The sequence below is a fragment of the Aquabacterium sp. genome (assembly GCF_050725395.1).
Classification (GTDB): domain Bacteria; phylum Pseudomonadota; class Gammaproteobacteria; order Burkholderiales; family Burkholderiaceae_C; genus Aquabacterium.
Genome location: NZ_JBOHHL010000009.1, coordinates 1 through 54,878, shown reverse-complemented (window position 1 = coordinate 54,878; position 54,878 = coordinate 1). Strand labels below are relative to the sequence as shown.

Annotated in this window: 54 protein-coding genes and 1 pseudogene (1 of these 55 running past the window's edge); 31 read left to right on the top strand and 24 right to left on the bottom strand. The window is 65.3% G+C overall.

Going from position 1 to position 54,878, the window contains the following annotated elements; genetic code table 11:
- Positions 1-437: the 3' portion of a lipocalin family protein gene (locus ACREB4_RS08045; protein WP_431587695.1), read on the top strand. It extends 166 nt beyond the left edge of the window; 437 of the gene's 603 nt are visible here — the last part of the coding sequence; the start codon falls outside the window, past its left edge; its stop codon occupies positions 435-437.
- Between the two features lie 26 nt (positions 438-463).
- On the opposite strand, the pseudogene ACREB4_RS08040 reads toward ACREB4_RS08045, so the two are convergent.
- The 5 genes and pseudogenes from ACREB4_RS08040 to ACREB4_RS08020 form a co-directional block, all read right to left on the bottom strand.
- Positions 464-613 (bottom strand): annotated as a pseudogene (locus ACREB4_RS08040) (ZIP family metal transporter); the annotation flags it as partial.
- 8 nt (positions 614-621) lie between these two features.
- Positions 622-1,449: a hypothetical protein gene (locus tag ACREB4_RS08035; protein WP_431587694.1), complete on the bottom strand. Its 828-nt coding sequence runs from the start codon at positions 1,447-1,449 to the stop codon at positions 622-624.
- 33 nt (positions 1,450-1,482) lie between these two features.
- Positions 1,483-2,334 carry a UDP-2,3-diacylglucosamine diphosphatase gene (locus ACREB4_RS08030; RefSeq protein ID WP_431587693.1) on the bottom strand — a complete coding sequence of 284 codons (852 nt, stop codon included), beginning with the start codon at positions 2,332-2,334 and terminating at the stop codon, positions 1,483-1,485.
- A gap of 37 nt (positions 2,335-2,371) precedes the next feature.
- On the bottom strand, positions 2,372-2,731 hold the full coding sequence (gene arsC, locus ACREB4_RS08025) for an arsenate reductase (glutaredoxin) (RefSeq protein WP_431587692.1): 360 nt from the start codon (positions 2,729-2,731) through the stop codon (positions 2,372-2,374).
- A 188-nt stretch (positions 2,732-2,919) separates the two neighbouring features.
- Positions 2,920-3,735 carry a helix-turn-helix transcriptional regulator gene (locus ACREB4_RS08020; RefSeq protein ID WP_431587691.1) on the bottom strand — a complete coding sequence of 272 codons (816 nt, stop codon included), beginning with the start codon at positions 3,733-3,735 and terminating at the stop codon, positions 2,920-2,922.
- 112 nt (positions 3,736-3,847) lie between these two features.
- On the opposite strand from ACREB4_RS08020, the gene ACREB4_RS08015 reads away from it, so the two are divergent.
- Together ACREB4_RS08015 and ACREB4_RS08010 are read left to right on the top strand one after the other, a co-directional pair.
- Positions 3,848-4,639: a class I SAM-dependent methyltransferase gene (locus tag ACREB4_RS08015; RefSeq protein WP_431587690.1), complete on the top strand. Its 792-nt coding sequence runs from the start codon at positions 3,848-3,850 to the stop codon at positions 4,637-4,639.
- A gap of 14 nt (positions 4,640-4,653) precedes the next feature.
- Positions 4,654-5,031: a ribosomal subunit interface protein gene (locus tag ACREB4_RS08010; RefSeq protein WP_431587689.1), complete on the top strand. Its 378-nt coding sequence runs from the start codon at positions 4,654-4,656 to the stop codon at positions 5,029-5,031.
- Positions 5,032-5,035: 4 nt separating this feature from the next.
- Here ACREB4_RS08010 and ACREB4_RS08005 read toward each other — a convergent pair whose 3' ends face one another.
- Entirely contained in the window at positions 5,036-5,902 is an 867-nt protein-coding gene (locus ACREB4_RS08005) for a pirin family protein (RefSeq protein ID WP_431587688.1), read from the bottom strand.
- Positions 5,903-5,943: 41 nt separating this feature from the next.
- Positions 5,944-6,546 carry an FMN-dependent NADH-azoreductase gene (locus tag ACREB4_RS08000; RefSeq protein ID WP_431587687.1) on the bottom strand — a complete coding sequence of 201 codons (603 nt, stop codon included), beginning with the start codon at positions 6,544-6,546 and terminating at the stop codon, positions 5,944-5,946.
- 122 nt (positions 6,547-6,668) lie between these two features.
- On the opposite strand from ACREB4_RS08000, the gene ACREB4_RS07995 reads away from it, so the two are divergent.
- Positions 6,669-7,631 carry a LysR substrate-binding domain-containing protein gene (locus tag ACREB4_RS07995; protein WP_431587686.1) on the top strand — a complete coding sequence of 321 codons (963 nt, stop codon included), beginning with the start codon at positions 6,669-6,671 and terminating at the stop codon, positions 7,629-7,631.
- A 36-nt stretch (positions 7,632-7,667) separates the two neighbouring features.
- Here ACREB4_RS07995 and ACREB4_RS07990 read toward each other — a convergent pair whose 3' ends face one another.
- The 3 genes from ACREB4_RS07990 to ACREB4_RS07980 form a co-directional block, all read right to left on the bottom strand.
- Positions 7,668-8,897 (bottom strand): SGNH/GDSL hydrolase family protein, encoded by a 1,230-nt coding sequence (locus ACREB4_RS07990; RefSeq protein ID WP_431587685.1) that lies wholly within the window; start codon positions 8,895-8,897, stop codon positions 7,668-7,670.
- Positions 8,898-8,995: 98 nt separating this feature from the next.
- On the bottom strand, positions 8,996-10,819 hold the full coding sequence (locus tag ACREB4_RS07985; protein ID WP_431587684.1) for an ATP-binding response regulator: 1,824 nt from the start codon (positions 10,817-10,819) through the stop codon (positions 8,996-8,998).
- Positions 10,809-11,489 (bottom strand): response regulator, encoded by a 681-nt coding sequence (locus ACREB4_RS07980; protein ID WP_431587683.1) that lies wholly within the window; start codon positions 11,487-11,489, stop codon positions 10,809-10,811. Before ACREB4_RS07980 ends, ACREB4_RS07985 begins: the two co-directional genes overlap by 11 nt.
- 110 nt (positions 11,490-11,599) lie before the next feature.
- Between ACREB4_RS07980 and ACREB4_RS07975 the strand changes: the two genes are divergently transcribed.
- Entirely contained in the window at positions 11,600-12,397 is a 798-nt protein-coding gene (locus ACREB4_RS07975; RefSeq protein ID WP_431587682.1) for an SPFH domain-containing protein, read from the top strand.
- Between the two features lie 7 nt (positions 12,398-12,404).
- On the opposite strand, the gene ACREB4_RS07970 is transcribed toward ACREB4_RS07975, so the two are convergent.
- Positions 12,405-13,664 carry a pectin acetylesterase-family hydrolase gene (locus ACREB4_RS07970; protein WP_431587681.1) on the bottom strand — a complete coding sequence of 420 codons (1,260 nt, stop codon included), beginning with the start codon at positions 13,662-13,664 and terminating at the stop codon, positions 12,405-12,407.
- Between the two features lie 141 nt (positions 13,665-13,805).
- On the opposite strand from ACREB4_RS07970, the gene ACREB4_RS07965 reads away from it, so the two are divergent.
- Positions 13,806-14,510 (top strand): DUF899 family protein, encoded by a 705-nt coding sequence (locus tag ACREB4_RS07965; RefSeq protein WP_431587680.1) that lies wholly within the window; start codon positions 13,806-13,808, stop codon positions 14,508-14,510.
- Here ACREB4_RS07965 and ACREB4_RS07960 read toward each other — a convergent pair.
- Positions 14,507-14,980 (bottom strand): ribonuclease HI family protein, encoded by a 474-nt coding sequence (locus ACREB4_RS07960; protein WP_431587679.1) that lies wholly within the window; start codon positions 14,978-14,980, stop codon positions 14,507-14,509. The two genes, ACREB4_RS07965 and ACREB4_RS07960, sit on opposite strands and share 4 nt — an antisense overlap.
- 50 nt (positions 14,981-15,030) lie before the next feature.
- Positions 15,031-15,957 carry a LysR family transcriptional regulator gene (locus ACREB4_RS07955; protein ID WP_431587678.1) on the bottom strand — a complete coding sequence of 309 codons (927 nt, stop codon included), beginning with the start codon at positions 15,955-15,957 and terminating at the stop codon, positions 15,031-15,033.
- A 117-nt stretch (positions 15,958-16,074) separates the two neighbouring features.
- Here ACREB4_RS07955 and ACREB4_RS07950 point away from each other — a divergent pair, with 117 nt between their 5' ends.
- The 10 genes from ACREB4_RS07950 (at position 16,075) to ACREB4_RS07905 (ending at position 26,624) form a co-directional block, all read left to right on the top strand.
- A complete protein-coding gene (locus ACREB4_RS07950; protein ID WP_431587677.1) occupies positions 16,075-16,776 on the top strand; it encodes a pirin family protein in 702 nt (233 codons plus the stop codon).
- 131 nt (positions 16,777-16,907) lie between these two features.
- Positions 16,908-17,561 carry a hydrolase gene (locus tag ACREB4_RS07945; protein WP_431587676.1) on the top strand — a complete coding sequence of 218 codons (654 nt, stop codon included), beginning with the start codon at positions 16,908-16,910 and terminating at the stop codon, positions 17,559-17,561.
- Between the two features lie 281 nt (positions 17,562-17,842).
- The gene (locus ACREB4_RS07940; RefSeq protein WP_431587675.1) at positions 17,843-19,735 is read left to right on the top strand and encodes an amidohydrolase; all 1,893 of its coding nucleotides are present in this window, start codon (positions 17,843-17,845) and stop codon (positions 19,733-19,735) included.
- Positions 19,735-20,145: a DoxX family protein gene (locus tag ACREB4_RS07935; protein WP_431587674.1), complete on the top strand. Its 411-nt coding sequence runs from the start codon at positions 19,735-19,737 to the stop codon at positions 20,143-20,145. The genes ACREB4_RS07940 and ACREB4_RS07935 overlap by 1 nt, the downstream gene beginning before the upstream one ends.
- Positions 20,135-21,727: an MFS transporter gene (locus tag ACREB4_RS07930; protein WP_431587673.1), complete on the top strand. Its 1,593-nt coding sequence runs from the start codon at positions 20,135-20,137 to the stop codon at positions 21,725-21,727. The genes ACREB4_RS07935 and ACREB4_RS07930 overlap by 11 nt, the downstream gene beginning before the upstream one ends.
- Positions 21,728-21,774: 47 nt before the next feature.
- Positions 21,775-22,596, top strand: coding sequence for an alpha/beta fold hydrolase (locus ACREB4_RS07925; RefSeq protein WP_431587672.1), 822 nt, complete (start codon positions 21,775-21,777; stop codon positions 22,594-22,596).
- Positions 22,597-22,600: 4 nt separating this feature from the next.
- A complete protein-coding gene (locus tag ACREB4_RS07920) occupies positions 22,601-22,834 on the top strand; it encodes a hypothetical protein (RefSeq protein WP_431587671.1) in 234 nt (77 codons plus the stop codon).
- A gap of 89 nt (positions 22,835-22,923) precedes the next feature.
- A complete protein-coding gene (locus tag ACREB4_RS07915; protein ID WP_431587776.1) occupies positions 22,924-23,811 on the top strand; it encodes a helix-turn-helix domain-containing protein in 888 nt (295 codons plus the stop codon).
- Positions 23,812-23,820: 9 nt separating this feature from the next.
- Positions 23,821-25,278 carry a TldD/PmbA family protein gene (locus tag ACREB4_RS07910; protein ID WP_431587670.1) on the top strand — a complete coding sequence of 486 codons (1,458 nt, stop codon included), beginning with the start codon at positions 23,821-23,823 and terminating at the stop codon, positions 25,276-25,278.
- Between the two features lie 5 nt (positions 25,279-25,283).
- Positions 25,284-26,624 (top strand): metallopeptidase TldD-related protein, encoded by a 1,341-nt coding sequence (locus ACREB4_RS07905; protein ID WP_431587669.1) that lies wholly within the window; start codon positions 25,284-25,286, stop codon positions 26,622-26,624.
- Between the two features lie 13 nt (positions 26,625-26,637).
- On the opposite strand, the gene ACREB4_RS07900 is transcribed toward ACREB4_RS07905, so the two are convergent.
- Complete coding sequence (locus tag ACREB4_RS07900) at positions 26,638-28,692, bottom strand: CocE/NonD family hydrolase (protein WP_431587668.1); 2,055 nt, start codon at positions 28,690-28,692, stop codon at positions 26,638-26,640.
- 183 nt (positions 28,693-28,875) lie between these two features.
- The gene (locus ACREB4_RS07895; RefSeq protein WP_431587667.1) at positions 28,876-30,081 is read right to left on the bottom strand and encodes an MFS transporter; all 1,206 of its coding nucleotides are present in this window, start codon (positions 30,079-30,081) and stop codon (positions 28,876-28,878) included.
- Between the two features lie 77 nt (positions 30,082-30,158).
- Between ACREB4_RS07895 and ACREB4_RS07890 the strand changes: the two genes are divergently transcribed.
- The gene (locus ACREB4_RS07890; protein ID WP_431587666.1) at positions 30,159-31,163 is read left to right on the top strand and encodes an AraC family transcriptional regulator; all 1,005 of its coding nucleotides are present in this window, start codon (positions 30,159-30,161) and stop codon (positions 31,161-31,163) included.
- A complete protein-coding gene (locus ACREB4_RS07885) occupies positions 31,160-31,660 on the top strand; it encodes a flavodoxin family protein (protein WP_431587665.1) in 501 nt (166 codons plus the stop codon). The genes ACREB4_RS07890 and ACREB4_RS07885 overlap by 4 nt, the downstream gene beginning before the upstream one ends.
- Before the next feature lie 21 nt (positions 31,661-31,681).
- On the opposite strand, the gene ACREB4_RS07880 is transcribed toward ACREB4_RS07885, so the two are convergent.
- The gene (locus ACREB4_RS07880) at positions 31,682-32,959 is read right to left on the bottom strand and encodes a phospholipase D-like domain-containing protein (protein ID WP_431587664.1); all 1,278 of its coding nucleotides are present in this window, start codon (positions 32,957-32,959) and stop codon (positions 31,682-31,684) included.
- 171 nt (positions 32,960-33,130) lie between these two features.
- On the opposite strand from ACREB4_RS07880, the gene ACREB4_RS07875 reads away from it, so the two are divergent.
- Together ACREB4_RS07875 and xth are read left to right on the top strand one after the other, a co-directional pair.
- A complete protein-coding gene (locus ACREB4_RS07875) occupies positions 33,131-33,478 on the top strand; it encodes a thioredoxin family protein (RefSeq protein ID WP_431587663.1) in 348 nt (115 codons plus the stop codon).
- A 10-nt stretch (positions 33,479-33,488) separates the two neighbouring features.
- Entirely contained in the window at positions 33,489-34,271 is a 783-nt protein-coding gene (gene xth / locus ACREB4_RS07870; protein WP_431587662.1) for an exodeoxyribonuclease III, read from the top strand.
- Positions 34,272-34,283: 12 nt separating this feature from the next.
- Here xth and ACREB4_RS07865 read toward each other — a convergent pair whose 3' ends face one another.
- The gene (locus ACREB4_RS07865; protein WP_431587661.1) at positions 34,284-35,594 is read right to left on the bottom strand and encodes a DUF445 domain-containing protein; all 1,311 of its coding nucleotides are present in this window, start codon (positions 35,592-35,594) and stop codon (positions 34,284-34,286) included.
- A 79-nt stretch (positions 35,595-35,673) separates the two neighbouring features.
- Between ACREB4_RS07865 and ACREB4_RS07860 the strand changes: the two genes are divergently transcribed.
- The 3 genes from ACREB4_RS07860 to ACREB4_RS07850 all read left to right on the top strand — a co-directional run bounded on the left by ACREB4_RS07860 (position 35,674) and on the right by ACREB4_RS07850 (position 38,671).
- Positions 35,674-36,606: a YihY/virulence factor BrkB family protein gene (locus tag ACREB4_RS07860; RefSeq protein WP_431587660.1), complete on the top strand. Its 933-nt coding sequence runs from the start codon at positions 35,674-35,676 to the stop codon at positions 36,604-36,606.
- 94 nt (positions 36,607-36,700) lie between these two features.
- Positions 36,701-38,335 (top strand): GMC oxidoreductase, encoded by a 1,635-nt coding sequence (locus ACREB4_RS07855; protein ID WP_431587659.1) that lies wholly within the window; start codon positions 36,701-36,703, stop codon positions 38,333-38,335.
- A gap of 129 nt (positions 38,336-38,464) precedes the next feature.
- Entirely contained in the window at positions 38,465-38,671 is a 207-nt protein-coding gene (locus ACREB4_RS07850) for a hypothetical protein (protein WP_431587658.1), read from the top strand.
- 36 nt (positions 38,672-38,707) lie between these two features.
- Here the strand turns inward: ACREB4_RS07850 and ACREB4_RS07845 are convergent, their stop codons facing one another.
- The 3 genes from ACREB4_RS07845 to ACREB4_RS07835 all read right to left on the bottom strand — a co-directional run bounded on the left by ACREB4_RS07845 (position 38,708) and on the right by ACREB4_RS07835 (position 41,626).
- Complete coding sequence (locus tag ACREB4_RS07845) at positions 38,708-39,442, bottom strand: SDR family oxidoreductase (protein ID WP_431587657.1); 735 nt, start codon at positions 39,440-39,442, stop codon at positions 38,708-38,710.
- Positions 39,443-39,520: 78 nt separating this feature from the next.
- Positions 39,521-40,930: a serine hydrolase domain-containing protein gene (locus ACREB4_RS07840; protein ID WP_431587656.1), complete on the bottom strand. Its 1,410-nt coding sequence runs from the start codon at positions 40,928-40,930 to the stop codon at positions 39,521-39,523.
- A 108-nt stretch (positions 40,931-41,038) separates the two neighbouring features.
- Positions 41,039-41,626 (bottom strand): TetR/AcrR family transcriptional regulator, encoded by a 588-nt coding sequence (locus ACREB4_RS07835; RefSeq protein ID WP_431587655.1) that lies wholly within the window; start codon positions 41,624-41,626, stop codon positions 41,039-41,041.
- A gap of 133 nt (positions 41,627-41,759) precedes the next feature.
- Between ACREB4_RS07835 and ACREB4_RS07830 the strand changes: the two genes are divergently transcribed.
- On the top strand, positions 41,760-43,205 hold the full coding sequence (locus ACREB4_RS07830; protein ID WP_431587654.1) for an alpha/beta hydrolase domain-containing protein: 1,446 nt from the start codon (positions 41,760-41,762) through the stop codon (positions 43,203-43,205).
- A 41-nt stretch (positions 43,206-43,246) separates the two neighbouring features.
- On the opposite strand, the gene ACREB4_RS07825 is transcribed toward ACREB4_RS07830, so the two are convergent.
- Positions 43,247-44,128: a LysR family transcriptional regulator gene (locus ACREB4_RS07825; protein WP_431587653.1), complete on the bottom strand. Its 882-nt coding sequence runs from the start codon at positions 44,126-44,128 to the stop codon at positions 43,247-43,249.
- 106 nt (positions 44,129-44,234) lie between these two features.
- Between ACREB4_RS07825 and ACREB4_RS07820 the strand changes: the two genes are divergently transcribed.
- Positions 44,235-45,101, top strand: a complete 867-nt coding sequence (locus ACREB4_RS07820) for an SDR family oxidoreductase (protein ID WP_431587652.1) — start codon at positions 44,235-44,237, stop codon at positions 45,099-45,101.
- On the top strand, positions 45,098-45,586 hold the full coding sequence (locus ACREB4_RS07815) for an SRPBCC family protein (RefSeq protein WP_431587651.1): 489 nt from the start codon (positions 45,098-45,100) through the stop codon (positions 45,584-45,586). Before ACREB4_RS07820 ends, ACREB4_RS07815 begins: the two co-directional genes overlap by 4 nt.
- 28 nt (positions 45,587-45,614) lie before the next feature.
- On the opposite strand, the gene ACREB4_RS07810 is transcribed toward ACREB4_RS07815, so the two are convergent.
- Positions 45,615-46,589 carry an NAD(P)H-dependent flavin oxidoreductase gene (locus ACREB4_RS07810; protein ID WP_431587650.1) on the bottom strand — a complete coding sequence of 325 codons (975 nt, stop codon included), beginning with the start codon at positions 46,587-46,589 and terminating at the stop codon, positions 45,615-45,617.
- A complete protein-coding gene (locus tag ACREB4_RS07805) occupies positions 46,586-47,212 on the bottom strand; it encodes an enoyl-CoA hydratase/isomerase family protein (protein ID WP_431587649.1) in 627 nt (208 codons plus the stop codon). Before ACREB4_RS07805 ends, ACREB4_RS07810 begins: the two co-directional genes overlap by 4 nt.
- A gap of 139 nt (positions 47,213-47,351) precedes the next feature.
- Between ACREB4_RS07805 and ACREB4_RS07800 the strand changes: the two genes are divergently transcribed.
- The 4 genes from ACREB4_RS07800 to ACREB4_RS07785 all read left to right on the top strand — a co-directional run bounded on the left by ACREB4_RS07800 (position 47,352) and on the right by ACREB4_RS07785 (position 52,253).
- On the top strand, positions 47,352-48,425 hold the full coding sequence (locus ACREB4_RS07800) for an AraC family transcriptional regulator ligand-binding domain-containing protein (RefSeq protein ID WP_431587648.1): 1,074 nt from the start codon (positions 47,352-47,354) through the stop codon (positions 48,423-48,425).
- Between the two features lie 266 nt (positions 48,426-48,691).
- The gene (locus ACREB4_RS07795; RefSeq protein ID WP_431587647.1) at positions 48,692-49,327 is read left to right on the top strand and encodes a VOC family protein; all 636 of its coding nucleotides are present in this window, start codon (positions 48,692-48,694) and stop codon (positions 49,325-49,327) included.
- Entirely contained in the window at positions 49,327-51,198 is a 1,872-nt protein-coding gene (locus tag ACREB4_RS07790; RefSeq protein ID WP_431587646.1) for an FAD-dependent monooxygenase, read from the top strand. The genes ACREB4_RS07795 and ACREB4_RS07790 overlap by 1 nt, the downstream gene beginning before the upstream one ends.
- Positions 51,199-51,278: 80 nt before the next feature.
- Positions 51,279-52,253 carry a fumarylacetoacetate hydrolase family protein gene (locus ACREB4_RS07785; protein ID WP_431587645.1) on the top strand — a complete coding sequence of 325 codons (975 nt, stop codon included), beginning with the start codon at positions 51,279-51,281 and terminating at the stop codon, positions 52,251-52,253.
- Here ACREB4_RS07785 and ACREB4_RS07780 read toward each other — a convergent pair.
- Positions 52,244-52,705 carry an Lrp/AsnC family transcriptional regulator gene (locus ACREB4_RS07780; protein WP_230179464.1) on the bottom strand — a complete coding sequence of 154 codons (462 nt, stop codon included), beginning with the start codon at positions 52,703-52,705 and terminating at the stop codon, positions 52,244-52,246. The two genes, ACREB4_RS07785 and ACREB4_RS07780, sit on opposite strands and share 10 nt — an antisense overlap.
- A 127-nt stretch (positions 52,706-52,832) precedes the next feature.
- Between ACREB4_RS07780 and aceE the strand changes: the two genes are divergently transcribed.
- Positions 52,833-54,878: pyruvate dehydrogenase (acetyl-transferring), homodimeric type (gene aceE, locus ACREB4_RS07775; protein ID WP_431587644.1), on the top strand; the 2,046-nt coding region annotated here is incomplete at its 3' end.

Here is a 54,878-nt window from a genome sequence, read left to right as displayed (position 1 = left end):
AGTTCCAGTCGCAGTGCGTGAGCGATACCACCGCCAACTACCGCCTGCTTTCATCTGGCCGGATCGAAGTGATCAACCAGTGCAAGACCGCGACCGGCGCCACCGACGAGGCCGTGGGTGAGGCACGGTTGGCCCAACCCCGCTTCCTGGGCATTCCGGTGGGCAAGGTCGTCAGCACCTCCCAATTGCAGGTGCGTTTCGCACCCGCGGTGCTGGGTTGGGTGCCCGGTGTCTGGGCTCCCTATTGGGTGATCCAGCTCGCGCCCGACTACCGGTACGCGGTGGTGAGCGAACCCAGCCGTGAGTACCTCTGGATCCTTTCGCGCACACCGACGATGGCACCGCAAGACCGGCTGGACATCGAAGCGCAACTGACCAAGCAGGGCTTCAACGTCAACGGCCTGCAGGAGGACCCGCACACCACGCCCAAGCCTTGACCGGTCGGCCTCAGCCGAGGGCCGTGTCCAGCACCCAGGGCGCTGGCGCGCATCGGGTCGGTGCCCCCGAAGCCCACGCCGATGGCCAGGCCCTCGGGCAGGTTGTGCAGGCAGATGGCGAACACGAACAACCAGGTGCGCTTGAGCGCCTTGGCCTCGCCGCCTTCCACACCTTTGCACGGGCTCAAGGCCTGAGCAATTTGCTCGCCAGAGGCCCCAGGTTGCCAGGGTAGTGGTCCCCGTCGTAATGCAATGTGGTCAGGGTCAGCTTGCGGCCAGGCAAGTCCTCGGCGAGTTGGCGCCCAGGGCCACGCGACTGGACGCGGACGCTCACATTCAGGTCCCGCCAGCCGTGGTTGGTGACAGCACCCGGGGTCAGGCTCAGGTCGGCTTCCTTGACCGTCTCGATGGAACAGGCGTCGATGTTGTCGGTGAGGTTCCACTTGGCCACGGTCCAGACGCGCAAGGGTTGCCGTTTCAGCACGGGCCGCAAACGCTTGCCGTCGGGCACCAGGAGCGTGAGGTAGCGGCTGGTGCCGCCATCCGCGCATTTGGGGCTGTGGCCAATGTCCATGCGCACGCCGAAGGCGCGCACGTCCGGCGTCAGTTCGTAGCGTGCCGTGTCGATGGAGAGGCTCGTGTCGGTGATGCGGATGCCCGGGTTCAGCTCCAGGGTCTCTTGGTACAGGCTCTTGAGGACGGCCCGACGCGTGTCCAGCACCGCGGCCACGAAGCCCTTCTGGTCGTCGATCGGGGCACCGGCGGGGCTTCGAAGGTCGTGGAACAAGGCCACGATGGTCAATTGCCTGTGCTCCGGGTGGGGCTTGCATGCCAGGTCGATCACGTCGCCACTTTGTCCACCATGCGGAAACACGACGCCCAGGCGCTTTTCCAACACCTTGGTCACGGCCGGCAGGTCGCAAGCCGGGGCGGGCTCACGCGCCGCAGCCCCATGGGGCAGCAGCAGCCCCACCAGGGACAGGACGGTGAACAGGACGTGTGCAGATGTCATCGCGCGCATCGTAGCGCCAAGTTGACAGGATCTTCAGGCGGTCTGGAGTGACGCCGCCTTCCGTGACGCCGCAGGCCGGGCGGTCCAGTCCACGATGTCCAGCGTGCCATCCAGCCGCTCCACCAGCGCCGTCATGCTTTCAACCCAATCGCCATCGTTGCAATACAGGATGCCATCGATGGTGCGGATCTCGGCGTGGTGGATGTGGCCGCACACCACGCCATGCACCTCTCGCCGACGCGCCTCGCGTGCCAGCGCGGCCTCGAAATCGCCGACATAGCTCACCGCCCGCTTCACCTTCAGCTTGAGGTATTTCGACAGGGACCAATAAGGCAGGCCCATGCGGGCACGCGCGGTGTTGAACCAGCGGTTGGCCTTCAGGGTGAACTCGTAAGCCCAGTCGCCCACATGGGCCAGCCACCGGGCGCACTGGATCACGCCGTCGTACAGGTCGCCATGCGTGATCCAGAGCCGCCGGCCGTCCAGCATGACGTGGGTCCATTCGTCCACCACTTCGATGCCGCCGAAATCGTGGCCGATGTACTTGCGGGCGAACTCGTCGTGGTTGCCCGGGATGAAGATGATGCGCGTGCCCTTGCGCGCCTTGCGCAGAAGCTTCTGCACGACGTCGTTGTGCGACTGAGGCCAGTACCAATGCCGCCGCAGTTGCCAGCCATCGACCACGTCGCCAACGAGGTACAGCGTTTCGCACTCGACCTGCCGAAGAAAGTCCAGCAGGGCTTCGGCCTGGCATCCCTGGGTGCCCAGGTGGATGTCGGAAATCCAAGCTGCGCGCACCTTGAACGAGCCGGCAAGGCGATCCCCCGACTCGGTGGGAGCCTTCAGGATCTCTCGCAGAAAACCGGCTTGCAGATCGGGGCGCATGAGCCGAATGCTGCACCCCGATCATGACAATATCGGGTCAGGCCTCGGGCAGGATCTCCAGCACCCGTTCGGCGGGACGGCACACCCGCGCGCCCTTGGGCGTGACCACGACCGGGCGGTTGAACAAGGCGGGGTGTGCGGCCAGGATGTCCAAAAGCTCGGCGTCGCTCCACTTGGCGTCGTCCAGCCCCAGCTCGCTGTAGAGCGCTTCCTTGCCACGCAGCAACTCACGCGCAGGGATCGCCAGCTCGTCCAGCAGGCCTTGCAGGGCCTCACGGCTCGGCGGCGTTTTCAGGTACTCGATCACTTGCGGCTCGAAGCCACGTTCGCGGAGCAGGGCCAGGGTGCTGCGGGAGGTGCCGCAAGCAGGGTTGTGGAAGATGGTGATGGAGTTCATGGGATGTTCTGAACGGTGGGGACTGGATTTTGCACACCCGCCTGCGGCGATTCAAGCAGCCCATCTTCCTCTCATTCACCCACCGATTCCAACGCCCTCTTGCGCGATGAGAAGCTCACCTTCCGTGAACCGTTCGAAGGCTTCAAGTTCACGCGTTTCGATGGCAGCACCGTCGTGATCTGAGCCCGCTAGGCCAGTTCACCGGGCACGAGCACGGTGAGCTTCAGGTCCGGGTGCTGCGCCACCCGCAAGGTGAACTGCTCATAGTCGCGCCGCCCCGAACGGGCTTGCTCGAACGCGCGCAGGCCCCCTTCACGGCTCAATACCTTTTGGGATTTCCAGGCTGAATCGAAGGCCCGGCTGGCCGACCTCAGCTCATCGACCAAGGCCTGGCGCACCGGGTCATCGCGCCAGGCTGCCGTGTCCGAGCGGTACTCGGCCACCAGGCGTTGCGCACGCTCGGGCCAGTTGACGATGAAAGCGGGCGCTTGTGGGTGCAGAAACACGTAGCGCAAAAGGTTGCGCCCTCCCCGCGCCGGCGCCCTGAGCCAGTCCTCGAACAACAAGGCTGCGGGCCTGTTCCAGGCGATCGCATCCCAATGGCGGTCCAGGATGTAGGCGGGTGTGCGGACCGCCTGAACCAGCTTTGCCAGGTGGGGCGCCGAATCCACCACCGCTGGCTGCTCGGGATCGGCCCGTGCGGCCAGTTCGAACAAGTAGGCGCGCTCGGCCTGCGACAGGTGCAGGCCCGCGGCGATGGCGCCCAGGGTGTCGGTGGACACCGCCTGCGTTCGGCCTTGTTCGATCCAGGTGTACCAGGTCGGGCTGATCTGGCACAGCGTGGCCACCTCCTCGCGCCGAAGGCCGGGTGCGCGCCGCCGGAAACCGGGCGGCAGGCCCACGTCCTCCGGGCGCAGTTGATCGCGTTTGGCCCGCAGGAACTCACCGAGTTGGTTCTGCGGCACCGCGGCTTTGGCGGGTGCCGATGCTTTGCTGTTTTTCATGCGCCGGGCTTGCTCAGGCTGGTGATACCAATAATAGGATAAGCAATGATCTTGTACCAGGATGATGACACGCTTATCGTCAAGGCTCACCTGAACGCACGGAGCCACCGCCATGATGAAAAACCACCTTCAAACCAACCTCGACCAATACGGCACGCAGGCCCAGGCCTACCTGGACAGCCCAGTCCACGCGCAGGGGCCGGACCTGGTGCGGGCACGGGCCCTGGTGGCCGAGCACTTGCCCGCCCACGGCCAGGCGCTGGACGTGGGCTGCGGCGCCGGCCACCTCAGCTTCGCGCTGGCGCCCCATTTCGCCCGCGTCGTGGCGCTCGATCCCTCGGCGCCCATGCTGGGCACCGTTCGAAGGGCTGCCCTGGACCGGTCCCTGCCCCACATCGAGACCGTTCAATCCAGCGCCGAATCCCTGCCTTTTCCCGACGCCAGCTTCGACCTCGTGTGCTCCCGCTACAGCGCCCACCACTGGACCCGGCTCGAGCCGGCCTTGCGCGACATGCGCCGCGTGCTCAAGCCCGGTGGCCGCCTGCTCCTGATCGACGTGCAAGGCGAGGAAGACGCCCTGGTCGACACCCACCTTCAGGCCATGGAGTTGCTCCGCGACCGTTCGCACGTGCGCAACCGCACCGTGTCGCAATGGCGCGGGTTGCTGGCCGAGGCGGGCTTTGCCGAGGTGGAACACGAGGACTGGCCGGTGCACATCGATTTCCCCTCGTGGGTGGCCCGGATGCGGACCCCCGCCTCTCGCGTGGCCATGATCCGCGAGCTGCAGACCGAGGCGCCCCAGGAAGTGCAGGAAGCCCTGGCCTTGGAACCGGATGGTTCGTTCACGTTCACGACGGGATTGTTCTGGGCCAAGGCAGGGCTACACTGGGTCAAAACATCCTGAGGAAAGAAGGCCCTATGCAAGTCCTGCTGAACACCGATACCCACGTTGATGGGCGCCATGGCATGGCCGAGTTCCTGGAAGCCGAGGTGAAGGAAGCCTTGCACCGCTTCGGCGAACACGTCACCCGCGTCGAAGCCCATGTGGCCGACGCGGTCAGCCACGCCAAGGCCCACCCGGACGACATCCATTGCACGCTGGAAGCCCGGCTGATCGGGCTGGAGCCCGTGATCGTCAAGGACCACGCGGCTTCGGCCCACCAGGCCATTCAGGGCGCGGTGGGCAAGCTCAAGCGCGCCGTGGGCACGGCGGTTGAAAAACACGCGCCACGGCGTGGCCCCGGCCTGGCCGACATCGCTTCGGCCAACACCGCCGGCCAGGAAGACCAGGACTGACGCCTCAAACGGCCAGGCGGCCCGCCTTGAAGTCTTCCACCGCCTGGAAGATTTCTTCGTTGCGGTTCATCACGAAGGGCCCGTACTGCGCGATGGGCTCCCGCAAAGGCTGCCCGGCGATCAGCAAGGCCCGGGTGGCTGTCCTGGCTTTCAGCACCACGCCATCGCGGTCGGCCTCGTTCTTCAAGATGGCCATGCGTTGGGGCGGCACCACCGTGTCGCCCAGCTGCAGCTCGCCCCGGTACACGTAGATGAAGGCGTTGTGCGCAGCAGCCAAGGGCTGCTCGAAGCTGGCGCCTTCGGGCAGGTGCAGGTCCAGGTAGAGCGGCTGCGTGGCCTCGCGCTGCACGGCGCCAGTCACGCCGTGGCTGGCGCCCGCGATCACGCGCACGGTCACGCCTTCACTGGTGGTGAACTCGGGGATGTCCGCGCTCTGGATGTCGCGGTACCAGGGCGCGCTCATCTTGTCTTTCGCGGGCAGGTTCAGCCACAGCTGGAAGCCCTCCATGCGGCCTTCGTCCTGCTCGGGCAGTTCCGAATGGATCACGCCACGGCCGGCGGTCATCCACTGCACACCGCCGTTTTGCAGCAGGCCTTCGTGGCCCGCGCTGTCGCGGTGGCGCAGGCGGCCGGCGATCATGTAGGTGACCGTTTCAAAGCCGCGGTGCGGGTGATCGGGGAAGCCGCCGATGTAGTCGTCGGGGTTGTCGGTGCCAAAGGCATCGAGCATCAAAAACGGATCAAGACGGCGCTGCAAGGGCTGCGTGAGCACGCGGGTCAGCTTGACGCCGTCGCCATCGGACGTGGCCTGACCGGCGATCAGGCGCTCCACATCGCGCGGACGGGAAACGGTGGACAGGGTGGTGCTCATGCGGTGCTCCTTGCGTGCTGCCTGATCCATCATCATCATCATCAGGCGGGGATGACTTCCTCGATCTGCGCCTGGGCCGATGCCAGCGCGTCTTGCTCGGCCTGCGGGCCCATGGCGATGCCTTCGGCGTACACGAACTGCACATCGGTCATGCCCAGGAAGGCCAGCACGGTCTTCAGGTAAGGCACTTGCGTGTCGGCGGGCGTGTTGCGGTACAGGCCGCCACGGGTCAGGGCCACGTAGACCTTCTTGCCGGTCAGCAGGCCGACGGGGCCCTGCTCGGTGTAGGTGAAGGTGACCTTGGCGCGGGCAATGGCGTCGATCCAGTTCTTGAGCTGGGCGGGCACACCGAAGTTGTACATGGGCACGCCCAGCACCAGCACGTCGGCGGCCTGGACCTCGGCGATCACGGCGTCGTCGATGGCCACGCGTGCGGCTTGCTCGGCCGTGCGCTGCTCGGCCGGGGTGAACAGGGCCTGCAAGGTGGGTTCGTCCAGTTCGCCCAGGGGCGCGCGGCCCAGGTCGCGCACGGTGACCGTGGCGTCGAGCTGGTGGGCGCGGAGGCGCTCGACGATGCTGGCGGCGAGGCGGCTGGAGTGCGAAGCACCAGGGCGCGAGCTGGAATTGATTTGCAGGATGTTCATGGTGAGAGTCCTTCGGGAAGCGGTGGGTGGAAGCGATGGACTCACTGTAATTATCCCCACAGACTTCCGGAAGTCATCAGATTGGATAACATTGTTCCACCAGTAGAACAATGGTGGCGCCGATGAACGTGGAACCGAACGACCTTTTGCTCTTTGCCCGGGTGGTGGACGAGCACAGTTTCAGCCGCGCGGCGGATCGCCTGGGGCTGCCCAAATCCACGGTGTCGCGCCGCGTGTCGGCCCTGGAAGCGCAGTTGGGCGAACGCCTTTTGCTGCGCACCACCCGGCAGCTCACCCTCACGGATTTTGGCCACAGCGTGCTGGAACACGCCCACCAGATCGCCTCCGAGGTGGACGCTGCCGCGCTGCTGGCCCAGCACCGGCAGGTGCAGCCCAGCGGCCGCCTGCGCGTGTCCATGCCGGCGGACCTGGCCGGCAGCGTGCTGGCGTCCACGCTGGCGGACTTCGTGCAGCAGTACCCCGCCATCTCGCTGGAACTGGACCTCACCCCTCGCCGCGTCGACCTGATCGGCGAGAACGTCGACCTGGCGCTGCGCATGGGCGATTTGGCCGACGACGCCACGCTGGCAGCCCGGCGCCTGGCCGTGTTCACCGCCGGCCTGTACGCCTCGCCTGCATACCTGGCCCGCCGAGGCCTGCCGCCCGAGCCCGAGGCCCTGATGGAGCACGACGCCTTGCGCCTGCTGGGCCGCAACGGCGAGGCCGTGCCCTGGGTGCTGCTGCGGAACGAGTCGCGCTGGGAGGGCATCCCGCCAGGCCGCGCCACCGCCAATTCGCCCGAGGTGCTGATGCGCATGGCGTTGTCGGACGCCGGCATCGTCCTGGTGGGCGACCACTTCGTCGAGCCCCATTTGCGCAGCGGGGCCTTGGTGCCAGTCCTGCCCGACTGGCGCCCGCCTTCCACCGATGCCTGGGCGGTGTTCCCTGGTCGCCGCCTGATGCCGGCCCGCACCCGCGTCTTCCTGGACACCCTTCAGCAGGCCCTGACCGGGCCACGCTGTCAGGCCGAAGAGCACAAGATCGAAGAAACCTTGCGCATCGCCCGGGCCAAGGCCTCCCGGTAGGCTGCCCTCATCGGGCATGGTGAGATCTGCACAGGCTCACGGCACCGGGTAGTTGGCCCTCACGAAGGGGATCACCTGGTTGGCGATGGTCTGGTGCGCCTTGGTCGTGGGGTGCAGCAAGTCCCAGAACAGGTAGGTGTCGGCGTTGGTGCAACCCGGGCGAATGCCCTGCGTCTGTGCGTAGTTCATCGAGTTGTCGTCATTGATGTCCAGGCAAGACTGGGTGGTGTTGGTGACGCCATACAAGGCGGGGTTGGTGAGCATGCCGTCCACCACGGTGCGGGTGTCGAACAAGCGGATGTTCACGGTCGGGTTCTGTGCCTTCAGCGTCGCAACCAGCGAGGCCACGCTGGTGTTGAGCGCGTTCACGTTGGCCAGCAGCGTGTCGCGTTCCGCTTGCGTCTTGAAGCCCATCGCGGCCGACATCTTGGGCGACTTGGACAAGTCGGGCACGTTCAGCACCAGGATCTGCTTGGCACCCGAGGTGATCAGGCTCTGCAGGGCCGATTGCTCGTTCGCCACGATCGATTCCACCGTTCGGCCATAGTTGATCAGGTCGTTGGCGCCGATCAGCATGGTGAACAAGGTGTTGGCCGGCTTGTAGTTGGCCGCGCTCACCATGTAGTCGCGGTAGGACTGCACTTGCGACACCACGCCGGGGATCACGTAGTAGTCATCGGCCGCTGCGCCACCCACGGCCCAGTTGTAATTGGGCACGCCGAGGTTGTCGCTCAGGTACTCGTTCCAGACCTTGCCATTGGTGAAGCGGCCCAGCACATAGCTGTGCGGGCTGGGCACTTCCCAATGGGTGGCGTTGAAAACGTTCTGGTTGTCCGAGACGCTGTCGCCGAACACGACGACCTTGCTGATCTTGGCAGGCTGGGTGACGGGGTCGTGCGTCCAGATGGTGTAGTTCAGGCCCACGGGCGTGTCGGCCGCCGCGATCATCAGCAAGGGCTGGCTCACGCCCATCAGCGTGAAGGTGTTCTGGCACACCGACTTCAGGGTGGCTTGCGAGGTGCTCGTGTAGAACATGTTCTTGATGCTGGTCACGCCATCCTTGAACCAGTTGCCGCTGACTTTGTAGACCGACAGGATCGAGCCGTTGCGCGCCCACACGTAGTTGGACTCGGGGTCGGTGGTGGTGGGGTTGGCCTTGTAGAAGCACTTCATCTGGGTCGTGGTGTTCGCGCCCAGGGCCAGGGCCTGGCCGGCGGCCAGCAGGGCCAACGCGCCCAGCACGGGGCGCAATGTCGAGGTGTTCATGGAGTGGTCCTTGTTTGAATGAGGTGTGACGGCATTGTTGAAGGCCCCCTCCGAATCAACCACCCCGCGTTCAAGGCTGCCCTCGCGGGTTAGGCGCACTAACCCGAGCGGGTAGTGGCCTGGTGCAGCGCCAGCAGCAGTTGCGCCTGGTCCAGCGGCTTGTGCATCACCCGGATGCCCTGCTCGGCGGCCCGGGACTGGATCAACGGATCGAGGTCGCCCGTCACCAGGATCGCGGGGAAATCGTCGCCCAGTTCATGGCGAAGCTCGGCGATCGCGTCAAAACCGCTGTAGGAATGGCTCAGGCGGTAGTCGCAGACCACGGCGCGCGGCCAGGCATCCTGGGCGGCGGCTTGCCGCACCACGGCCATCGCGGTCTCGCCACCCAGGGCACGGTAGCCGTGGTGGCTCAGCACCGTCACCACGGCATCCAGCACATTGGCCTGGTCTTCGATCACGAACACGCAGTCGCCTTCACCCAGCGAGATGGCCGCATCGGGCGCCAAGGCGCTGACCGGCGGCAAGGTGGGTTGCGCCTGCCCCGGCTCGAAAGCGATGTCGAAACAGGAGCCCTTGCCCAGCCGCGAATGCAAGGCGATCCGGGTGCCCGTCAAGGACACCAGGCGCCGCACAACCCCCAGGCCCAGTCCCAGCCCGTCTTGCGCTCGCCGAGCGGTGTTCTGCACCTGGAAGTAATCGTTGAACACCTTGGGCTGATCGGCCCGGCCGATGCCCATGCCGGTGTCCCACACCTGGCAATGGACGAGGCCACCTCGGCGGCGGGCCCGCAAACGAACCTCGCCTTGCTCGGTGTAGCGCACGGCGTTCTCCAGCAAATTGCGCAGCATGCGCTGGGCCAGCACCGCGTCGGTCCAGAGCCAGTCGTCGGTGGGGTGCACGGACCAGCGCAGGCCCTTTTCGCGGCAGGCCAGGGCGAACTCCTGGTCGAGCGAGGTGAACAGGTCGCGCACCGACACATGCTTGGGCTGGCACGCCACCTTCTGGGCTTCGATGCGGGCCACATCGAACATGCGCTCGAACAACTGCCGCATGGAGGTCAGTGCGCCGCCCAGCTTGTCGGCCACCTCGATCTGGTACAGCGAGGTCAACTGCTTGCGCAGGTGGTCGCTCAGCAACTGCAGGCTGTACAAGGGCTGGCGCAGGTCGTGGCTGGCGGCGGCGAAGAACTCGCTCTTCTCGCGGTTGGCCTGGTCGGCCTGGGCCTTGGCCCGCGTCACCTCGTCCACCTCGCGGGCGAGTTCATCGACCAGCACGGCATTGCGCTGGCGCGTGCGCGCGGCCTCGAACAGGCGGCGCGAGATGGCACGCCCGGCCAGCCAGCCATTGATGCAGGCCGCCACCAGCAGCACCGCGATGTAGTGGTCGGCCAACCGGCCATGCAGCATCAAGGCCACCAGCAGACTGAGCACGATGGGCGCCGTGCCCACCATGGCCAGCCCGAAGTCCTCGATCGCGTAGAAGGTCAGGCCATAGGTGAACACGACCACCGTGATGAGCAAAGGCAGTTGCCACTCGGTGCTCAAGCCCCCGTACAGCAGGGCACACAACACGCCGCCCGACACCCCGTGCAGGGCGCGCCAACCCAGCAGCAACAGGCGCCAGGGCTGGTAGTTGCCGGCGCTCAAGCGCACCTGCCTGAAACGGAAGGCCACCAGGGTCACGGCCGCGCAGACCATGACCATGCAGGCCCAGGGAGGCAGCCATTGCACCATCGGCAGGTTCGACTTGGCGATGAGCAGGCCCATCAGCGACAAGCCCACGATCTGCATGGGCAGGGCCTTGGGGTGGTTGCGCCAACCATTGCCCACGATGTCGAGCCAGATCGCGGCCTCCTGCTCGGGCAAGCCCCGCAACGACAGGCACAGCAGCCTGCCGTCCGGGCGCGCGGGCTTAAGCGGCATGCGGGCTCGCGCAGGCCAGGATCAGGTGCACCCGGCTGCTCACCTTGTGGGCGCGCAGCAAGGCACTGACGTGCAGCTTGACGGTCTCCGGGCTGATGCCCAGCTCGTTGGAGATCACCTGGTTGGACAAGCCTTTGAGCAGCAAGCGCAGCACCTCGCCCTGGCGCTGGGTCAGGCGCACAGAGGCGACCCCGGGCACCATGGGCGGGGCGTCTGCCGCCGACAGGCGGCCCGTGACCTGCCACAGCAGTTCACGCGGGAAGTAGATGCCGCCACAGGCCATGGCCGAGATGCCCTGCACGAACTGGTCGAGCTCGCCATGCTTGGGCACGAAGGCGGCCGCGCCTTGTTGCAGGCACTGCATGGCCAGGTGGTCGTCATCGGTGCCGGACACCACGCCAACCACGATGTCTGGCGCCACCGCCTTGATCCTTTGCAAGGTCTCAAGGCCCCGGCTGTCGGGCAGGTTCAGGTCGAGCAGCACGGTGTCGATGGACGGCCCATGTTCGCCTTGCAAGGTCTGGATCGCCTGTTGCAGGTTGCAGGCTTCGAACAGGCGGGCCTGCGGGCGGGTGTCGGAGAAGACCCGGACGATGCCTTCGCGGATCAGCGCGTGGTCGTCGACGATGAGGTAGGCGTCGCCTCGGACGGTGGGGGTCTGCGTGCTCATGATGTCCCAATTTCCATGACATCAAGTGTAAGGTTCGCTGGCATGATGCGCGGCGAATTCACCCCGCATTCGCACCCCTCATTCGAGTAGACCCAGCCCAGGGAGGCCCCATGAAACACCACTTCGGCACGCTCGCCATCGTCTCGGCCATCGCATTGACGGGCTGCACCCGCATCGAAACCGGCGAGGTCGGCTTGCGCATCAACTTCGACAAGACCACCGACCCGGTCGAGCGCCTGCCCGGCTCTTTCAACCAGACCCTGGTCGGCAGCATCCTCACCTTCAAGATCCAGGACGTGGCCGTGGGCGTGGACAACCTGACGCCGCTGGCGTCCGACAATTCCACGGTCAAGGACTTCGACATGACGGTGGTCTACAACGTGAACCCCTCGGCGGTGTCCGAGCTGTGGACCACCAAGAACCGCACGTTCCACGGCCTGTCCGAGCATGGCGACGACATCCTGCTGATGCAGAACTACGTGGCCCTGACCGCGCGCAACGCGGCCTACAAGGTGGCACGCGGTTATGAGTCGCTGAAGATGTCGGACAACCGGCCGCTGATCGAGCAGCAGATCCGAGAGAACATCATCAAGACATTGGGCGAAGAGAAGCTGGCCGACAAGATCACGGTGTCGCAAGTGCAGGTGCGCGCCATCCTGCCCGCCGACGTCATCGTCAACAGCGCCAACGAACTGGTCCGCGCTCAGAACGAGCTCAAGACCAAGGAAGTGGAAGTGCAGACCGCCAGGAAGGAAGCCGAACGCATCGCGGCCTTGAATGCCAACGCCGGTGCGATCGGCTACATGAACGCGATGGCCAACCTGAAGATTGCCGAGGGCGTGGCCGCCGGCAAGGTCCAGACCATCGTCGTGCCCTACGACTTCAAGGGCATCGTCAACGCAAAATGATGGCCACTCAATAGCCGAGCGAGGCCAGGATGGGGTTGAGGATCGTGCCCCAGAAGCCCGGGAAGGCGGCCTGCTTGACCTGGGCCACCTCGACCACCCGCAAGGGCGTGCCGCTGCCATCGAGCAGGTTGTCGATGAAGCTGTTGAGGTTCTTCAGGTTCGCTTCCTTGATGGCCGTCCCACCAAAGGTGACCGTGGTCAGGCAGTGCGAGTTGATGATGTCGCGAGCATAGGGCACGTAGTAGCCCACGTTCTGGTTGGGCTGGATCGCGGCCAACCAGTTGCCGATGTCCTGGCGCCACTTGACGTTCAGCAACTGCGCCTTGGCATCGCCCGTGGCAGCGGCGATCTCGGGGTAGAACTTGGTGTACGAGAAGTCCGAGTACACGCCATCTTGCTGGAACAGGGCATAGCCCAGGCGGTCTTGCGGGAAGATCTTGGCCAGGCCCGTGGTCATCGACCCCAGGTTGTGGGCATCGCCCGCGTTCGGGTACTGGGCCAGCAGCTTGGTCACCAGGCCGTTCGGGCCGTCCAGGCCCCAGGCCACGCGGATCCTGTTCTGCAAAGGCAGCGAGGGGTACTGCGTGGCTTGGCCTGCCTGTGGTGCCGGGTAGAGCGGGCCCGAGTCGGCCAGCAGGGCGGACTTCTTGGGCCCCAGCGCCTGGCGGATCACGCCATAGTTGGCCGTGGCCCCCGCACCACCCGCCGAGAAGCCAGTGACCAGCAACTGGTCGGGACGCGGCAGGTTGGCCTTGAGCCAGGCCGCCACACCTTCGCTGTTGATCGAACCACGGTGGAAGTAAGCCAGGGGCTTGGTCGGGTCCGCATCGGCGTACACGGCCGTGGCGTTGCCGGTGTGGACATCGCCCGTGCAATAGGGCACGAACACGATGTTCCAGCCTTGGGTGCGCACGGTTTGCAAGGGGTTCAGGCGCGCAGTGAAGGGCGTGGACAGCTGGTGGGGCAACTCGGCCATGTAGTTGCTGGGCACCCCGTTGGGGTTGGAGGCCGACAGGAGGTCGCCGCCCAGGCAGGACTTCTGGTCCCAGCAGGCCCCGCCGCCTTCGTAGACCACGATGGTGCGGTTGGTGAGGGGCGTGCGGTTCACGAAGAAGCGAAAGGGCGTGCCGTTGCCGCACGAGGCGCCCGAGGCCACCGGCAGCTCGACGGTCTGCCAGGAAAAATAGCTGACCGCGTGGGCGGCGAAGGCCGCGCCCGCCAAGGCCACCGTGGTGAGGCCCCGCGCCACTGACTGCTTGCTGATCATCGTGTGCTCCTGGTGACAAGTTCACGGATTGGAGCAGGAACCCCGGCGCAACCGTCCCCGGGTTTCTGCGGAACTCGATCCCTGTTTAACGGCATCGGGAATGGCGATTGCTGCGCCCGATTCAGTCCAAAGGAGCGCCCCATGACCGCACTGAAACCCGCCGCCGAACTGGCCGCCCTTGTCAGCCAGCCCTACCCCAACGACAGCGCCGAGTACCGTGAAGCCCGAACACGCCTGCTCGCCGAAGAGGTCGAGCTGAGGCGCCACATCGAGCGCGTGGCCGAACAACGCCGTGCGCTGCCGCCTGGCGGCGAAGCCGGCCCCTACCAGTTCAAGGACGAGAACGGCCAGACGGTGCGGCTGGCCGACTTGTTCGGCAAACACGACACGCTGATCACCTACTTCTGGATGTTCGGTCCGCAGCGCGAGCGCCCCTGCCCCATGTGCACGGCCTTGCTCGGCCCGCTCGACCTCACCGCCGTGGACCTCACCCAGCGCGTGGCCCTGGCCGTGATCGGCCGCTCCCCGGTGGAACGCCAGTTGGCCTTCGCCCGTGAACGCGGCTGGCGCCACCTGAAGTTCTACGCCACGGTCGGCGACGACTTCTCCCGCGATTACCGGGGCCTGGCCCCCAACGGCGATGAATGGCCCGCGATGGACGTGTGGGTCAAGCGCGATGGGGTGGTCCGGCATTTCTGGGGTGGCGAGATGGGCGGCACGCAGGACCCCGGGCAAGACCCGCGCGGCGCGCCCGACCCTGTGCCCTTGTGGAATCTGCTGGACCTGACGCCCGGCGGACGCGGCAGCGATTGGTACCCCAAGCTCAGCTACCCAGCCCAGGCCTAGCGGCGTCGCTTCTTCTGGCGCTTCAACGATGGGCTTGGCGGGGCGGCCAAGGGCAGGCCCAGGGCGACGCGGGCCAGGGCATCGGCCTCGCCATTGCGGTGGCGTGGTATCCACCGCAGGCTGACGTGCGCGAAACTCGCCAGCAGCGCGCGGGCCTCGTCGAACAAAGGGGCCAGGCGGACAACAGGCTTGCAGCCAAGCACGGTGAGTTGCTCGACCAGCACGCTGTTGTCGCTGTAAACCTGGAGCGAGGTGGCCTGCCATGACTTCAAAGCCTGCAACGCGGCCATCAAGGCGCGCAATTCGGCTTCATTGTTGCAACCGACCGCGTGCGTGGCCTTCGACAGCACATGCCGTTGGCCATGGGGATCGACCATGACGGCACCGATGCCCATGCGCCCGGGATTGGGGACGGCGCTGCCATCGCAGTGGATGGTCCAGGTCGTGGAATCGGGATCAGAGGCGGTCATGGAGCGTGCATGATAGCCAGCCCAGCGCCCGATGGTCCGAGCGCAGGGCATCAGCGGGCCGAAGCCTCCACCGCCCAGGGCGCCTCGGCGAAATGCCTGGCCAGGAACTCGATCAGCGCCTGCACGCGCGCTGGCTTGGCCCGCCCCGGTGGCGACACGATGTGCAGGGCGATGGACGGCACCTGCCAGTCGGCCAGGGTGGTCTGGACCGCGCCCGACTGCAAATCCTCCCAGGCCAGGAACTCGGGCTGCAAGGCCAGACCCAGGCCCGCGCGCAGGGCCGGCACCAATGCTTCGGCGTTGTTCACCTTGAGCGATGAAGGCACGACCTGTGCGAACTCGCCTTTCTTCTTGTGGCGGAAACGCCAGGCCTCACCGACGCGCGTGTTCGCATAACGCAGGGCCCGGTGCGAGGCCAGGTCGCGCGGGTGCTGCGGGTGGCCGTGCTGCTCGAAGTATGCGGGAGAGCCCACCAGCAGGATGCGCACCGAGCACAGGCGCCGCGCCAGCAGGCTGGAGTCGGGCAGGTTCGAGATGCGCAAGGCCAGGTCGAAGCCCTGGTCCACCACGTCGATCATCTCGTCGCTGAAATGCACGTCCAGGGTCACGTCGGGGTGCTGCTGCATGAACAGCGGCAAGGCCGGCCCCAGGTGCAGCACACCAAAGGACATGGGCGCCGCGATGCGGATGCCGCCGCGCAGGCTCTTGGACTGCTCGGTCACCTCGGCCTCGACCGCCTCGCCCTCGCTCAGGATGCGCGCTGCGCGTTCCAGCGAGGCCTGGCCGCTGGCCGTGAGCGACATCTTGCGCGAAGTGCGGTGGAACAGGACCGTGCGCAGTCGGCCTTCCAGCCGAGTGATGGCCTTGGACACCGTGGGCTGCGAGAGGTTCAGGTCGGCCGCCGCCTTGGCGAAGGAGCCGGTTTCGGCCACCTTGGCGAAGATGGCCCAGGCTTCCAGGTCGGGCAATTTACTCATGAATCAATCATGCCATTTTTGGCATGCATTGTTTTCCATATTTTCTATTCTCTTATGGATCTCAAAAATCTAAAGTTCACCCATCGACACACGCATTGAACGAAACGGAGCCACACCATGATCGAACGCCGCCCCTTTGAAGAGCTCGGTGGAGCCAACCACGGCTGGCTTGACGCCAAGCACCATTTCTCCTTCGCCAACTACCACGATGCCGAACGCATGGGCTGGGGGGCGCTGCGGGTGTGGAACGACGACACCATCGCCCCCGGCACGGGCTTTCCGCCGCATGCCCACGCCGACATGGAAATCATCACCTACGTCCGTGAAGGGGCGATCACGCACCAGGACAACCTGGGCAACCAGGGGCGCACCGAAGCGGGCGATGTGCAGGTGATGAGCGCCGGCAGCGGCATCCGCCACTCCGAGTACAACCAGGAATCCGTGACCACCAAGATCTTCCAGATCTGGATCATCCCGGATGGCCGTGGCCAGCCGCCATCGTGGGGCGCCAAGCCCTTCCCCAAGGGCGACCGCTCCGGCCAGTTCGTGGCCCTGGCCAGCGGCGTGGCGGGCGATGAAGAGGCCTTGCCCATCCGCACCGATGCCCGGGTGCTGGGGGCCACGCTCAAGGCCGGCGAGTCTGCGCAATATCACCTGGGCCAGGGCCGCCGCGCCTACCTGGTGACGGCCCACGGCGATGTCGAGGTGGACGGCGTGGCACTGGCCGCCCGCGATGGCGCCGCCATCAAGGACGTCGAGGGCTTCACCGTGAAGGCCTTGTCCGACGCCGAGATCGTGCTGGTCGACACGGCGCCGTGACACGGCGATGACAGCCGGGGCATCGAGCCCCGGCCGTGCACACCGCGCATTTCTTCCAAAAAAGCACAAAGCATCTATCCCACCCGGGCCGCCTCTTTTATGGTCGGTCTCACCTCCACAGGATTTTCACCATGGCCATCACCGCAACACCCACCCCTGGCGCCAAGCTGCTGAACCCTCACGACCACACCCTGGTCATGATCGACTTCCAGTCGCAGATGGCCTTCGCCACGCACTCGATCGACCCGGTTCAACTGCGCTCCAACGCCGGCCTGGTGGCCAGTGCCGCCGCCGGCTTCAAGGTCTCCACCGTCCTGACCACGGTCGCCGAGAAGAGCTTCTCCGGCCCCATGTTCGACGAGGTGACCGCGCCCTTCCCTGGCCAGACCTTGCTCGACCGCACCTCGATGAACACCTGGGAAGACGCCGCCGTCATCCAGCGCATCAACGAGATCGGCAAGCCGCGCATCGTGCTGGCCGGTCTCTGGACCAGCGTCTGCATCGTGGGCCCGGCCCTGTCGGCGCTGGACCAGGGCTTCGAAGTCTTCGTGATCGCCGATGCCTGCGGCGACGTCTCGGCCGAAGCCCACAACCGCGCCATGGACCGCATGGTGCAGGCTGGCGCCCAGCCCATCACTTCGCTGCAATACCTGCTGGAGCTGCAACGCGACTGGGCCCGCAGCGACACCTACGACATGACCACCGGCATCGCCCGCAAGTTCGGCGGCGGCTACGGCATCGGCATCAACTACGCCCGCGCCATGTTCGGTGCGCACGAAGGCTGATTGGGTTTTGAGCGGGATCAGGCCGATGGCATGCCCTGCTCCGCGAATGTCCCCCGGCCTGCGGCCTCCTCCTTTATTTCGCTGCGCAGGGCATGCCATCAGCCTGATCTGGAAGCACCATTGCGTGCGCACCCCGTGCAGCGCCACGGTCCCGGCCGAGGGTGCGGTGTGGCCCTGAAGCGAAATAAAGGAGGAGGCCGCAGGCCGGGGGACATTCGCGCAAGGGCCACACCGCACCCTCGGCCCAAGCCATACCAAGCGAAACACCAGGAGCACGCAACATGAGCACCGAACGCACCACGCCCGAACTGATCCTCCACCATGGCCTCATCACCACGCTGAACAAAGCCAACCCCACCGCCAGCGCCGTCGCCATCCAGAACGGCCGCTTCCTGAAGGTGGGCCAGGACCACGAAGTGATGCCACTCGCCGGCCCCGACACCCAAGTCATCGACTTGAAAGGCAAGCGCGTGCTGCCAGGCCTGATCGACAACCACCTGCACATCATCCGCGGCGGCCTCAATTTCAACCTGGAGTTGCGATGGGACGGCGTGCGCAGCCTGGCCGATGCCATGGGCATGCTCAAGCGCCAGGTCGACATCACGCCCGCGCCGCAATGGGTGCGCGTGGTCGGCGGTTTCACCGAACACCAGTTTGCCGAGAAGCGCCTGCCCACCATCGACGAGCTCAACGCCGTCGCGCCCGACACACCGGTCTTCTTGCTGCACCTGTACGACCGCGCCCTGCTCAATGGTGCCGCGATGCGCGCCGTGGGTTACACGCGTGACACGCCCCCACCACCCGGTGGCGAGATCGTGCGCGACAGCGCCGGCAACCCCACCGGCCTGCTGCTGGCCAAACCCAACGCGTCCATCCTCTACGCCACGCTGGCCAAGGGCCCCAAGCTGCCTTACGAGTACCAACTCAATTCCACACGCCACTTCATGCGCGAGTTGAACCGCCTGGGCGTGACCGGCGCCATCGACGCCGGCGGCGGCTTCCAGAACTACCCAGACGACTACAAGGTGATCCAGGAACTGTCGGACGCCGGCCAGTTGACCATCCGCCTGGCCTACAACCTGTTCACGCAAAAGCCCAAGCAGGAGAAGGAAGACTTCCTGAACTGGACGGCGACTTCCCAGTACAAGCAGGGCACCGACTACTTCCGCCACAACGGCGCGGGCGAGATGCTGGTGTTTTCAGCCGCCGACTTCGAGGACTTCCGCCAGCCGCGTCCCGACATGGCGCCCGAGATGGAAGGCGAGTTGGAAGAGGTGGTGCGCGTGCTGGCGCAAAACCGCTGGCCCTGGCGCCTGCATGCCACGTACGACGAGACCATCAGCCGCGCGCTGGATGTGTTCGAGCGCGTCAACCAGGACGTGCCCCTGCAGGGCCTGAACTGGTTTTTCGACCACTGCGAAACCATCTCCGACCAATCGATCGACCGCATCGCGGCACTGGGCGGCGGCATCGCCGTGCAGCACCGCATGGCCTACCAAGGCGAGTACTTTGTCGAGCGCTATGGCGCCGGTGCGGCCGAGGCCACGCCGCCCGTGTCGCGCATGATCGAGAAGGGCGTGAAGGTCTCGGCCGGCACCGACGCCACGCGGGTCGCCTCGTACAACCCATGGGTGTCGCTGTCGTGGCTGATCACGGGCAAGACCGTGGGCGGGATGCAGCTTTATCCGCAGCGCAACTGCCTGGACCGCGACACCGCGCTGCGCATGTGGACCGAGAACGTCACCTGGTTCTCCAATGAAGTCGGCAAGAAGGGCCGCATCGAAGCCGGCATGTTCGCCGACCTGGTCGTGCCCGACCGCGACTTCTTCAGCTGCCCCGAGGCCGACATCGCCGACACCACGGCGCTGCTCACCATCGTCGGCGGCAAGGTGGTCTACGGCGCGGGCGACTTCGCCCCGCACGACGGCAACGCCCTGCCCCCCGCCATGCCCGACTGGTCGCCCGTGCGCAAGTTCGGCGGCTACGGCAACTGGGGCGAGCAGGAAGGTGCGCCCATGCAGGCCGTCATGCGCAAGGCGGCCGCCAATTGCGCCTGTGCCAACGACTGCAACCTGCACGGTCACCAGCACGCCACGGCCTGGAGCAGCAAGCTGCCCATCGCCGACCTCAAAGGCTTTTGGGGCGCGCTGGGTTGTGCCTGCTGGGCCGTGTGATGCTGGATGACCTGAAAGACCTGGCCACGTCGCCATGGGCACATTGGCTGGCCCTGCTCCTGCTGTGCTTGGCCTACCTGCAAGGCGCCATCGACAAGCTGCGCGATTTCCCCGGTGCCATCGCCGAGATGCGGCACTTCGGACTGCGCCCTGCCGCCCCCTTGGCGGCGGCAACCATCGCGTTCGAGCTTGCCGCGTCGTTCATGGTGCTGGCCCATGTCCACCGCTGGCTGGGCGCCCTGGCCCTGGCGAGCTTCACCGTGCTGGCCAACCTGCTGGCGGACCGTTTCTGGAAGCTGCCCAAGCCAGAGCGCCGCCTCGTGGCCAACGCCTTTTTTGAACACTGGGGGCTGGCGGGGGGATTCCTGCTGGTGGCCTGGCATGACCTGGGGGGACGCCATGTCTTCTAACACCGCTTCCTCTTCAAGCAGCTTCGCGCCCCTTCGCTCGCCTGTCTTCGCCGTCCTCTGGATGGCCACGGTGCTGGGCAACATCGGCAGCTTCATGCGCGACGTGGCCAGCGCCTGGATGGTGACCGAGCTGTCGGCCAGCCCGGCCGCCGTCGCGCTGATCCAGACCGCCGCCACCCTGCCCATCTTCTTGCTCGCGATCCCGGCCGGCGTGCTGTCCGACATCCTCGACCGCCGGCGCTTCCTCATTGGCATCCAGGTCCTGCTGGCCTGTGTCAGTGGCACCTTGCTGCTGCTGTCCAAGACCCAGTTGCTGACGGTGGACTACCTGGTCGCGCTGACCTTCGTGGGTGGCATCGGCGCGGCGCTCATGGGTCCGACCTGGCAATCCATCGTGCCCGAACTCGTGCCCCGCTCAGACCTGAAGAATGCCGTGGCGCTGAACTCGCTGGGCATCAACATCGCGCGCGCGCTGGGTCCGGCGGCCGGTGGCATGCTGCTGGCCAGCTTTGGCGCCGCCGCGGCCTATGGCGCCGACGTGCTGAGCTATGTCTTCGTCATCGCGGCACTGCTGTGGTGGCACCGACCGGCGGCCACCAGCACCGACCTGCCAGAGCAGTTCTTCGGTGCGTTCCGGGCCGGCTTGCGCTACGCCAGATCGAGTCGAGAACTGCACGTGGTGCTGCTGCGCGCTGCGGTGTTCTTCCTCTTCGCCAGCTCGGTGTGGGCGCTGCTGCCCTTGGTCGCGCGCAAGATGCTGTCAGGCACGGCGGGCTTCTACGGCCTCATGCTCGGGGCCGTGGGCGCTGGCGCCATCGCTGGCGCGCTCGTGCTGCCCAGGTTGCGCGGGCGTTTGAGCTCGGATGGCCTGGTGCTGCTGTCCTCGGTGCTCAGCGCTGGCGTGATGGCCGCGCTGTCCCTGGCACCGCCCCAATGGGCCGCCGTGCTGCTGATGCTGGTCCTGGGCGTGGGTTGGATCATCGCCCTGACCACGCTCAATGGCGTGGCCCAGTCGGTGCTGCCCAACTGGGTGCGAGGCCGTGGCCTGGCCATCTACTTGATGGTGTTCAACGGCGCGATGGCCGCTGGCAGCCTGGCCTGGGGGCTGTTCGCACAAGAGGTCGGCATCCCCACCACCTTGCTGATCGGCGCCGGGGGACTGGTCCTGGTCTCGCTGGTTTCTCACCGCGTCAAGCTGCCCACTGGCGAAGCCGACCTGCAAGCCTCCAACCACTGGCCCGAGCCGATGCTGACCGAGCCCGTGGCGCACGACCGCGGCCCCGTCGTCATCCAGGTCGAATACAAGGTCCGCAAGCACGACATCCCGGCCTTCCTGCACGCCATGCGCCATGTCGCGCAAGAACGCCGCCGCGACGGCGCCTACGCCTGGGGCGTGGCCGAACACACCAGCGAGCCGGAACGGGTCATCGAATGGTTCATGGTCGAGTCGTGGGCCGAACACCTTCGGCAGCACCGCCGCGTGTCCAAGGCCGACGCCGACCTCCAGGCCGAGGCCCTGCGCTTCCACACCGGCCCCGACCGGCCGGTGGTCCACCACTTCCTGGCCTTGCGCCTGCCCTGAGCACATTTTTCCTTCACCACCCTCTCACCCACCAAAGGACCCGAGTCATGCCCACCCTCCAAACCAAAGACGGCACCGAGATCTACTACAAGGACTGGGGCACCGGCCAGCCCATCCTGTTCAGCCACGGCTGGCCCCTGGACGCCGACATGTGGGACGCCCAGATGCTGTTCTTCGCCTCGCGCGGCTACCGCGCCATTGCCTTTGACCGCCGTGGTTTCGGCCGCTCCAGCCAGCCTTGGACCGGCTACGACTACGACACCTTCGCCGACGACATTGCCGAACTGATCGGCCAACTCGACCTGCAGAACGTGGTGCTGGCGGGCTTCTCGATGGGCGGCGGCGACATCACCCGCTACATCGCCCGCCACGGCAGCGCCCGCGTGGCCAAACTGGCCTTGATCAGCGCCGTGACGCCCATCTTCGGCCAGGCCGAAGGCCACCCCGGCGGCGTCGACCTGTCCGTTTTTGAAGGCATCCGCCAAGGCCTGACCGCCGACCGCGCCCAGTTCCTGGACGACTTCAACACCTTGTTCTACGGCACCAACCGCCCTGGCGCCAAGGTCTCGCCGGGCGTGTTCAAGCAGACGCTCTTCATCGCCCTGCACGCGTCCATCAAAGGCACCATCGACTGCGTGACCGCTTTTTCGGAAACAGACTTCCGCCCGGACATGGCCAAGATCGATGTGCCCACGCTCGTGATCCATGGCGACGACGACCAGGTCGTGCCCTTCGAAACCACGGGCAAGCTGGCCGCCAGCCTGATCAAGGGTGCGACGTTGAAGGTCTACCCAGGCGCCCCCCATGCCACGGCCACGACGCACGCCGACCAGCTCAACGAAGACCTGCTGGCCTTTGTGAAATCCTGACACCGTGAAGCGGTCATCGTCCAGGAAGCCGGAGGCCACGGTCGCCATGCCGGCCGCCTCGGCTTCCAATGGGGACGACGCGCCACGCGATCCGCCCGGCAAGGACCTCGTGCTGGCGGCGCTGGCGCGGGCCTTGCTGATCACCTTGATGGACCCGCACGCTCCCGGCAGCCCGCGGTTCCTCGACCAACTCCTCCGGGCCCTGCGCACCCACCTCCAAGAGCGGTATGGCGACTGACCAACCGTCGTCAGCAAGAACTGCTATCGTTCAGCACAGCCCGTCCCCACGGCCTGTACCGCGAAAGAGAGCGTCCGACCTTGTCCCCCATGATCGCCCCGCCATCCCCCACCGACTCACTGGGCTGCGCCAGCCACAAGCTTCACAAGAGCCTGGACATCAGCGGCGATGGCATCCAGTTCTACCGGCGGCGCACCGACGACACGCAACTGGGCCACGTGTCCACGCCGGCCAGCGACCGTGGCTTCCTCGTCGGCGTCTCGATGGCCAGCGGGCATCGCCGCAAGATCTTCCATGGGCACCACAGTTCGTCCCATGATTTCAGCGCCGGGTCCGTGTACGTGCGCAGCTTCTCGCACGACTACCGGGCCGACCTGCGCGGGCCTTTCGACTTCCTGCTGCTGGAGCTCTCCGGCGCCTCCTTCGACCGCGCCATCGGCGAACGCATGGGCACGCGCGTCAAGGGACTCGACGGCGTGACCGGCCTCCCTGACCCCGTTCTGGCCAACCTGGCCTGCGCGCTCGCCCCGGCGCTCGACCGTCCGGCCGAAGCCAGCCGCGTCTTCGTGGAACAGATGGGCGCCGTGATCGAAACCCACTTGCTTGAGCAATATGGCGGCGGCCTGCGAAGTGCCCAGCCCAAATCCCAGGCCCTGTCACGCGCCCATGAGCGGCGGGCCAAGGAGATGCTGCTCAACCGCCTGGATGGCAGTGCCTCCATCGCCGACATCGCCGAGGCCTGCTCGCTGTCCAGAAGCCATTTCATCAGGACCTTCCGGAAGACCACGGGCCAGACGCCCCACCAGTGGCTCCAGGCGCAGCGCATCGAGCATGCCCGGCACCTGCTGCGCGACACCACCACACCGACCGCCGAGGTCGCCACCCTGTGCGGCTTCGCGGACCAAAGCCATTTCACGCGGGTCTTCACCCAGTGGGTGGGGGCCACCCCGGGCCGTTGGCGGCGCGACATGCGATGAGGCCAGAACATGTTCGATGAGCTTGAATCCCACGCGCGCCAGGCCGCCCCCGCGGGCATCGACCACTGGGCCGTGCGCGGCGTGAGCGAACGCAGCCAGCGCCTGCTGGTCCGCCAGAACATCGCGCAATCACCGTCCGTGACGCGTGACGAAGGCGCGATGGTGACGGTGATCGCGGGCGGTGGCCTGGGCTATGCCGCCACCAGCGACACCTCGGCGGCCGGGCTCAAGGTCGCCTTTGCCCGCGCGCAAGCCTTGGCGCGCGCCACCGCGGGCCGCACCGTGTTCGACCCCGGCAGCCTGCGCATGCCGAGCCCGCAAGGCCGCTACGACAGCGAGGTGATCAGGGACAGTGCGCAAATGAGCCTGAGCGACCGGATCGAGCTGCTGCGCGCGGTCAGCGCCGCCACGAAGGTCGACGACCGCATCATCGACTGGCAGGCCAGCCTGTGGACCGTCCACGCCGACCAGCTCCACCTCACCAGCGATGGGGCGCGCGCCGAACAGCATTGGCAGATGCTGACCCCGGCCATCCAGGCCACGGCGCAGGCCCACGGCGTGACCCAGACCCGCTCATCGGCCGGCCAGTACAACGGTTTCTGCCAGCAAGGCGGCCTGGAGGTGATCGACCGTTCCGGCTTCAGGACCGACGGCCCCCGCGTCGCACAAGAGGCCATCGAACTCACCCTGGCCCCGCCCTGCCCCAGCGGCACCTTGGACCTGGTCCTCATGCCCGACCAGATGATGCTGCAGATCCACGAGTCCATCGGCCACCCGCTGGAGCTCGACCGCATTCTGGGCGACGAACGCAACTTCGCGGGCACCAGCTTCGTCACGCTCGACATGTTCGGCCACTACCGCTATGGCAGCGATCTGCTCAACGTCTCGCACGATCCGCAGCAGGCGCACGAGTTCGCAGGGTTCGCCTTCGACGACGATGGCACGGGCGCGCAACGCCAACGCATCATCGAACACGGCATCCTCCAGCAACCCCTGGGTGGCGCCATTTCGCAATCCCGGGCACGTGCGCTGGGCTTCGACCTGGGTGGCCTGGCCACCACGCGCGCCTCGTCGTGGAACCGCGCGCCCATCGACCGCATGAGCAACCTCAACGTCGAACCCGGCGATGCCCGCTTCGACCAGATCATCGCGTCCATCGAGCATGGTGTGCTGATGCGCACGAATTGCTCGTGGAGCATCGACGACTCCCGCAACAAATTCCAGTTCGGCTGCGAACACGGCCGCATGATCCGGCACGGCCAGCTGGCCGAGGTCGTGCGCAACCCCAACTACCGCGGCATCTCGGCCACCTTCTGGCGCTCACTGGCCATGGTGGGCGATGCCAGCACCTTCGAGGTCATGGGCACGCCCTTCTGTGGCAAGGGCGAACCATCGCAGGTCATCCGCGTGGGCCACGCCGCCCCCGTGTGCAAGTTCGCCGATGTGGCGGTGTTTGGCGGAGCCTGACGACCATGTCCAACCACCTCACCAACCGCCACTACCTCGACATCCTGATGGATGCCGCGCTCGAGGCCACGCCCGGCGCGTCCACCTGCAGCCTGCACATTGCCGCCGAGGACACCACCTTCATCCGTTTCAACCACGCGCGCGTGCGCCAGGCCACGCAGGTGAGCCAGGCCTATGCCACCGTGACACTGACGCAAGGCGCCCGCTCGGCCGACAGCACCCTGACGCTGGTGGGCGACCGGCTCCTGGACACCGCCGCCTTGCTGCATGCCCAGGCCGAACTGGCCCGCGACCTGCCCTTGCTGCCGGAAGACCCCTACCTGCTGAGCCCCGACACCGTGGTCGACACCGAGCGCGATGACGCCGGCACCTTGCCCAGCGCCAGCCAGGTGATCGACGCGGTGGCCAAGCACGCGCCAGGCCTGGACCTGGTGGGTTTCCATGCCAGCGGTCCCATCGTGCGCGCCTATGCCGACAGCCGAGGCCAGCGCAACTGGCACCGGGTCGACACCTTCAGCTTCGACTGGTGCCTCTACCACTCCACCGACAAGGCGGTGAAAGCCCTTCGGGCCGGTCAGCACTGGGATGAAGCTGCCTGGGCCCGGCAACTGGCGCAGGGCGCGGCGCAATTGCGATTGCTCGGGCAGGCCCCACGGACACTGCCGCCTGGCCGCTACCGCGCTTATTTCGCGCCCTCGGCCATGGCCGAGCTGTTGGGCGTTCTCGCCTGGAGCGGCTTTGGCCAGAAGGAACAAGCGGTGGGCACCTCTTCGCTCACGCGCCTGGTGCGTGGCGAGGCCACGCTGCACGCCAGCGTGCAACTGAGCGAGGACACGGGCCGCAGCATCGCGCCCGCCTTCACGCCCGAAGGTTTCACCGGACCGGGCCAGGTGCCCCTGGTGGTGGATGGCCAACATGCGGGCACGCTGTGCTCGCCGCGTTCAGCGCGCGAGTTCGGCCTGCCCACCAACGGCGCCTTGGCTGGCGAAAGCCCGCAAGCCCTCAGCATGGCGCCCGGCAGCCTGCCCGAAGCCGATGCGCTCAAGGCGCTCGGCACGGGCCTGTACATCAGCAACCTGCATTACCTGAACTACAGCGACCGCCAGCATTGCCGTGTCACCGGCATGACGCGCTTCGCCTGCTTCTGGGTCGAGAACGGCGAGCTGGTCGCGCCGCTGCAAGTCATGCGCTTCGACGACGACCTGCTGGACCTGCTGGGCCCACGACTGATCGCCTTGACGGACCACGCCGAAATCCACCAGGACACCAACACCTACAGCCAGCGTCAACTCGGCTCCATCACCACGCCAGGTGCGCTGGTGGCAGGGTTCGAATTGACGCTGTGACCGGCGGCCAGCCTCAGTTCAGGGCGCTGGTCGGCACCACCGGCAGCACGATGCTCGAAGGGTGCTGCGCGTCATTGAAGACCGTGCTGATGTTGCCGTTGACGGCCGCCTGCTGAGGCAAGGGCCACACGCCTTGGGCTTGGTTGCTGGCGCTGATCGCCACGCGCAGCTTGTGGCCACTGCGGATCAAGGCGGCGTTGGGGAAAATCTCCACCGGCACCAGCACGGGCTGGCCAGGCGACAAGGGCTGGGCCGACGCGGCCGTGAACGGGTGCCACGGCTGGATCATCACGCCATTCAGGTAACGCGAGCGGCTGTTGTCAACCGCACGGTAGCGCGCCGACATCAGGCCCGTGCTGATGGGCGTGGCCACCCCGGCCGCGTCGACATCGTCCACGCGGATGGCGATGGCCGCATCGGTGCTCAAGGCCGACATCCACACATCGGCCTGGATCGGGCCATTGATGTACAGGTCGGATGCCAGCACTTCGGTCTGGTAGATCAGCGCGCCTTGCGTGGCCTCGACCTTGGCGCTGTTGCTGTAGCAGGCCTGCGGCAGCAGGCCGGCGATGCCCAGCGTCCACTGCACGAAGCTGCTGGAGCACTCGCTGCCATCGTTGATGGTGACGCTGGCCTTCACGGTCTTGTTGTTGCGGACGATGGAGACCACCGGCGCCTTGGGTTCGCGGATGGTGTGGCCGATCTCGCCTGCGGCAGGGGGCTGCGCGCTCAGGCTCATGTCGCCGCGCAGGTACAGGCGTTGTGCCGCGGCCTGGGGATGAGGCCAGTCGGTCGCGCGGGCATAGCGCTTGGTGCTGCCCGTGCCGTAGCCTTGAACGAACTGGGTCACGTTGGGCAACGTTTCGGCACCCGTGCTCTTGCCCTTGAGGTACTGGTCGAACCACTGCAGCAACAGGAACTTGCCGCCAGGCGCGCCATTGGAGGCCGTGTTGTTGGCCCCGGCGATCAGGCCCGTCACCGCTTGCAGGTGCGAACCCGGCAGGATCAGCAGCTTGGTGTTGACGTTCTTCTTCAGTTGTTCGTAGATCAGGGGCTCGTCGCGCTGGAAGATGTCGTTGGTCGATCCCACGATGAAGGTCGGCACCTTGATGCTGGAGGCCTTGTCCACCGGCGAGCGCACCGCCCAGAAATCGCCATCGTCGGTCGCGATGCCCACCTTGCCCGCCAGGCCATCGTTGACCGTCGGCAGGTACCAGCTGTCGATGGCGGCCACGTGCTGCGCATCGGCCGCGGCGATGATCGAGGCGTACTTGGGGTTGGACAGTTTCTCGATGTCGTTGAGCGCGCCCACGCTCAGCGATTGCGTCAATGGCAGCCAGATGCTCAGGAACTTCGCGTTCAGCAGGCCACCCGCGCCCACCACACCACGGTAGGAATCGCCCATGGGCACGACCGCGAACACGGCCTTCACCGCGGGGTTCTGCTGCTCGGCCGTGAGCAGGCTGGAAATGCCCAGGTAGGAGGTACCGGCCAGCCCCAGGTTGCCGTTGAACCAGGGCTGCTGCGTCACCCACTTGACGGCCTCGCCATAGGCCTGCTGTTCTTCGGCGCCCAGCAGCTTGGTTTCGCCACTCGACATGCCGGTGCCATACGCGTCCACCGCCACGGTGATGTAGCCACGGCGGATCATGAAGTCATCTTTGCCGCCCACCATCAGCGTGGTGTCGGCCGTGGCGATGGTGCCCAGCAACTGGCCCACGTCGTTGCGGTAGGCGGTCTGCGTCAGGATGGCGGGGAAGGTGCCGGGCACCTGCTTGCCCCAGAAGTCGGCGGGCACAGACACCCGCACCGACAGCTTCTCGCCCGTGCTGGTGGTGATGAACTGCAAGGGCAAGGTGATGGCGCGCGGATAGTCTTCCTTGCGCGTGTAGTCCTGCCACACGGCGTTTGCGTTGGACGTGATCGCCGGGTTGGCCTGGCTGGTGCTCCCACGCGTGCCCAGGGTGGTGGTCTGCGCGCCCACGTTGTGGGTGCCCACAGCCAGGAGGCCGGCCACCAGGGTTTTGAGCATGAACGGACAGGCCTTGATGACGGGTGACGGATGCATGGGAACCCTTGTTGATTGATGGGCCGGGCACGCCAGTGCCGGGCGTCGAGGCTGGCGCATTTTTCTGGCCCGGCCCTGGCTTCAACAATCAGGACTATCCCGTGACAGGGTTTGCAGACGCTTGAGCGCGGGGGCTCGCAAAAACGATGAACGTCACACGGTCATCGCCACCATGGCGCCCGCTCAAGCACGCGCCGGGCGTGGACCGTGGCGCAACGTCAGCAGGGTGCCCAGCGTCATCGCCGTGACCGCGAATGCCGGGCCGCCGATCGCGCCGATGTGGTCGACGAGCAGGCCGCCGCCGATGGCACCGCTGGCGATGGCGATCTGGAAAGCCGCCACCAACAGGCCACCTGCGCCTTCGGCCTGGTCAGGCGCCACCCGCACGATCCAGGTCTGGAAGCCCACCGGGAAAGCCCCGAAGGCAAAGCCCCACAGCACCACGGCCACGGCGGTGACCAGGGCCGAGCTGCCCGCCAGCAGCAGGCTGGCCGCCAGCGCCGCGATCAACCCGCCCCCGAGCACGATGGCGCGGCGTTCACTGCGCTCGGCGATGTAGCCGCCCGCCAGGTTGCCGAAGAAGCCGCCAATGCCGTAGCCCAGCAAAACCGCCGAGATGGCACTGACGGACAAGTGCGTGACGTTCTCCATCAGCGGCCGGATGTAGGTGAAGCCGGCGAAGTGGCCGGAGATGACCAGCAGGACGGCCAGCAGCGCCACGCGCACGCCGGGGCGCCGCAGCAACTCACCCAGCACCCGCAGGTCCGGGTTGTCGCGCGGAGGCAAGGACGGCAGCGTGAACACCTGGGTGACCAAGGTGAGCACGCTGACCGCCCCCGCGGCGATGAAGGCACTGCGCCAGCCCCAGAGCTCACCCATCCAGGCGCCGATGGGCGCGGCACACACCGTGGCGATGGACACCCCCGTGAGGATGAAGGACATCGCGCGGGCAAACAGGTGCTCGGGCACCAGGCGCATCGCCAGCGCGGCCGCCATCGACCAGAAGCCCCCCAGGGCCACCCCCAGCATCACACGCGCGGCCAACAACACTGGCAAGCTGGCGGCGGTGGCCGCCAGGGCGTTGGACAACAGCAGCATGAAGGTCAGCGCGAGCAGCACGGCGCGGCGGTCGAAACGCCGCGTGAGCAGTGGGATGGACGGCGCAGCGATCGCCCCCACCAAGGCCGTGGCCGTGACCGTCTGGCCAGCCGCGCCTTCGGACACGTGGAGATCGGCGGCCATCGCGGTGAGCAGGCTGGCGGGCAAGAATTCAGCCGTGACCAGCCCGAACACCCCCAGCGCCAGCGAGGCCACGGCGGGCCATTGGGCAGACGCTTCCGGCGTGGCAGGAAGATCGGGTGGGCAGGTTGAGCAGGCGGTGGAAGGCATGTCGGCGGTGGTGTTGCAGTGGCTGAGCCGCCAGCTTAGGCGTAAGATTCAGGCGTTTCCATGTCGAAAGAACCTGAATGCTTGACAATTTGTCCAGTGTCACGTCCAAGCCCTCGGTGGAGCCCGCGAGCACGCGCGACACGCTCACGCAAGTGCTGCTGGGCTTGCGCCTGGATGGTGTCGAGTACGGCCGCTGCCTGATGCGCGCGCCCTGGGCGGTGGCCTTCCCGGCGCAACGCGAAGCGCGTTTCCACTTCGTGGCCAGCGGCCAAGGTTGCTGGTTGCGCACCCCTTCGACCGATTGGCTGCAGCTGAACCCCGGCGATGCCGTGCTGCTGCCGCGTGGCAGTTTCCATGTCCTCGCCAGCGCACCCGACGTGCCCACGGTGGACATCGACTCGCTGTCGCGCGTGGCGGTCTCGGACAACATCTACCTGGTGCGAGGCGCCGCCGACGGGGTGGACAGCACCCCGCCCGATGTCATGTTCTGCGGTGCGATGCGCTTCAACCTCGACCCGCTGCACCCCTTGCTGGCCATGATGCCGGACGTGATGCGCGCCGATGACCTGGCCCAGCGCGATCCCACCGTGCCCGCGCTCATGGAAGCCATGGAGCGCGAGGTGGCATTGGACCGCATCGGCGCCTGCGGCATCCTCGCGCGGCTGGCGGACGTGCTCGCGGCCAGCATCATCCGAGCCTGGGTGGAATGCGGCTGCAGCGACTCGACTGGCTGGATCGCGGCCGTGCACTGCCCCAAGATCGGCAAGGTCATTGCCGCCATCCACGCCGATCCGGAACGCGACTGGAGCGTGCCCGTGCTGGCCGCGTTGATGGGCGTCTCGCGCTCGCGCTTTGCCGAAGCCTTCACCCGCACACTCGGCGAAAGCCCCGCCAAGTACGTCGCCAAGGTGAAGATGTTCGAAGCCCGGCGCTGGATCTCGCAAGACGGCATGCGCATCGCGGTCGCGGCCAATCGGCTGGGCTACGACTCCGAGGCCTCGTTCAGCCGGGCCTTCAAGCGCGTCATCGGCCACCCACCCAGCGCGATGCGGGCCCAGCGCTGGCACGCTGGTCGACCATGAACACCACCAAATCCTTGCTGATCGTCTTCCACTCGATGACGGGCGGAACGCGCCAAATGGCCGAGGCCGCATGCCAGGGCGCGGCTTCGGAGCCCGGCGTGACGGTGCAACTGCGCCACGCCTCGCAGGCCGGGCCCGACGATGTGCTCGCGGCCGACGGCTTCATCTTCGCCACCCCGGAAAACCTGGCCGCCATCAGTGGGCAGCTCAAGGATTTCTTCGACCGCAGTTACTACCCGGCGCTGGATCGGCTCAACGGCCGCCCTTACGCCAGCCTGGTCTGCGCCGGCAGCGATGGGCACAACGCGGCCAGACAAATCGACCGCATCGCCACCGGTTGGCGCCTCAAGGCGATCGCAGAGCCCCTGATCGTCTGCACGCACGCGCAGACCACGCCAGCGATCCTGGCGCCCAAGCAGCTTGGCGAGGAGGCGCTGGCACGCTGCCGCGCCCTGGGCGAAGCGGTGGCCACGGGCCTGGCGCTGGGGGTGTTCTGAGCTGCCTGTTCGGTGCGCCGTTCAGAGTTGCGAACCGATCAGGCTCGCCAAGTTTTCGCTGGCTTTTTCCAGCCAGGGCCGCGCCAGCCATTGCGCATGGCTGACGGGCCTGGCGCTGCGCAGGTCCGCCTCGAACAACGCTGTCTGCTGCCGGGCGAACGCGGGATCGATCACGTTCAAGGTCGCTTCATCATTGAGGCTGAAGGAGCGGTTGTCGAAGTTCGTCGAGCCCACGGACACCAGGGTGCCATCGACGATCATCACCTTGCAGTGGTACATGGTGGGCGCGTACTCGGCGATCAAGGCCCCCGCCGCCAGCAGAGGGCCCCACCGCGCGCGCGAAGCGCTTCGAACCGTGTCGCTGTCGATGTGCTTGCCGGGCACGATGATCCGAAGCCTGACACCGCGCTTCATGGCCGACAGCAAGGCCTCGACCGTGAGGTGGTCGGGCACGAAGTAGGCGGCCGACAAATCGATGGTGCTCGAGGCCGAGGTGATGGACAGCAGGTACATCAACTGCATGTTCTCGCTGCCCCCCGAAGGCGAGCTGCTGAACACCTGGGCCAGGCTCTCGCCCACCGGTGCCAGGGTTGGAAAATAGCCGGGCCCATGCAGGACTTCGCCACTCACCTTGATCCAGTTGTCCATGAACACCGCCTGCATCTGCGCCACCACCGGGCCCTTCACCTGAAAGTGCGTGTCACGCCAGTGGGCCTCGTTCTGCGCATGGCCCTCCCATTGCGGCGCGATGCCCACGCCCCCCGTGAAGCCGATCCTCCCATCGATGATCAGCAGCTTGCGGTGCGTGCGGTTGTTGAAGCGCGCCAGGTGCGTCCAGTGGGGCGAATGGAAGCGCCGAATTTGCACCCCGGCTTCGGTCATCCGCTCCATCAGATCCCTTTCCATCTTCATGCTGCCCAACCAGTCGAGCAGCACGTGCACCTTCACACCGTGTCGTGCCCGCTCCGACAAGGCCTCCGCGAACTGCTGCCCGACATGGCCTGACCAGTAGATGTAGGTCTCGAAGGTGATGGTCTTCTCGGCGGTGCGGATGGCCTCCAGCATGGGCGGAAAAATCTCGTCGCCGTTCGCCAGGGCCTGAACCTGGTTGCCGCCGGTGAACGGCGGCCCGAGGAGCACACCCAGTTCGTGCTGGAAGCGAGGATCGGCCAGGCTGTACAGCCGATCGATGCGCCGCTCGACCTTGTTCTCGGCACCGATGAAGTTCAAGCCGATGAGCAGCCCCACGAGGACCGTTGTCACGGCGGCCACGACGCCCCCCAAGGTTCGGCCCTTCATGTCACCGGCATTCCGAGGGTGAGGGGCATGGTGGCATCGAAGTTCGCAGTCGGGTCAAGTGGGGGCATGGCCTCACAGGGCAATCGGCATGCCCAAATGCCGATCAATGGTTTGCCAGGTACGCTGATTGCAATAGAGAACCGCCAACGTGTGGCGCAAGGAGAAAGAAAGATGACGCTCAGCAAGGATTACACGCAAGACGCGCCGACGCGCGAACAGGTGGACGCGATGCAGGGGGCCTTGGTGTTGGAATTCGGCGTGGACTGGTGCGGTTTCTGCCGTGCGGCCCAGCCTGCCATCACCTCGGCCCTGGTCAGGCACCCTGAGCTGCCGCACCTCAAGGTGGAGGATGGTCCAGGGCGCGCCCTGGGCCGCTCCTTCCGCGTCAAGCTTTGGCCGACGCTCATTTTCCTGTCCGATGGTCAGGAGGTGGCACGGCTGGTCAGGCCCAGCGATCCCAACGAGATCGCAGAAGCCCTGACGCGGATCGCCACGAAGCACGAGCAGGCCTCCTCCTGACGTCGTTCCCATGGACATCGTCACCTTCAACGTCAATGGCATCAATGCTCGCCTGCCAGCCTTGCTGCAATGGCTGGCCGAAAGACGCCCCGATGTCGTCTGCTTGCAAGAGTTGAAGGCGCCTCAGGAAAAGTTTCCACTGGCCGCCATCCGCGACGCTGGGTACGGCGCCATCTGGCACGGCCAAAAGAGCTGGAATGGCGTGGCCATCCTGGCGCGGGGCGTGGACCCCATCGAGCACCGGCGCGGGTTGCCCGGTGACCCTCAAGACGAGCAAAGCCGCTACATCGAAGCCGCGGTGAGCGGCATCCTGGTGGGCTGCCTGTACCTGCCCAATGGCAATCCAGCCCCGGGCCCCAAGTTCGATTTCAAACTGCGCTGGTTCGAGCGTCTGTCGGTGCATGCCCAAGCACTGCTGGACAGTGGCTTGCCGGTGGTTCTGGCCGGCGACTACAACGTGATGCCGACGGACCTGGACGTCTACAAGCCCGAGCGGTGGCTGGACGATGCCCTGTTCCGGCCCGAGGTGCGCGAGGCCTACCGCCAGTTGCTGGGACAAGGTTGGACCGATGCACTGCGCGCCTTCCACCCGGACGAGCGCATCTACACCTTCTGGGACTACCTGCGCAACAGCTGGCCCCGCAATGCCGGCCTGCGCATCGATCACTTGCTGGTGAGCCCGTCGCTGGCCGGGCGCCTGGTGGGTGCGGGGGTGGACAAGGAAGTCCGCGGCCGCGAAAAGGCCAGCGACCACGCGCCGGCCTGGATCAAGCTGAGCCCGCCAGCGCCTTAGGAACCGAAGGCCTCATCCAGGCAACAGGGGCAGTGCCAGCGTCATCAAGGCGTGAAGGACCACACCCACCAGGCCTCCGACGACGGTGCCATTGATGCGGATGAACTGCAGATCGCGGCCCACGCTCAGTTCGATCTGCGCCACCAACTGGCGTTCGTCCCAACCTTTCACGGTGGTGGCGATGTGGTTGGTCAAGGTGTTGCGCAAGGTACCACTGAGCTTGTCGGCGGCCGACAGCACGTGGCTGTTGATCGCCTCGCGCAGGCCTGGGTCTTCGGCCAATTGGCGCCCCAGCCGAAGCAAACCCTGCTCAAGGTGACGGCCCAAGGCGGAGTCTTCCTGCGCCAGATCCCTTTTCAGCGCGGCATGGATCTCGGTCCACAGGCCATGGACGTAGTCGAGCACCGCCGGGTGCTCGATGATCCGCAATTTGATCTCGTTGACGCGGTCGATCAAGGCCGGATCGGCCTTGAGGCGTTCGATGAAGCCTTGCAGCCAGTCCTCGTACTGAAGGCGGACCGGGTGGTCAGGCTCGGCCATCACTTCGCGCATCTCGTTGATGACCGCCAGGGCAAGCCGGTCGGCCAGGTTGTCGCCCAGATCATCGACCGACTTGACGAGGTTCACCGCCTTGATGATCTTGGGCCACTCGGTGCGCGCATGCTTGACCATCAGGGTCGACAGCTTGTGCCGGGTCTCGGGGTTGTCCAGGTAATGCCCCAGGTTCACCAAGGCCGCGTTCAGCAGGTCATGGTGCCGCCCATCCCGGGTCAACAGGCCCAGCACATCGCCGCCCAGGGACGACGCGTCCCAGGCCCGGACCTTGGCCACCACGAAGCGGTGGATCGCCTGTCGGACGGCCGCTTCGTCCAGCAAGTCGAGCGCCTCCAGGGCCATGGCGCGCGCCGAGGCGCTGATCTGGCGAGCCTGCTCTGGCTGGCTGATCCACTGCCCCAGGCGGGCCGCAGGATCGAACACCGAGAGCTTGGACAACAGGGTCGCGGGGTCCAGGAAGTGATCCCGCACGAAGCTGGCCAGGCTGTCCGCGATGCGGCCCTTGCTGGCCGGGATGATGGCCGTGTGCGGAATGGGCAAGCCCCCAGGCCGCCTGAACAAGGCGACCACCGCGAACCAATCGGCGAGCGCCCCCACCGCGGCGGCCTCGCAAAAGGCCCTCGTCCAGGCCCAGGGCCCTCGTGCGCCCATCCAGTGGCTGAGCACCAGGCCGGCGATGGCCAGCATCAGCAGGCCCAGGGCCAAGGCCTGCATGCGCCGAAGGGGTTTGACACGCGGGTCTTCCGACAGTACAGGTTCGACACTCATTGGCCACATCCTATCGATCACGGTGTCCGGCACGGCGGTTGCCACGCTGTGACCATTCCAGGCCCACGGACAAAACAGAATGCGCCCCTTGCCGCCATCGCCAGCCCCCATCAACACCGCCACCATTTTGAAGCTCGGCCGCGATGCGGTCTCGTCCTGGATGGACGATTATGGCCAAAGCATGGGAGCGGCCCTGGCCTACTACGCCGTGTTCTCCATCGCACCACTGCTGCTGATCGTGATCTCTTTCGCCGGCCTGGTCTTCGGCACGGAGGCCGCGCGGGGCGAGATCCTCCAGCAACTGAGCGGTCTGATGGGCGACGATGCCGCGCACGCCGTGCAGGGTCTGCTCGAGAGCGCCAGCGAACCCACGACCAGCGTGTTCGCCGCCATCGTGGGCGGCGTGATGCTCGTCATTGGCTCCACCACCGTGTTCGGCGAACTGCAGGACGCGATGGACCGCATCTGGCGCGTGCCTCAGCAGAACAAACCCAGCGGCGTGTGGGGCTTGCTCAGGTCACGCTTCCTGTCATTCGGCATGATCCTGGGCATCGGGTTCCTGCTGATGGTGTCGCTGGTGTTCAGCGCGGCACTGTCGGCCCTGGAAGGCTGGTGGAGCCCATGGTTCGGCGGTTGGGCGGTCCTCGCCAGCGTGGTCAACCAGGTGATCGGCTTCTTGCTGACCAGCGCGGCCTTCGCCCTCATCTACAAGATCATGCCGCGCGTTCGCATCCGCTGGCATGACGTGTGGGTGGGCGCTGGCGTGACCGCGCTGCTGTTCACCGTGGGCAAGTACCTGATCGGCCTGTACATCGGCAAGAGCGGCGTCACCTCCATGTTCGGCGCGGCGGGCTCGCTCGTGGTCTTGCTGGTGTGGGTGTATTACTCGGCCCAGATCTTCCTGATCGGCGCCGAATTCACCTGGGTCTATTCGCACGCCTTCGGCTCACGCCGTGGCCAGCCCAAGCCCCCGCCCAGGGCGGCTTCGAAGGACGGCGCAGGGTTTCCCTAAGTGCTCAAGCCAACACTTGGCCGCCACGGCCATTGAGTCCGCCAGTTCGATCAACAAGAATCCGGGACAGCACTCAGACATCAAAGGATCGAGGATGGACGGATTGAATCGACGGAAATTCCTGGGCGGCGCGGCGGCTGCCGTGGCAGGCGCCTCCTTGCCGGGCACGGCCAATGCGGCCATCCCCGTGACGACTTCGCAAGAGCGCGTCGTGGTGATCGGCTCGGGCTTCGGTGGCGGCGTCTCGGCGCTGCGCCTTGGCCAAGCGGGCATCAAGGTCCTTGTGCTCGAGCGCGGCCGTTGGTGGAAAACCGGGCCCAACGCCGAAACCTTCCCCCACGCCACCACGTTGGACAAGCGCGACCTCTTCTACACCGCATGGCCAGAAATCAACGGTAAACGCGTTGGCTGGAATCCCTACGCCGGCCTGCTGGAGCCCTTTGTCGGCCAGGGCATCATCGCGGTCACCCCCGCTGGCGTGGGCGGCGGCTCCCTGATGTACCAGGGCATGACACTGCAACCCACTGAGAGCCTGTTCAAGGCCTGCTTCCCGCAGATCGACTACGAGGAGATGGCCAAGGTCTTCTACCCGCGCGTGGCCCAGATGCTGCAATTGCAGACGGCGCCCGATGCCCTGGTCAGCAGCCCCAACTACCAGGCCGCACGCCTTTTCGCCACCAAGGTTCAGGCCGCGGGCTACGACCTGCAGAAGATCCCGATGCCGATCGACTGGAACTACGCGCTGGCCGAACTGCGGGGCGAGATGAAGCCCTCCTACACCAACGGCGACTGCGCCCTCGGTGTCAACAACGGCGGCAAGCATTCGGTCGACGTGACCTACATCGAGCAGGCCCTCGCCACTGGCAACGTCACCGTCGCGGCACTGCACCACGTCACCAGCATCGCCCGCACACGCCAGGGCGCCTGGACAATCAATGTGGACCGCACCGACGAAGCGGGCACCGTGCTCGAGCGCAAGGTCATCACGGCCAAGAGCCTGATCCTGTCCGCCGGCACCATCAACACCTCGAAACTGCTGGTGCGTGCCAAGGCCCGTGGCGACATCACCGGCCTGCCGGATGGCGTGGGTCAAGGCTACGGCACCAACGCCGACCAGATCTACGTCTGGTCGAACGACAACGAAGATTTCGGCACCGCGCAGGGCGGCCCGGTCGTTTACGGCAGCAAGGAGTGGAACGACCCCAGCCAACCCGCGAACACCGTGATCCAGGCTTCTCTGCCACCTTCCAGCAAGGGCAGCGATTCCAGCGCCATGCCCTCCGCGTTGCTGCCCGCCGCCAATGCCGTGGCGAGCACCACCTCGTCGACCAAATCGACGATGCTGGTGGGTTACGGCATGAGCGAAGGTCGGGGCAAGTTCGTCTACAACTGGCTGACCGACAAGGTGGAACTGAAGTGGCCTTCCGGCGGCGACGCCAAGACCAACCAGCGCATCAAGGAACGCCTCACCAAGATCGCCGGTCCTGGCGCCAAGCTGCTCAACACCAACGACCTGGTCAACACCACCTGGCACTCGCTCGGGGGCGCCTGCATTGGCGTCGTCTGCGACCAGGAAGGGCGGGTCAAGGGACAGCGTGGGCTGTATGTGCTCGACGGCGCCCTGATGCCGGGAGCCACGTGCGCATGCAACCCGTCGATGACGATCGCCGCCGTGGTGGAGCGGGCGCTGGACCGGATCGTGCAGAACGACATCGGCACGATCATTTGACGAAGGGGCCTGAAGCTCGAACAAACCCTGATAGGCGCCCGGCAAAAAACGGGCGCCTCACGGGAAAACACCAGGTGGCCCACGGGCGCCTTGCCCACGTCGCGGCACGGAGGTTGCCTGATATTTGGCATGAAAGCCAAGCCATCTCCCGAACCTGGCATTCCGCCAAGAAGCACCTTCTGGGTGCGGCGATGCGCCAACTACCTGTCTGCCCGGCGGCCGGAGTTCAGCGAAGAAGAATCCTTGTCGGCAGCCGAGCACCTGTGGGTGGCCTCGCACCTGGCCCTGACACCGGAGCAGGCGGCCGACATGGTCCTCCAACAAAACCGGCTTTAGCGCCCGTGGTGGCCCAGGGAAAGGGTGCCATGCGTTTCACCAGGGCAGCGTTTTGCCAAGGTGCGTGAAGGTGCCGCTGGGCCCGTCGTCCGGCAGCAGCGCCATCTGCACGCTGCTCTTCGCGCCATCGCTGACCTGCAACTCTCCCGCCCCACCGTTCATGTCGGTCTGCACATAGCCCGGGTGGATCGCGTTGACCTTGACGGGCGTTCCCTGAAGCTCGTGGGCCAGGTGCACCGTCCACGCGTTGACGACGCTCTTCGAGGCATCGTAGGCCGGGATCTTGAAGCCATAGATCGGCGACGCCGGGTCGGTGTGCAATCCGAAAGATCCCAACTGACTGGACACGTTGACGATGCGGCCAGCCGGTGCGCACCGAAGCAAAGGCAGCAGTGCCTGGGTGAGCGCCACCACGGCGAACACATTGGTGTCGAAGGTCTCGCGCCAGCATGCCAAAGTTTGCTCGGACGGCTTGAGGGCCACGTCGTCCAGCAGCACGCCAGCGTTGTTGACCAGGATATCAAGGTGGCCGAAGCGGCTTCGGATGTCGGCGGCCACGGCCGCGATCTGGCTGGCGTTCGTGACGTCAAGCGTCACGGGTTCCACCGGCAGACCTTCCGACTTGAGTTGGTCGGCGGCCTTCGCAGCACTGGCCGAGCTGCGCCCCGCCAGCAACACCCGGACACCGGCTTGGGCAAGCTGCCGACAGGTTTCAAAGCCGATGCCACGGGTGGCACCGGTCACCAAGGCGATTTTCTGGGAGGCGTTCATGCTGACTCAATGAGGGTAGAAGGAAGAAGCATTGAACGCGCTTTCGATAGACCTGAGGTCGGCTGGGGACATCCCCCTTCAGCGAGCCTGCAGCAGATCGGCGACCAAGGCCATCGTCTGGTTGCGCGCCAAGGTCTTGTCAAAAGCCACACCCATGCGAAGCACGACCAGGTTGCGGCTCGGCACCACCACGATGAACTGGCCCATGTGGCCCGCGAACCAAAGCAGGTCTTGCGGCAGCCTGGCGCGCACATCCTCCGCGATGTCCTTGGCGGGCTGGCGCCAAACCATGCCGCCGTACTCGGCGCTGGCGGGCGAGGCGGCTGCGAAGAAGTCCATGTAGTCGCCATCGATCAGCGTCTGGCCTTGCCACTGGCCATGGTTGGCCACCAATTGGCCCAGTCGCAACCAGTCCACGGGCCGCAGGAGCCCACGCGCGCCACCCACCGGCGTGCCGGAAGCATCGGGTTCGACCACGCCGCCACGAATGCCCAAGGGGGCGAACAGCCTGGCCTGGTAGTAGTCGTACAGGGCCTGGTGTGTGCCGCCGAGCTTCTGCCGCATGGCGTACATCGCCACGTTGGCGAAGCCCGTGGAATAGGTGAAGGTGCTGCCAGGCGCGCTGGTGAATGGTCGGTCCGCTGCCCAGGCGCCCTGGTCCGACTGCGAGAACAGCATTTGCGTGGCGTCGCTGGCGCCTTCATAGCCTTCGGTCCAGGCCAGACCTGGCGCCATGTTCAGCAGATGCCGCCAGGTGATGCCGGCCTTGGCCGTGCCATTCCACCGCTGCAAACCCACGGGTTCGTCCAGCGCGAACCGGCCATCGGTGTGCATGACCCCAACGATGAGCGAGGTCAAGGTTTTCGTCATCGACCAGCCCAATTGCGGCTGCGCCCGCTGGTAGCCATTGGCGTATTTTTCGTACACCAGCGCGCCGTCCTGGGCAACCAGCAGCGCGATGGTGTTGATCTTCTGGCTCGCTTGCAGCGTGGTTTCGGAGAACATGGCCTTGCCGCCCTTGGCAAGGACAGCCGCCTGCGCAGCACTCAAGCCCGAGGCTTGCGCCGCGGCCTCACCATGGGGCCAGGCCAATGCGCTGGCCGGAAGCACACCCGCGGGACGGAAGGGCTGGCGCTTCACCGACAGCTCGGACGTGTCCGGTGTGACCAAGGTGCAGCCGAGTCCTGGCCGGTAGATGGCCACACGGCGGTTTTCCAGGGTGGGCACGAACGACCGCACCGCGGCCTTGACGCCCGGCGTGAAGTCGACATCCCAAATCAGCGGCAGTGGCTGAACCTTGGGCACCGTGTATTGAAGCCGAACCCGCCAGTAGTCGTCCCCGGAGGCGATCGCCCGGGTGCACAGCTCCCATGCCGCGTAACCGGCGCCTGCCGGGATGTCGTCGATCAGGCTGGCCGAGGCCGGCATGGCCAGCGCCACCAGCAGAGGCAGGGCCAGCGACTTCGTGGAGGCGAGCAAAGGCTTCATGACCGATTCCATTTCCAAAGTGATTCGATGCGCGAAATGTACCAAGTGGTACACACACCATGGTGATCGAAAACCCGCAGGGCCACGGGTTCAAGGGAATGGGAAAGATCAGCGGTTTTTGTCGAGGTCGACGCTGCGCGCGAAGAGGCGAAGGGCCTGCGTCGTGCCCTTGAGATCACCCGTGGTGAGCAGATCCAACAAGAGGCCGCGCATCACGGCCAGGCGCAAGCGTGCTTGCGCGCGCGCCTGCGCCGGGGGCAGTTCATGTTGCGCGATCAGGCTTTGGGTCAGGCTCTCCAGCCATTGGCCCACCACCTGGCGCAAGAACACCTGGTGCCGATCCGGCTCGCCCAGTGCCTTGCCGTAGATCTGGAACATCAGGCGAAACAAGGGCAATCGTGGTGGTGAGGTGAGATCGGCCCACACCTCTTCGATGGACGGCATCTGCTTCTGCAACGACTTCTGGGCGAGCTTGTCGATCTGGGTTCGCCGCAGCCGTGCGAGCAGGGCTTGCCAGAAGCCATCGGCCGATCCGAAATAATAAATCAGCATGCGGTGGCTGGTGCCCAACTGCTCGGCCATCGCGCGCAGGGACACATCCTGGTAGCCATGCTGAAGCACGTGCGCGATCGCGCCATCCAGGAGCCGCTGGGCTTCGTCGAGGTCGCTGCGGTTGTGGGCAGGGGAATCAGTCATGCGCGGACTATAGGGGGAGATCTAACCCGAAATGTGTATGGGGTTCGCCCGATTCCGCAAAGTTATGCAGCATAACTATCATGGTTCAGCTGTCTTGCGTCCAGACGCACACCCTTCAACCTCAGGGACCCACATGCACACACACCACCCCATTCTTGAGCAGCTTCAAGCACCTCTGAAACGCATCAAGCCAGCGGCCCTGGCGGTCGCCTTGTCTGGCCTGACCATGGCAGCCCAGCAGGTTGGTGCAACCGTCAGCGCACCCGCTCTGCAAGCGGTGGCAGCCCCTTACTACGGAGCACGCGCCGACGTCGAAGGCCTCGCCCAACATGGCTATGTGGAAGCGCAATTCTTCGTCAACGGCCGGGCGCAGAAGTACAAGCAGTCTGGAAGCTGGGCAAGCGATGGCAAATGGAACGCCAGCGTGGCCTCCTCCGGCAATCCCTACAGCACGCTGCTGATCGTGCGCCGGCCATCCGACCCCGCCAAGTTCAACGGCGTGGTGCTGGTCGAATGGCTCAACGTGAGCACCGGCTATCCGCTGGATGTCGATTGGGGCATGGCCCGCGAAGAAATCGTGCGCGAAGGTTATGCCTACATTGGCATCAACGCGCAAAAGGAAGGCATCACCGGCATTCAGAAGCTCAAGCAGTTCGGTGACCTGTACAAGCCCGGCTCGATCCCGGACGACAAGCTGGCCTTCGACATCTTCTCGCAGGCTGGCAAGGCGGTGCGCGACCAGGCGGCCGTGCTGCTCGGGCCGCTTCAGCCCAAGGTCGTGATCGCCACGGGCCACTCGCAGTCGGCTGCCGCGATGGTCACCTACGCCAACGCCGTTCAACCGCTGGAAAGCGTGTTCGACGGCTTCCTCATCCACGGCCGCGGGCTCACGGGCCTGAAGCTTTCATCGTCCGACAACATCCCGCTGTCCGCCTCATTGCGCGCCGACACCACCGTGCCGATCTTCATGATCCAGACCGAATGGGACATCAACCTGGGCGGCGCCACCTCCAAGCAGGTGGACACCAGCAAGCTGCGCCATTGGGAAGTGGCCGGCACCTCGCACGCCGACCAATACCTGCTGGACAACATCGCCCTGGTCAGCCAGCGCGAGGTGGGTTGGACGCCACCGGCTTGCAAGCGTCCCTACAACTCGGCGCCTTTCTACCTGGTCGAAAACGCCGCGATCCACCAACTCAAGAACTGGATCGTCGATGGCACCGCCCCATCGGTGGCCCCGCGCTTGCAACGCGACTTCTTCGGCAGCATCAAGAAGGACGCCGATGGCAATGCCCTGGGCGGCTTGCGCCTGCCTGATCTGGACGCACCGATTGCAAAGTACGGCGTGTCGAACTCGACCACCGGATCGCTGGCCTTCCTCGACATCTTCGCCTGTGTCGCGGGTGGGTCCACCACCCCGTTCACCGCTGCCAAGCTGAACAGCTTGTATCCCACGCACGATGACTACGTCAGGAAGTACAAGGCAGCGGCGGACAGCGCGGTGGCCAAGGGGCACATCCTGGCAGTCGATCGGGATGCGGTGGTGCTCAAGGCATCGCAGGCGGCCATTCCGAAGTGAATGGGCCTTTGTCGCAGCGTGCCGGCCTCCCCATGCCAAGATCACGTTGGAACGACAAATGACCCACTGGGGTAATGGTTGCAGATGAATTCCACGAAGGCTCGGACCTTGGGGCTCTGCAAGCGCCGAGACGTGTGCAGAACCCACAGCTCGACCTCGTCGCCGGCCATGCCCCACGGCACCAGTTCGCCGTTCTTCAGCAGCCCTCCAATGATGGACTGCGGCAGCATGGCTGCCCCTGCGCCAGCGGCCACTGCATCGCGGACCGTCAAGAGTGATGACAGCCGCAGCACCGGCTGTGGTTCGATGGTGAGCTGGCCATCGCGGACGGACCAGACCTCACCATCGCGGTAGGTCGGCGTCACCACGGCCGGAACTTGAAAAGTTTTGTCCCTGCGTCCCTTCGGCATGGGCAAAGAGGGAGCGGCTGTGAGCACCAACCGGTCTTTGGCGAAACACCTGCCGACCAATGCGCTGTCCTTGGCCGGATTGATGCGGATGGCGACGTCGAAATGCTCGTCGACAAGGTTGGCGAGCCGGTCCTCGGAGACAGCCTCGATCTGCACCTCGGGGTAGACCACCTGGAACGCGGCGGCAAGCCGACCCAGCGCCACTTGAGAGAACAGCAGCGGTGCGGCGATGCGCAGGCGGCCCCGAGGGGCCACCAAGCCATCGCGCGCCGCCGCCACCGCTTCGGCGACCTCGCGCATGGGCCCCTCGATCCTGGCCAGCAGCAGTTGGCCGGCTTCGGTCAGTGCCAGGCTGCGCTCACCTCGTTCGATGAGCCGAATGCCCAGGGCTTCTTCGAGATCGGCGATACGGCGTGACAGCGTCGCCTTGGACCGGCCGCTGGCGCGACTGGCCCTCCCAAAGCCACTGTGGATGGCCACCAGTTGGAAATCCTCCAGAGCATTCAGATCCATAGCGTCTCAAATTCGGTTCAGCATGTCTCGATTTTAGAGTCTTTGTTTTGTTTATGAAACTCTCTATTGTTCAGCCATCGCAACCCGAAACCCAAAGGAAACCATCATGACCATCCTCGTTACCGGTGCCACAGGCACTGTCGGCCGCCAAGTCGTTGAACAACTCGTCAAGCGCGGTGCCGATGTCCGCGCGCTCGTCCGCGATCCCTCCAAGGCCAGCTTCCCGGCGGGCGTTGGCATCGTCCAGGGCGATTTGCTCGATGTGGACTCGCTGCGCAGCGCCTTCTCTGGCGTCTCGACGCTCTTCCTGCTCAACGCGGTCGTGGCCGACGAGTACACCCAGGCCTTGATTGCGCTCAACCTCGCCCGCCAGGCCGGCATCCAGCGGATCGTCTACCTGTCGGTGATCCACAGCGACCTGTACGTGAACGTGCCGCACTTCGCGGGCAAGCACGGCGTGGAACGCATGATCGAGCAGATGGGCCTCAACGCCACGATCCTGCGGCCCGCCTACTTCATGGGCAACGACCTCACCATCAAGGACGTGGTGACCGGCTACGGCGTCTACCCCATGCCGATCGGCAGCAAGGGCCTCGCCATGGTCGACACACGCGACATTGCCGAGGTGGCGGCCATCGAACTGGTGCGCCGCGAACAGTCGGCCGTGCCGCTGCCGCTCGACCGGATCAACCTGGTCGGCCCCGACACATTGACCGGCGCAGACGTCGCCGCCATCTGGACCGACGTGCTGGGCCGCCACATCGCCTACGCGGGCGACGACACCGCCGCGTTCGAGCAGAGCCTGCGGCAGTTCATGCCAAGCTGGATGGCTTTCGACATGCGCCTGATGAGCGAGCGTTTCATCACCGATGGCATGGTCCCTGAAGCCGGCGACGTTGAACGGCTGACCAAGCTCCTGGGCCGCCCACTTCGTGCTTACCGCGAATTCGCCACGGAGGTGGCCTCATCATGATCTACTCAACCGCCACCGTCCCCGTGAACCCAGCAGGTGAAACCGCTCTGACCCGCGCGCAGGCATGGCAGGGGCTGGTCCTTAAGGCCCGCGACGCCCGCCTGTTCTTGCCCGAAGGCCTCTGCACCCGCTGCGATGTCGTCGAAGAAAGCGCGACGCACTTCGTGCGCGAAGCCACCATCGCCGGCACCGGTCTGCGCGAGATCATCACGCTGGAGGCGCAAAGCAAGGTCACCTTCTTCCAGGCCACAGGCCCCCGCGAAGGCGCCATCGTCAATGAACTCTTCGAGGACGAGGCGGGGGCGCTCCAGCTTCGCTTCTATTGCTACCTCGGCCTGCGCGGCAAAGCGCCGGGCGGCCCTGAGGAGCAGGCTGAACAGGCGCAGTTCGACAGCGACAAGGGCTACCGGGCCGCCTTGCTGTCGACGCTGAAACGCACCCGCGAATTGCTCGCCGACGGCCGCCTCTCCTGGTCGCAGGAATAAGCCGCGAACACGGCGTCGGTTGGGGCCATCACGAGAAGCACGCTGACAAGCGGCCTTTCACCATGGCCGATGCTTCAGCCATCATCCGATCCATCAGCTCCTTGACCGTGGGGATGTCGTTGATCAGCCCCACTGTCAGACCGCAGCTCCACGCGCCGGCTTCGATCTCGCCTTGCTGCATCACCCGGGGGTACACGCCCGCCACCATCGCCATGATGTCGGTGATCTGGAGGTCGCTGCCCTTGTCCTTTTCGACTTGGAGCAGCCGCTCAACGCTGTCGTTGTGCAGAACGCGCTCGGTGTTCCGAAGCGGTCTCATGATCAACCTGGTATCGCGCTCGGTCGCAGCCACAAGGGCATCCTTCACACGTTGGTGCACCGGCGCGTCGCGGGTCGCCATGAACCGCGTTCCCATGTTGACGCCATCGGCGCCCAAGGCAAGGCACGCGACCAGGCCTCTGGCATCTGCGATGCCACCGGAGGCCACGATGGGCACGCTCAACTGAGACGCCGCCAGGGGCAGCAGGATCATGTTGGGGATGTCGTCCTCACCAGGGTGCCCACCGCATTCAAAGCCATCCACGCTGACGGCGTCACAGCCTATCGTTTGCGCTTTGAGGGCATGGCGGATGGAAGTGCATTTGTGAATGACCTTGATGCCTGCGTCTTTCAGCAGCGGCATGAATGCTTCGGGGCTGCGCCCAGCCGTCTCCACGATCCGCACGCCACCTTCGCGGATGGCGCTGATGTACTCGGCATAAGGCGGCACCGCAAAGGCCGGCAAGAAGGTGAGGTTCACCGCAAAGGGCTGGTCGGTCATGTCACGGCAGCGCCGAATCTCTTTGAGCAGATCTTCGGGGGTGCGCTGGGTCAGTGCGGTGATGGTGCCAAGGCCGCCGGCGTTGGACACGGCTGACGCCAGCTCGGCATAGCCGACATGGTGCATGCCGCCTTGCATGATGGGATAGCGGATGCCGAAGAGTTCAGTGATGCGGGTTTTCATGGCTTTAAGCGGCGCAGACCGCGCTTGATGGTGGTGTAGGTTGGCCGGTCAAACTCGGCCAGTTGTTCTGCCCTGGCGATGGCAGCGGGTAACACGTCCTTGTCCTGAAGTGCGGCCGAAACCACGCCTCGCGCGGCACATTCGTCACCGCCCCAGGCGTCGCCTGTCAGGGCCAGCTCATACAGCGCCCCTGGCGCAGGCAGCAATCGAATCACCTCGATCAACGGGGCCGTGAACGGGAGGCCCAGCTTGACCTCAGAGAAGCAGAACCGTCCGCGATCGGCCCGCATGTAGCGGAAATCGGCGGCACAAGCCAGCACCGCGCCGCCTGCATAGGCATGCCCATTGATCGCCGCAACGACGGGCATGTTGAGCAGGCTGAGCCGGATGAAGAAGTCTTCCAACTGGCTGACGAAAGGCTTCACGTCAGGCTGCTGCATCACCCAAGGCACGTCCAGCCCTGAGCTGAAGAATTTCGGGTCATCGCTGGTGATCACCAAACCTGCTTTACCTGGCGTGTTCTCCAATTCATCCAGGACGGCTGACCATTCATCGATGGCCTCGCCATTGAACACATTGCCCTGGCCGCCGTCGTTCCACGTCAGCACCTGCACTTTGCCCACGCGGGTGAGCTTTAAATTGGCCATCGAGCGCAACCTGAAAGAGTGATCGAGCGCTCATTGTTCGCGGCAGCCTGAAGGGTGCCTAGTTCAGCCCATGCCAGAATGCATTCATTTCACGCCAACCCTCAGGCCATTTTCGATGAGCCATCAGCTTCTTCCTGCAGCGCCGCAGTTGCCGGGTGCCTACGTCAACTTGCTCACCAAGTTGGTGTCGCAGCGAGGCGTGTCAACGCAGCTCTTGCTGTCGGGAAGCGGCATCACCTTGAAGAAACTGGACAGGCCTTACTGGCACCTGGATTTCGCCTGCTTTGATGCTTTGCTTCGGCGCGCCATCCAACTGACCGGTGAACCTGATCTGCCGGTGAAGCTGGGGCTGCAGATGACGGTCACCTGCCATGGCCCCGTGGGCTTTGCGATGCTGGTTTCGCCTGACTTGAGGGCCGCGATCCAGCTGGGGTGCGAGTTGCTGCATCACCAATGCCGTGGCTTGCGCTTCACCCTTCACGAAGGGCAAGACAAGTCAACACTTCGCCTTGAACAACCGCTGGCTTCTCACCAACTGGGGGACGATGCTTTGATGTTCCTGATGGTCGGCTTGGGAAAGGTGGCAGGCGCTCTGGCTGGGCGCCCGTGCCCTGCGCGCGCCGAGATGACCATGGTGAAGCCAGACGACGCTCATCGTTTCCTGCGCCGACTTTTCCGCTTCAAGGCGAAGTCCAACCAGTGGGTGTTCTCGACGGCCTGCCTTGCTTGGCCGCTGCCCAATGCAGACCCGATCGCCGCGCGCCTGGTCGGGGCGCAATGCAAACGTTTCATCCTCGCCAGGAACCTGCCCACCGACAGCGTTCGCCAAACGATACGCCAGCTGGTGATGCACACCACCGACGGACAACCAGGCATCGAACAGGTCGCGAAGAAGCTCAAGGTTTCAGCCAGAACCTTGCAGCGGCAGCTGGCTTCCGAGGGCGCGAACTTCTCCGACATCAGTGAGCAGGTGCGGTGCGAGAAAGCCGCGCAACTGCTGCGGGCTCGAAGGCAGACGGTGTCCAGCATTGCAGAAGAACTGGGTTACGCCAGCGTGGCGAACTTTTGCCGCGCCTTTCGGCGCTGGTACTCGTGCACGCCATCCGATTACATCAAGGCCACGGTGGATGAGGCGCCTCATGACCATCCAACGTTGGGCTGGCCACCTCATCACGTCGCGGACGCTTGAAGCGCGCATGGCCGAACCTCGGCCATGCCCAAATCCAACCCGGAACGTGTCGCGCGACAAACCTGTGCGCATCGACATCTCGCTGATGCAGAGCCACTCGCGCATCCTCCTGCGCCCGACCCTTCCAAGCAAAGGCGACTAAAAATCAATGTCGATTTATAATCGACTAAATGCTACACTGCGTCCATCCGACCGGTTTGCGATAGCCACCCCTTGGCTGAGCCGCCCCACCCACTCACGCCTTCATCACGAGACGGAGCCATCACATGGCAACACCTTCCAGCCCAAGCGGCGGCGCCGCGAAACCGATACCGCAGTACATCGCGCATTGGGTGTGCAAGACCGCCAGGCGCGAGCAGATGATCAAGTGGTACCAGCAAGCGTTTGATGCCGAAATCGTTCACATCGATAACACGATTGCCTTCCTGGCGTGGGATGGGGAAAGCCATCGCCTTGCGCTCGTGAAGCTGCCGGCATGGGTGCGGTTTCTCTTTCCTTTGTCGAAGCTGCGCCGCAAGCTCTATGGTTTTGACCACATCGCGCTGGCCTTTGGGTCACTGGAGGGCTTGCTCGGTGCCTATGTGCGCCTGCGGGACCGGGGCATCAAGCCCGTCTGGTGCATCAACCATGGACTCACCACGTCCATTTATTTCGAGGACCCGGACGGCAACAGGCTCGAATTCCAGGTGGACAACTTCAACACGCCTGAGGAAACCAAACGCTACTTCAGCAGCGAGGCTTTCGCCAAGAACCCCATCGGGGTGAATTTCGACCCCGAGTACCTCCTCGATCGACTTCGCTCCGGTGTTCCGCCCAGAGAACTCATGCGGCAAGGAGCAGGAACGCCGCCTGGCCAAAAGGTGGTTGGCAACATGAAAGCCATCAACTGGAGGACGCTGTGATGGGCCATGGCGAACAAGCCGCACGCGTGGTCATCGTTGGCGCAGGTGCCACCGGCTGCACCCTTGCCCTGCTGTTGGCCGGCTACGGCATTCGAAGCATCCTGCTGGAGCGGCGCAAGTCGGCCATGCAGCATCCCGCGGCGCACGTCATCAACGGCCGCAGCTTTGAAATCTGGTCCGGTTACTCGCATGACATGGCCCAAGACCTCGCGGCGCTGTGCCCGCCCATGGAAGACATCGGCGAGATACGCTGGTGCACCAGCTTGGCCGAGACATCGCTGGGTGGCTTGAACGTCCTGGGTGACCAGCAGCGGGTCGACGAGGTCCTGGCGCACAGCCACTATCACATCGCCCACATCGGCCAGCATCAACTCATGCCTGCCCTGTGGACTTGGGTGGAGAAGGAACCGCTCATCTCCTTGGTGAAAGGCGCGAACGTTCGGGCATTCACGTCGAGCAAGGTTGGCGTCACGGTCAAGGTCGATCATCAGGATGGCAGCGCTTCAACGCTTGAGGCCGACTGGCTGGTCGGCGCGGATGGTGCCAACAGCGCCGTCCGGGAAGCCCTTGGCATCGAGTTGAAAGGGCCTGTCCTGGCCCACATGGCCAGCGTGTTCTTCCGGGCCAATCTGGACGCGATCCTGCCCAAGCCTTACCCGCTGTTGACATGGCTCTACAACCCCGACTTTTGCGGTGTGTTGATCAAACATGCCGATGACCACTACATCCTGATGGGGCCGTTTGTCTGCCGAGATCAGCAAATGGTCCGCGACCCCCACGCCTACTGGTCACGCATCATTCCAACCGTCATCGGTGAGCAAACGCCCTTTGAGATCAAAACGCAAGGCAACTGGAGCATGACCGCCCAGCAGGCGAGTCGCTATCGCGATGGCCGAGCCTTGCTCGCGGGGGACGCCGCGCACCGTTTTCCACACACGGGTGGTTTTGGCCTCAACGGCGGGGTACAGGACGCCCAGAACGTCGCATGGAAGCTGGCCGCCGTGCTTGAAGGCCGTGCACGCGACACCCTGCTGGACACGTATGAAGTCGAGCGAAAGGCGGTCATCCAGCTTTTCCTGGAACAAAGCGTCAGCAACCACTTCAAGCTTGACGAAGTGACGACGCACCTCAACATCACCAACCGGAGCCTGATGGGGGTCACCCGGGCCTTTGAATCCGCACCACTCAAGTGGTTGCCAAAGCGGCTCAAAGGGGGCTTGGCCGATGGGATGATGAAGCTGGCGTTCAGCAAGACCAAGCTGCTCAGCCGAAAGACCAAGCAGGCCGACAAACTGCGCCAGAAGATTGCCGATGCGATCCCAGGTCAGATCGAGCACTTCGTGTCGACGGGGCTGGAGTTTGGCTACGCCTACAAAGCCGGCTTGGTGATCCCCGAAGGGTCGCAGCAGCCCAAGATTGGCGCCGGTGTGACGGACTACAAGCCCACGACATGGCCTGGCGCGCGCCTGCCCCATGTCCCGGTCCATCATGAAGGGCAGACCAAGCCCTTGCTCGACCTGGTGGACAAGCGCAAGTTCACCCTGATCGTGCACGATGCCGACGCGTGGACACAGGCGTTGAGCCAGTCGACAGGCGGCCGGGCACGCCATCACCTGGAACTCGTGGTGGCGCAATCCAGCCTGGCCTCCGACCCGCAATGGCCGGTTCGGCAGCTGGAGGTCGGACAGCACGGTGCGGTCCTTGTTCGCCCAGATGGGCACGTCGCCTGGAGAACCCACCAGCATGCGGCGGCGTCCATCGAGGCATTGGACAAAGCCATGGCCAGTTTGACGACATGCTTTGTCGCGGATGAGTGCCCTGTGCCCAGGCCCAGTCCACCGCGCCAGTCGTCAGAACGCAGAACCGCCTGAACGCGCCGCCGTGGGCCCCTCTCTGCGGCAGCCAAGTCGGGCCCCGCGCTTTCCCCATCACCTCACGAGTCTTCTCCACCATGGCCGTACAAGTCATCAGATACCAACGCTCTGGCAGCCAAGCATCACACGAGCCGCAATGGGGCGTCGTCTTTGGCGACAAGCTCGCGCCCCTGGCCGATTCATTTGCGACGACAGGCGAGTTCGTCCAGCACGGCCTGCAAGCGGCCATGGCCGTCACCGAGCGTGAGGCCACCCTGGCGCTGTCGGGCCTGACCCTGCTCTCGCCGGTGACCTCCAATCAGCAGTTCATGTGCCAAGGCATCAACTACCCGAGCCACATCCGTGAATCGGGCCTGGACCCGGACAACCTGCCATTCAACTGCATTTTCACCAAGGCCTCTTCATGCATCTCGGGCCCGTTCGATGACGTGATCCGGCCGCGCCACGTGAAGCTGCTGGACTATGAGATCGAGCTGGGCCTCGTCTTGAAGAAGGACCTGCTGAGCGAGGTGGACGTGCCGGCCGACAAGCTGCATGACTACCTGGCAGGCGTCACCATCGTCAACGATGTGTCGGCGCGCGATGTGCAATTGCCGCAAGGGCAGTTCTACAAGGGCAAGAGCTACCGTACTTTCGGCCCGGTCGGCCCCTATCTGCTGTTGCTTGAACCGGAGGAATGGCAGCGGGTGTCCGCCTTGCGGATGACGCTGGAAGTCAATGGCCAGGTCAGGCAGCAGGATGTGTGCGGCAGCATGGTCAACCAGCCCCAGACGACCCTCACGGAGTTGTCAGGCCTGCAGAACCTGTATGCCGGTGACCTGATCGCCACCGGCACGCCTGCGGGTTGCGCGGCGCAATCGCCCGGCAAACTGGCCATGCTGGCGGCCAAGGTGCTGCTGAGCGACGCGCAGAAGTGGCGCATTTTCATCAAGGGTGGCATGAAGAACCCGGGCTACCTGCAGCCCAACGACGTCATGACCTTGTCCATCCGCACCGACGATGGCGCGCTGGACCTCGGCACCCAAAGAACCCGGGTCGTCGCTCAAGCGTGAGGCAGGGGCAGCGCCGTCTTGTAGCGCACCTGTTTGAGCGCAAAGCTTGACCGGATCTTTTCGATCTGGGGCATGGGTGACAACTGCTCGATGATGAAGCGCTCCAGCGTCGGCATGTCGGGCACCGCGACCCGCAGCAGGTAGTCCTCATCGCCGGTCATGAGGTAGCACTCCATGACCTCTTCGCGCAGGCAGATCTCGCGCTCGAACCGCTCCAGAGCGGCGCGGGTCTGTTGCTTGAGGCTGATCGAGATGAACACATTGAGGTGCAGGCCCAACGCCTGCGGATCGAGCAAGGCGACGTAGTGCCGTATCAGCCCCGAGGCCTCCATCGCCTTGACGCGCGCGAGGCATGGTGACGGCGACAGGTGAACGCGACGAGCCAACTCGACGTTGGACAGGCTGCTGTCTTGTTGAAGCTCGCTCAATATTCTGAGATCGACGGCATCCATGTTGATTGCTGCTTAAAGATTGTTAATTTGCAGCATTTTGTGCTGCCATTGCGGGTATTTGTCAAGCCATTCAGCACCATCTGTGTTGCACCTTTTTCTACAGTCTCTACCCCAAGAGGAGACATCAATGAGCAACCTGCCCGTTCAGAAAGCATGTTCACAAGCCGTGGACACCGACCGCATTGAAACCGAAGAATGGCTGGCCGCATTGCAGTCGCTGTACGCGCATGGCGGGCCCGAGCGCGTGCGCGCCATCCTGGATCAGTTGACCCTTCAGGCGCGAGAGCCGGCCATCGCTTGGCAGCCCGCGCGCGGCACGCCTTACGTCAACACCATCACGGTGGACCAGCAGCCAAGCTTTCCGGGCGACCTCGCCATTGAGGAGCGCCTGGCATCGCTGATGCGGTGGAACGCACTGGCCATGGTGGTCAGGGCCAACAAGGCCTACGGCGAACTGGGTGGGCACATCGCCAGCTATGCCAGCGCGGCTGACCTGTTCGAGGTGGGCTTCAACCACTTCTTTCGCGCCAACGAGCAGCCCGGCGAGGGCGACCTGGTCTTCTACCAACCCCATTCCGCACCAGGCATCTATGCACGGGCGTTTCTGGAAGGGCGCCTGGACGAAGCGTCCCTGGCCCACTACCGCCAGGAGATCACTGCGGCAGCCCAAGGCGTGCAGGGCCTGTGCAGCTACCCCCACCCTTGGCTGATGCCCGCGTTCTGGCAGTTTCCGACGGGCTCGATGGGCCTGGGACCGATCAGCTCCATTTACCAGGCCCGGTTCATGCGCTACCTCGCACACCGCGGCCTGCTGCAGAGCAGTGACCGCAAAGTCTGGGGCGTCTTTGGCGACGGCGAAATGGACGAGCCGGAGAGCATGAGTGCGCTGACGCTGGCCGCCCGCGAGAAGCTCGACAACCTGATCTGGGTGGTCAATTGCAACCTGCAGCGCCTCGATGGCCCCGTGCGGGGCAATGGCCGCATCATCGATGAGCTGGAGGCGCTCTTTGAAGGCGCGGGCTGGCGCGTCATCAAGCTGGTGTGGGGCTCGGATTGGGATGGCCTGTTCGCACGCGACAAGGAGGGCGCCTTGGCCAAGGCCTTTGCGCAGACCGTGGATGGGCAGTTCCAGACCTTCGCCGCCAAGGACGGCCGCTACAACCGTGAGCACTTCTTCGGCCAGAACCCTCAACTGGCGGCCCTGGCCCAGGGCTTGACGGATGAGCAGATTGACCGCCTCAAGCGCGGTGGGCACGATCTGGTCAAGATCCACGCGGCCTTCCACGCCGCCATGCAAACCTCGGGGCAGCCCTGCGTGGTGCTCGCACAGACCAAAAAGGGCTACGGCATGGGCGATGCCGGACAGGGCCGGATGACCACGCACCAGCAAAAGAAGCTGGAGCCGCAGGACCTCATCGCGTTTCGCAACCGATTCAACTTGCCATTGAGCGACGAGCAGGCTGCCAACATCGAGTTCTACAAACCTGCCGAAGACAGCCCCGAGATGCGCTACCTGCATGCGCGCCGGCAAGCCCTTGGGGGTCACATGCCCCAGCGCCATGCCCACGCGCCGGTGATCACCCCGCCACCTTTGATCCAGTACGGTGACTTCGCGGTTCAAGCGGACGGCAAAGACATGAGCACCACGATGGCCTTCGTGCGCATGCTCGGCAACCTGCTCAAGGACAAGGAACTCGGGCCGCGCATCGTGCCCATCGTTGCGGATGAGGCCCGCACCTTCGGCATGGCCAACCTCTTCAAACAGGTGGGCATCTACTCCTGCAATGGCCAGAACTACGAGCCCGAGGACATCGGCTCGCTGATGAGCTATCGGGAGGCCACCAACGGCCAGATCCTCGAAGAGGGCATCAATGAGGCGGGAGCCCTCAGCAGCTGGACGGCCGCCGCGACCAGCTATTCCGTGCATGGCCAGCCCATGCTGCCCTTCTACATCTACTACTCGATGTTCGGCTTCCAGCGTGTCGGCGACCTGATCTGGGCAGCCGCGGACCAACGTTCGCGCGGCTTCCTCATCGGTGCCACGGCGGGCCGCACCACACTGGGCGGCGAGGGACTGCAGCACCAGGATGGCGGCAGCCTGGTGCAGGCCGCCATGGTGCCCAACTGCCGGGCCTATGACCCCTGCTTCGCAGGCGAGCCGGCCGGCTATTTC

Excerpts from the sequence above, each read along its gene's own strand:
- ACREB4_RS08035 (WP_431587694.1), bottom strand. The coding sequence starts at position 1,449 with ATGACATCTGCACACGTCCTGTTCACCGTCCTGTCCCTGGTGGGGCTG.
- ACREB4_RS08030 (WP_431587693.1), bottom strand. The coding sequence starts at position 2,334 with ATGCGCCCCGATCTGCAAGCCGGTTTTCTGCGAGAGATCCTGAAGGCT.
- arsC (WP_431587692.1), bottom strand. The coding sequence starts at position 2,731 with ATGAACTCCATCACCATCTTCCACAACCCTGCTTGCGGCACCTCCCGC.
- ACREB4_RS08020 (WP_431587691.1), bottom strand. The coding sequence starts at position 3,735 with ATGAAAAACAGCAAAGCATCGGCACCCGCCAAAGCCGCGGTGCCGCAG.
- ACREB4_RS08015 (WP_431587690.1), top strand. The coding sequence starts at position 3,848 with ATGATGAAAAACCACCTTCAAACCAACCTCGACCAATACGGCACGCAG.
- ACREB4_RS08010 (WP_431587689.1), top strand. The coding sequence starts at position 4,654 with ATGCAAGTCCTGCTGAACACCGATACCCACGTTGATGGGCGCCATGGC.
- ACREB4_RS08005 (WP_431587688.1), bottom strand. The coding sequence starts at position 5,902 with ATGAGCACCACCCTGTCCACCGTTTCCCGTCCGCGCGATGTGGAGCGC.
- ACREB4_RS08000 (WP_431587687.1), bottom strand. The coding sequence starts at position 6,546 with ATGAACATCCTGCAAATCAATTCCAGCTCGCGCCCTGGTGCTTCGCAC.
- ACREB4_RS07995 (WP_431587686.1), top strand. The coding sequence starts at position 6,669 with ATGAACGTGGAACCGAACGACCTTTTGCTCTTTGCCCGGGTGGTGGAC.
- ACREB4_RS07990 (WP_431587685.1), bottom strand. The coding sequence starts at position 8,897 with ATGAACACCTCGACATTGCGCCCCGTGCTGGGCGCGTTGGCCCTGCTG.
- ACREB4_RS07985 (WP_431587684.1), bottom strand. The coding sequence starts at position 10,819 with ATGCCGCTTAAGCCCGCGCGCCCGGACGGCAGGCTGCTGTGCCTGTCG.
- ACREB4_RS07980 (WP_431587683.1), bottom strand. The coding sequence starts at position 11,489 with ATGAGCACGCAGACCCCCACCGTCCGAGGCGACGCCTACCTCATCGTC.
- ACREB4_RS07975 (WP_431587682.1), top strand. The coding sequence starts at position 11,600 with ATGAAACACCACTTCGGCACGCTCGCCATCGTCTCGGCCATCGCATTG.
- ACREB4_RS07970 (WP_431587681.1), bottom strand. The coding sequence starts at position 13,664 with ATGATCAGCAAGCAGTCAGTGGCGCGGGGCCTCACCACGGTGGCCTTG.
- ACREB4_RS07965 (WP_431587680.1), top strand. The coding sequence starts at position 13,806 with ATGACCGCACTGAAACCCGCCGCCGAACTGGCCGCCCTTGTCAGCCAG.
- ACREB4_RS07960 (WP_431587679.1), bottom strand. The coding sequence starts at position 14,980 with ATGACCGCCTCTGATCCCGATTCCACGACCTGGACCATCCACTGCGAT.
- ACREB4_RS07955 (WP_431587678.1), bottom strand. The coding sequence starts at position 15,957 with ATGAGTAAATTGCCCGACCTGGAAGCCTGGGCCATCTTCGCCAAGGTG.
- ACREB4_RS07950 (WP_431587677.1), top strand. The coding sequence starts at position 16,075 with ATGATCGAACGCCGCCCCTTTGAAGAGCTCGGTGGAGCCAACCACGGC.
- ACREB4_RS07945 (WP_431587676.1), top strand. The coding sequence starts at position 16,908 with ATGGCCATCACCGCAACACCCACCCCTGGCGCCAAGCTGCTGAACCCT.
- ACREB4_RS07940 (WP_431587675.1), top strand. The coding sequence starts at position 17,843 with ATGAGCACCGAACGCACCACGCCCGAACTGATCCTCCACCATGGCCTC.
- ACREB4_RS07935 (WP_431587674.1), top strand. The coding sequence starts at position 19,735 with ATGCTGGATGACCTGAAAGACCTGGCCACGTCGCCATGGGCACATTGG.
- ACREB4_RS07930 (WP_431587673.1), top strand. The coding sequence starts at position 20,135 with ATGTCTTCTAACACCGCTTCCTCTTCAAGCAGCTTCGCGCCCCTTCGC.
- ACREB4_RS07925 (WP_431587672.1), top strand. The coding sequence starts at position 21,775 with ATGCCCACCCTCCAAACCAAAGACGGCACCGAGATCTACTACAAGGAC.
- ACREB4_RS07915 (WP_431587776.1), top strand. The coding sequence starts at position 22,924 with ATGATCGCCCCGCCATCCCCCACCGACTCACTGGGCTGCGCCAGCCAC.
- ACREB4_RS07910 (WP_431587670.1), top strand. The coding sequence starts at position 23,821 with ATGTTCGATGAGCTTGAATCCCACGCGCGCCAGGCCGCCCCCGCGGGC.
- ACREB4_RS07905 (WP_431587669.1), top strand. The coding sequence starts at position 25,284 with ATGTCCAACCACCTCACCAACCGCCACTACCTCGACATCCTGATGGAT.
- ACREB4_RS07900 (WP_431587668.1), bottom strand. The coding sequence starts at position 28,692 with ATGCATCCGTCACCCGTCATCAAGGCCTGTCCGTTCATGCTCAAAACC.
- ACREB4_RS07895 (WP_431587667.1), bottom strand. The coding sequence starts at position 30,081 with ATGCCTTCCACCGCCTGCTCAACCTGCCCACCCGATCTTCCTGCCACG.
- ACREB4_RS07890 (WP_431587666.1), top strand. The coding sequence starts at position 30,159 with ATGCTTGACAATTTGTCCAGTGTCACGTCCAAGCCCTCGGTGGAGCCC.
- ACREB4_RS07885 (WP_431587665.1), top strand. The coding sequence starts at position 31,160 with ATGAACACCACCAAATCCTTGCTGATCGTCTTCCACTCGATGACGGGC.
- ACREB4_RS07880 (WP_431587664.1), bottom strand. The coding sequence starts at position 32,959 with ATGAAGGGCCGAACCTTGGGGGGCGTCGTGGCCGCCGTGACAACGGTC.
- ACREB4_RS07875 (WP_431587663.1), top strand. The coding sequence starts at position 33,131 with ATGACGCTCAGCAAGGATTACACGCAAGACGCGCCGACGCGCGAACAG.
- xth (WP_431587662.1), top strand. The coding sequence starts at position 33,489 with ATGGACATCGTCACCTTCAACGTCAATGGCATCAATGCTCGCCTGCCA.
- ACREB4_RS07865 (WP_431587661.1), bottom strand. The coding sequence starts at position 35,594 with ATGAGTGTCGAACCTGTACTGTCGGAAGACCCGCGTGTCAAACCCCTT.
- ACREB4_RS07860 (WP_431587660.1), top strand. The coding sequence starts at position 35,674 with ATGCGCCCCTTGCCGCCATCGCCAGCCCCCATCAACACCGCCACCATT.
- ACREB4_RS07855 (WP_431587659.1), top strand. The coding sequence starts at position 36,701 with ATGGACGGATTGAATCGACGGAAATTCCTGGGCGGCGCGGCGGCTGCC.
- ACREB4_RS07850 (WP_431587658.1), top strand. The coding sequence starts at position 38,465 with ATGAAAGCCAAGCCATCTCCCGAACCTGGCATTCCGCCAAGAAGCACC.
- ACREB4_RS07845 (WP_431587657.1), bottom strand. The coding sequence starts at position 39,442 with ATGAACGCCTCCCAGAAAATCGCCTTGGTGACCGGTGCCACCCGTGGC.
- ACREB4_RS07840 (WP_431587656.1), bottom strand. The coding sequence starts at position 40,930 with ATGAAGCCTTTGCTCGCCTCCACGAAGTCGCTGGCCCTGCCTCTGCTG.
- ACREB4_RS07835 (WP_431587655.1), bottom strand. The coding sequence starts at position 41,626 with ATGACTGATTCCCCTGCCCACAACCGCAGCGACCTCGACGAAGCCCAG.
- ACREB4_RS07830 (WP_431587654.1), top strand. The coding sequence starts at position 41,760 with ATGCACACACACCACCCCATTCTTGAGCAGCTTCAAGCACCTCTGAAA.
- ACREB4_RS07825 (WP_431587653.1), bottom strand. The coding sequence starts at position 44,128 with ATGGATCTGAATGCTCTGGAGGATTTCCAACTGGTGGCCATCCACAGT.
- ACREB4_RS07820 (WP_431587652.1), top strand. The coding sequence starts at position 44,235 with ATGACCATCCTCGTTACCGGTGCCACAGGCACTGTCGGCCGCCAAGTC.
- ACREB4_RS07815 (WP_431587651.1), top strand. The coding sequence starts at position 45,098 with ATGATCTACTCAACCGCCACCGTCCCCGTGAACCCAGCAGGTGAAACC.
- ACREB4_RS07810 (WP_431587650.1), bottom strand. The coding sequence starts at position 46,589 with ATGAAAACCCGCATCACTGAACTCTTCGGCATCCGCTATCCCATCATG.
- ACREB4_RS07800 (WP_431587648.1), top strand. The coding sequence starts at position 47,352 with ATGAGCCATCAGCTTCTTCCTGCAGCGCCGCAGTTGCCGGGTGCCTAC.
- ACREB4_RS07795 (WP_431587647.1), top strand. The coding sequence starts at position 48,692 with ATGGCAACACCTTCCAGCCCAAGCGGCGGCGCCGCGAAACCGATACCG.
- ACREB4_RS07790 (WP_431587646.1), top strand. The coding sequence starts at position 49,327 with ATGGGCCATGGCGAACAAGCCGCACGCGTGGTCATCGTTGGCGCAGGT.
- ACREB4_RS07785 (WP_431587645.1), top strand. The coding sequence starts at position 51,279 with ATGGCCGTACAAGTCATCAGATACCAACGCTCTGGCAGCCAAGCATCA.
- ACREB4_RS07780 (WP_230179464.1), bottom strand. The coding sequence starts at position 52,705 with ATGGATGCCGTCGATCTCAGAATATTGAGCGAGCTTCAACAAGACAGC.